The sequence below is a fragment of the Tepidimonas fonticaldi genome (assembly GCF_001675355.1).
Lineage (GTDB): Bacteria > Pseudomonadota > Gammaproteobacteria > Burkholderiales > Burkholderiaceae_C > Tepidimonas > Tepidimonas fonticaldi.
Genome location: NZ_LZDH01000012.1, coordinates 1 through 56,248, shown reverse-complemented (window position 1 = coordinate 56,248; position 56,248 = coordinate 1). Strand labels below are relative to the sequence as shown.

General features: G+C 71.2%; 51 protein-coding genes (1 of these 51 cut by a window edge). 30 read left to right on the top strand and 21 right to left on the bottom strand.

Annotated features, from left to right (window positions below):
- A protein-coding gene (locus tag A9O67_RS02235; protein ID WP_068606968.1) for a lysophospholipid acyltransferase family protein crosses the window boundary here: on the top strand, window positions 1-633 show its 3' portion. It extends 129 nt beyond the left edge of the window; the window shows 633 of its 762 coding nt (coding positions 130-762); the start codon falls outside the window, past its left edge; its stop codon occupies window positions 631-633.
- 10 nt (window positions 634-643) lie between these two features.
- Window positions 644-1,255, top strand: a complete 612-nt coding sequence (locus A9O67_RS02230) for a M48 family metallopeptidase (RefSeq protein ID WP_082955290.1) — start codon at window positions 644-646, stop codon at window positions 1,253-1,255.
- 63 nt (window positions 1,256-1,318) lie between these two features.
- On the opposite strand, the gene A9O67_RS02225 is transcribed toward A9O67_RS02230, so the two are convergent.
- Window positions 1,319-2,263, bottom strand: a complete 945-nt coding sequence (locus A9O67_RS02225; RefSeq protein WP_082955289.1) for a prenyltransferase — start codon at window positions 2,261-2,263, stop codon at window positions 1,319-1,321.
- Between the two features lie 182 nt (window positions 2,264-2,445).
- Here A9O67_RS02225 and A9O67_RS02220 point away from each other — a divergent pair, with 182 nt between their 5' ends.
- From A9O67_RS02220 to A9O67_RS02195, 6 genes are read left to right on the top strand one after another with little or no spacing between them, the layout of a single operon-like run.
- Window positions 2,446-2,868 carry a MerR family transcriptional regulator gene (locus A9O67_RS02220; protein ID WP_068606964.1) on the top strand — a complete coding sequence of 141 codons (423 nt, stop codon included), beginning with the start codon at window positions 2,446-2,448 and terminating at the stop codon, window positions 2,866-2,868.
- A gap of 56 nt (window positions 2,869-2,924) precedes the next feature.
- Window positions 2,925-3,374, top strand: a complete 450-nt coding sequence (locus A9O67_RS02215) for a PaaI family thioesterase (RefSeq protein ID WP_408033404.1) — start codon at window positions 2,925-2,927, stop codon at window positions 3,372-3,374.
- 39 nt (window positions 3,375-3,413) lie between these two features.
- The gene (locus A9O67_RS02210; RefSeq protein ID WP_068606960.1) at window positions 3,414-4,595 is read left to right on the top strand and encodes an isovaleryl-CoA dehydrogenase; all 1,182 of its coding nucleotides are present in this window, start codon (window positions 3,414-3,416) and stop codon (window positions 4,593-4,595) included.
- On the top strand, window positions 4,595-5,257 hold the full coding sequence (gene can, locus A9O67_RS02205; RefSeq protein ID WP_068606959.1) for a carbonate dehydratase: 663 nt from the start codon (window positions 4,595-4,597) through the stop codon (window positions 5,255-5,257). The genes A9O67_RS02210 and can overlap by 1 nt, the downstream gene beginning before the upstream one ends.
- Before the next feature lie 33 nt (window positions 5,258-5,290).
- The gene (gene aceK, locus A9O67_RS02200; RefSeq protein WP_082955288.1) at window positions 5,291-7,180 is read left to right on the top strand and encodes a bifunctional isocitrate dehydrogenase kinase/phosphatase; all 1,890 of its coding nucleotides are present in this window, start codon (window positions 5,291-5,293) and stop codon (window positions 7,178-7,180) included.
- On the top strand, window positions 7,177-8,364 hold the full coding sequence (locus A9O67_RS02195; protein ID WP_068606957.1) for an acetyl-CoA C-acyltransferase: 1,188 nt from the start codon (window positions 7,177-7,179) through the stop codon (window positions 8,362-8,364). The genes aceK and A9O67_RS02195 overlap by 4 nt, the downstream gene beginning before the upstream one ends.
- A 26-nt stretch (window positions 8,365-8,390) precedes the next feature.
- Here the strand turns inward: A9O67_RS02195 and A9O67_RS02190 are convergent, their stop codons facing one another.
- Window positions 8,391-8,948, bottom strand: a complete 558-nt coding sequence (locus A9O67_RS02190; protein ID WP_068606955.1) for a Uma2 family endonuclease — start codon at window positions 8,946-8,948, stop codon at window positions 8,391-8,393.
- A gap of 149 nt (window positions 8,949-9,097) precedes the next feature.
- Between A9O67_RS02190 and A9O67_RS02185 the strand changes: the two genes are divergently transcribed.
- The 3 genes from A9O67_RS02185 (at window position 9,098) to A9O67_RS02175 (ending at window position 13,187) form a co-directional block, all read left to right on the top strand.
- Window positions 9,098-10,225: an acyl-CoA dehydrogenase family protein gene (locus tag A9O67_RS02185; protein ID WP_068606953.1), complete on the top strand. Its 1,128-nt coding sequence runs from the start codon at window positions 9,098-9,100 to the stop codon at window positions 10,223-10,225.
- Window positions 10,226-10,303: 78 nt separating this feature from the next.
- Window positions 10,304-11,695, top strand: coding sequence for a Trk system potassium transporter TrkA (gene trkA, locus A9O67_RS02180; protein WP_068606951.1), 1,392 nt, complete (start codon window positions 10,304-10,306; stop codon window positions 11,693-11,695).
- Between the two features lie 31 nt (window positions 11,696-11,726).
- Window positions 11,727-13,187, top strand: coding sequence for a TrkH family potassium uptake protein (locus A9O67_RS02175; RefSeq protein ID WP_068606950.1), 1,461 nt, complete (start codon window positions 11,727-11,729; stop codon window positions 13,185-13,187).
- Window positions 13,188-13,192: 5 nt separating this feature from the next.
- Here the strand turns inward: A9O67_RS02175 and chrA are convergent, their stop codons facing one another.
- From chrA to A9O67_RS02120, 11 genes are all read right to left on the bottom strand, one after another.
- A complete protein-coding gene (chrA, locus tag A9O67_RS02170) occupies window positions 13,193-14,395 on the bottom strand; it encodes a chromate efflux transporter (RefSeq protein ID WP_068606948.1) in 1,203 nt (400 codons plus the stop codon).
- A gap of 30 nt (window positions 14,396-14,425) precedes the next feature.
- Window positions 14,426-14,869, bottom strand: coding sequence for a cyanase (cynS, locus tag A9O67_RS02165; protein ID WP_068606946.1), 444 nt, complete (start codon window positions 14,867-14,869; stop codon window positions 14,426-14,428).
- A 26-nt stretch (window positions 14,870-14,895) separates the two neighbouring features.
- On the bottom strand, window positions 14,896-15,690 hold the full coding sequence (locus A9O67_RS02160) for an ABC transporter ATP-binding protein (RefSeq protein ID WP_068606944.1): 795 nt from the start codon (window positions 15,688-15,690) through the stop codon (window positions 14,896-14,898).
- Between the two features lie 3 nt (window positions 15,691-15,693).
- A complete protein-coding gene (gene ntrB, locus A9O67_RS02155; protein WP_068606942.1) occupies window positions 15,694-16,569 on the bottom strand; it encodes a nitrate ABC transporter permease in 876 nt (291 codons plus the stop codon).
- 3 nt (window positions 16,570-16,572) lie between these two features.
- Window positions 16,573-17,979, bottom strand: a complete 1,407-nt coding sequence (locus tag A9O67_RS02150; protein ID WP_068606940.1) for a CmpA/NrtA family ABC transporter substrate-binding protein — start codon at window positions 17,977-17,979, stop codon at window positions 16,573-16,575.
- Between the two features lie 167 nt (window positions 17,980-18,146).
- Window positions 18,147-18,812, bottom strand: coding sequence for a response regulator (locus tag A9O67_RS02145; RefSeq protein WP_068606938.1), 666 nt, complete (start codon window positions 18,810-18,812; stop codon window positions 18,147-18,149).
- The gene (locus A9O67_RS02140) at window positions 18,809-20,041 is read right to left on the bottom strand and encodes a sensor histidine kinase (RefSeq protein WP_068606936.1); all 1,233 of its coding nucleotides are present in this window, start codon (window positions 20,039-20,041) and stop codon (window positions 18,809-18,811) included. Before A9O67_RS02140 ends, A9O67_RS02145 begins: the two co-directional genes overlap by 4 nt.
- A 35-nt stretch (window positions 20,042-20,076) precedes the next feature.
- Window positions 20,077-21,384 (bottom strand): c-type cytochrome, encoded by a 1,308-nt coding sequence (locus tag A9O67_RS02135; protein ID WP_068606934.1) that lies wholly within the window; start codon window positions 21,382-21,384, stop codon window positions 20,077-20,079.
- Entirely contained in the window at window positions 21,381-22,136 is a 756-nt protein-coding gene (locus A9O67_RS02130; RefSeq protein ID WP_068606932.1) for a c-type cytochrome, read from the bottom strand. Before A9O67_RS02130 ends, A9O67_RS02135 begins: the two co-directional genes overlap by 4 nt.
- Before the next feature lie 39 nt (window positions 22,137-22,175).
- Entirely contained in the window at window positions 22,176-23,495 is a 1,320-nt protein-coding gene (locus A9O67_RS02125; RefSeq protein WP_068606930.1) for an O-acetylhomoserine aminocarboxypropyltransferase/cysteine synthase family protein, read from the bottom strand.
- A 44-nt stretch (window positions 23,496-23,539) separates the two neighbouring features.
- Window positions 23,540-24,031 carry a CoA-binding protein gene (locus A9O67_RS02120; RefSeq protein ID WP_068606928.1) on the bottom strand — a complete coding sequence of 164 codons (492 nt, stop codon included), beginning with the start codon at window positions 24,029-24,031 and terminating at the stop codon, window positions 23,540-23,542.
- A 109-nt stretch (window positions 24,032-24,140) separates the two neighbouring features.
- Between A9O67_RS02120 and A9O67_RS02115 the strand changes: the two genes are divergently transcribed.
- Entirely contained in the window at window positions 24,141-24,680 is a 540-nt protein-coding gene (locus tag A9O67_RS02115) for a peptide deformylase (protein WP_068606927.1), read from the top strand.
- Window positions 24,681-24,707: 27 nt separating this feature from the next.
- Here the strand turns inward: A9O67_RS02115 and A9O67_RS02110 are convergent, their stop codons facing one another.
- From A9O67_RS02110 to A9O67_RS02095, 4 genes are read right to left on the bottom strand one after another with little or no spacing between them, the layout of a single operon-like run.
- Entirely contained in the window at window positions 24,708-25,505 is a 798-nt protein-coding gene (locus A9O67_RS02110; protein ID WP_068606925.1) for a MetQ/NlpA family ABC transporter substrate-binding protein, read from the bottom strand.
- A gap of 42 nt (window positions 25,506-25,547) precedes the next feature.
- The gene (locus tag A9O67_RS02105; protein WP_068606923.1) at window positions 25,548-26,225 is read right to left on the bottom strand and encodes a methionine ABC transporter permease; all 678 of its coding nucleotides are present in this window, start codon (window positions 26,223-26,225) and stop codon (window positions 25,548-25,550) included.
- Entirely contained in the window at window positions 26,218-27,255 is a 1,038-nt protein-coding gene (locus A9O67_RS02100; RefSeq protein ID WP_068606921.1) for a methionine ABC transporter ATP-binding protein, read from the bottom strand. Before A9O67_RS02100 ends, A9O67_RS02105 begins: the two co-directional genes overlap by 8 nt.
- A gap of 2 nt (window positions 27,256-27,257) precedes the next feature.
- On the bottom strand, window positions 27,258-28,268 hold the full coding sequence (locus A9O67_RS02095) for a sulfate ABC transporter substrate-binding protein (protein WP_068606919.1): 1,011 nt from the start codon (window positions 28,266-28,268) through the stop codon (window positions 27,258-27,260).
- Between the two features lie 133 nt (window positions 28,269-28,401).
- Between A9O67_RS02095 and A9O67_RS02090 the strand changes: the two genes are divergently transcribed.
- Complete coding sequence (locus A9O67_RS02090) at window positions 28,402-28,821, top strand: YchJ family protein (RefSeq protein WP_068607090.1); 420 nt, start codon at window positions 28,402-28,404, stop codon at window positions 28,819-28,821.
- On the opposite strand, the gene A9O67_RS02085 is transcribed toward A9O67_RS02090, so the two are convergent.
- A complete protein-coding gene (locus A9O67_RS02085; protein ID WP_068606917.1) occupies window positions 28,797-29,897 on the bottom strand; it encodes an AraC family transcriptional regulator in 1,101 nt (366 codons plus the stop codon). The genes A9O67_RS02090 and A9O67_RS02085 overlap by 25 nt on opposite strands.
- 75 nt (window positions 29,898-29,972) lie before the next feature.
- Between A9O67_RS02085 and A9O67_RS02080 the strand changes: the two genes are divergently transcribed.
- The 7 genes from A9O67_RS02080 to A9O67_RS02050 are packed head-to-tail and all read left to right on the top strand — an operon-like array spanning window position 29,973 to window position 37,123.
- Window positions 29,973-31,580 carry a carboxyl transferase domain-containing protein gene (locus A9O67_RS02080; RefSeq protein ID WP_068606915.1) on the top strand — a complete coding sequence of 536 codons (1,608 nt, stop codon included), beginning with the start codon at window positions 29,973-29,975 and terminating at the stop codon, window positions 31,578-31,580.
- Between the two features lie 14 nt (window positions 31,581-31,594).
- Window positions 31,595-32,374 (top strand): enoyl-CoA hydratase/isomerase family protein, encoded by a 780-nt coding sequence (locus A9O67_RS02075; protein WP_068607088.1) that lies wholly within the window; start codon window positions 31,595-31,597, stop codon window positions 32,372-32,374.
- A gap of 13 nt (window positions 32,375-32,387) precedes the next feature.
- Window positions 32,388-34,433 carry an acetyl-CoA carboxylase biotin carboxylase subunit gene (locus tag A9O67_RS02070; RefSeq protein WP_068606913.1) on the top strand — a complete coding sequence of 682 codons (2,046 nt, stop codon included), beginning with the start codon at window positions 32,388-32,390 and terminating at the stop codon, window positions 34,431-34,433.
- A 59-nt stretch (window positions 34,434-34,492) separates the two neighbouring features.
- Window positions 34,493-35,413: a 2-hydroxyacid dehydrogenase gene (locus A9O67_RS02065; RefSeq protein ID WP_068606911.1), complete on the top strand. Its 921-nt coding sequence runs from the start codon at window positions 34,493-34,495 to the stop codon at window positions 35,411-35,413.
- Window positions 35,414-35,431: 18 nt separating this feature from the next.
- Window positions 35,432-36,364: a hydroxymethylglutaryl-CoA lyase gene (locus A9O67_RS02060; RefSeq protein ID WP_068606909.1), complete on the top strand. Its 933-nt coding sequence runs from the start codon at window positions 35,432-35,434 to the stop codon at window positions 36,362-36,364.
- The gene (locus A9O67_RS02055; protein WP_068606907.1) at window positions 36,365-36,871 is read left to right on the top strand and encodes a YbaK/EbsC family protein; all 507 of its coding nucleotides are present in this window, start codon (window positions 36,365-36,367) and stop codon (window positions 36,869-36,871) included.
- 9 nt (window positions 36,872-36,880) lie between these two features.
- Window positions 36,881-37,123 (top strand): DUF1289 domain-containing protein, encoded by a 243-nt coding sequence (locus A9O67_RS02050; protein WP_068606905.1) that lies wholly within the window; start codon window positions 36,881-36,883, stop codon window positions 37,121-37,123.
- Window positions 37,124-37,129: 6 nt separating this feature from the next.
- Here the strand turns inward: A9O67_RS02050 and A9O67_RS02045 are convergent, their stop codons facing one another.
- Window positions 37,130-38,062 (bottom strand): GGDEF domain-containing protein, encoded by a 933-nt coding sequence (locus tag A9O67_RS02045; RefSeq protein WP_231960172.1) that lies wholly within the window; start codon window positions 38,060-38,062, stop codon window positions 37,130-37,132.
- Between the two features lie 268 nt (window positions 38,063-38,330).
- On the opposite strand from A9O67_RS02045, the gene A9O67_RS02040 reads away from it, so the two are divergent.
- From A9O67_RS02040 to A9O67_RS02015, 6 genes are all read left to right on the top strand, one after another.
- Entirely contained in the window at window positions 38,331-40,091 is a 1,761-nt protein-coding gene (locus A9O67_RS02040) for an NADH-ubiquinone oxidoreductase-F iron-sulfur binding region domain-containing protein (protein ID WP_231960171.1), read from the top strand.
- The gene (locus A9O67_RS02035) at window positions 40,088-42,949 is read left to right on the top strand and encodes a molybdopterin-dependent oxidoreductase (protein WP_068606901.1); all 2,862 of its coding nucleotides are present in this window, start codon (window positions 40,088-40,090) and stop codon (window positions 42,947-42,949) included. Before A9O67_RS02040 ends, A9O67_RS02035 begins: the two co-directional genes overlap by 4 nt.
- A gap of 106 nt (window positions 42,950-43,055) precedes the next feature.
- Entirely contained in the window at window positions 43,056-43,499 is a 444-nt protein-coding gene (locus tag A9O67_RS02030; RefSeq protein ID WP_068606899.1) for a universal stress protein, read from the top strand.
- Between the two features lie 89 nt (window positions 43,500-43,588).
- The gene (gene uvrA, locus A9O67_RS02025) at window positions 43,589-49,384 is read left to right on the top strand and encodes an excinuclease ABC subunit UvrA (protein WP_082955286.1); all 5,796 of its coding nucleotides are present in this window, start codon (window positions 43,589-43,591) and stop codon (window positions 49,382-49,384) included.
- Window positions 49,385-49,398: 14 nt separating this feature from the next.
- Window positions 49,399-49,746 carry a hypothetical protein gene (locus A9O67_RS02020; RefSeq protein ID WP_068606897.1) on the top strand — a complete coding sequence of 116 codons (348 nt, stop codon included), beginning with the start codon at window positions 49,399-49,401 and terminating at the stop codon, window positions 49,744-49,746.
- A 72-nt stretch (window positions 49,747-49,818) separates the two neighbouring features.
- On the top strand, window positions 49,819-50,925 hold the full coding sequence (locus A9O67_RS02015; RefSeq protein ID WP_068606895.1) for a YeeE/YedE family protein: 1,107 nt from the start codon (window positions 49,819-49,821) through the stop codon (window positions 50,923-50,925).
- 48 nt (window positions 50,926-50,973) lie between these two features.
- Here A9O67_RS02015 and A9O67_RS02010 read toward each other — a convergent pair whose 3' ends face one another.
- Window positions 50,974-52,188: an MFS transporter gene (locus tag A9O67_RS02010; RefSeq protein WP_068606892.1), complete on the bottom strand. Its 1,215-nt coding sequence runs from the start codon at window positions 52,186-52,188 to the stop codon at window positions 50,974-50,976.
- A 162-nt stretch (window positions 52,189-52,350) separates the two neighbouring features.
- Here A9O67_RS02010 and rplU point away from each other — a divergent pair, with 162 nt between their 5' ends.
- The 4 genes from rplU (at window position 52,351) to proB (ending at window position 55,393) form a co-directional block, all read left to right on the top strand.
- Window positions 52,351-52,662 carry a 50S ribosomal protein L21 gene (gene rplU, locus A9O67_RS02005; RefSeq protein WP_068606890.1) on the top strand — a complete coding sequence of 104 codons (312 nt, stop codon included), beginning with the start codon at window positions 52,351-52,353 and terminating at the stop codon, window positions 52,660-52,662.
- A gap of 14 nt (window positions 52,663-52,676) precedes the next feature.
- Window positions 52,677-52,934, top strand: coding sequence for a 50S ribosomal protein L27 (gene rpmA, locus A9O67_RS02000; protein WP_068606886.1), 258 nt, complete (start codon window positions 52,677-52,679; stop codon window positions 52,932-52,934).
- Between the two features lie 111 nt (window positions 52,935-53,045).
- Entirely contained in the window at window positions 53,046-54,155 is a 1,110-nt protein-coding gene (gene cgtA / locus A9O67_RS01995; RefSeq protein WP_068606884.1) for an Obg family GTPase CgtA, read from the top strand.
- A 29-nt stretch (window positions 54,156-54,184) separates the two neighbouring features.
- Window positions 54,185-55,393 (top strand): glutamate 5-kinase, encoded by a 1,209-nt coding sequence (gene proB, locus A9O67_RS01990; RefSeq protein ID WP_082955284.1) that lies wholly within the window; start codon window positions 54,185-54,187, stop codon window positions 55,391-55,393.
- Window positions 55,394-55,426: 33 nt separating this feature from the next.
- Here the strand turns inward: proB and A9O67_RS12870 are convergent, their stop codons facing one another.
- On the bottom strand, window positions 55,427-55,993 hold the full coding sequence (locus A9O67_RS12870) for a CNP1-like family protein (RefSeq protein WP_197484400.1): 567 nt from the start codon (window positions 55,991-55,993) through the stop codon (window positions 55,427-55,429).
- Between the last annotated feature and the right edge of the window lie 255 nt (window positions 55,994-56,248).

Sequence of the window (56,248 nt, the reverse complement as noted above, 5' to 3'; positions counted from 1 at the left end):
GTGCGGCTGCAGGTCTGGGCCGCGCGCTGGATGCTGGGCATCCGCAACGAGGTCATCGGCTGGGAGAACCTGCCCGTCGGCGAGACGGCCCCCGCCATCCTGCTGGCCAAGCACCAATCGACGTGGGAGACGTTTTGCCTGCCGGCGCTCATGCCCCATCCGCTGGCCTTCGTCTTCAAGCGCGAGCTGCTCTATGTGCCCTTCTTCGGCTGGGCGCTGGGCCGGCTGGACATGGTCCACATCGACCGCGCCAAACGGGCGCAGGCCTTCAACAAGGTCGTGGAGCAGGGGCGCCGGCTGCTGGCGCGCGGCACCTGGGTGATCATGTTCCCCGAGGGCACCCGCGTCGCCCGTGGCGCCCGGGGCCAATACAAGACCGGCGGCAGCCGCCTGGCGGTGCAGACCGGCGCGCCCGTGATTCCCATCGCCGTCACGTCGGGCCGCTGCTGGCCGCGCCGGGCCATCGTCAAGCGGCCGGGCACGGTGGTGTTTTCCATCGGCCGGCCCATCCCGAGCGAGGGCCGCGACCCCGAAGCGCTGATGCGCGAGGTCGAGGACTGGATCGAGTCCGAGATGCGCCGGCTCGACCCCGAGGCCTACCGCGACGAGCGCCAGGCGGCGCTGGCCGCCTAAGGGCTGTCGGGTGTCGCGGCTGCCCGCTGCCCCACCGCAACCGCCCGCGACGCCAACCGCGTGGGCGCATCCGCGCGCCAACCGCGAGGTCGAGCTGCACGGGGTGCGCATCGCGTACGAATTTCGGCGCAGCGCGCGGCGGACCATCGGTCTGTCGGTTGGCCCCCACGGCCTGAGCGTGCGCGCCCCGCGCTGGGCCACGTGGCCGGAGATCGAAGGTTTTCTGTGCCGCAAAGCGGCCTGGGTGCTGGCCCATCTGCACCGCCAAGCCACCCGGCCGCGCCCCGCCTGGCCCGAACCGACCCCCGCCCTGCGCGCGCAGGCGCGCGCGCTGTTTGCCGCGCGCGTGGCCCACTACGCCCCGCTGCTGGCCGTGCGTCCGGCGGCGCTGCGGGTGTCGTCGGCGCGCACGCGCTGGGGCAGTGCCAGCACGCGGGGCACGGTGTCGCTCAACTGGCGGCTCGTCTGCCTGCCGGCGGAGCTGCTGGATTACGTCGTGGTGCACGAGCTGGCGCACCTGCGCGAGATGCACCACGGCCCCGCCTTCTGGGCCCTGGTTGCTGCGGTGCTGCCGGACTACGCCGAGCGCCGCGCGGCCCTGCGGCGCTACGCTCTCGGCTGATCCCTCTCGACGGGGAGGCCTCGATCGGCCCCGGCCCGGTGTCAGACGGATCTGCGCGCGCCTTCAGAGCGACCGGGCGATGGCCGCAAAGGCGCTCGCCAGCGCCACCGCATGCACCAGCGCCGCGCCGATGGTCAGGCCAATCACCGGGCGCAGCGTGGCCACGGGCCGGCCCGTGGCCACATGCCGCCACAACAGGCTTGCCGCCGCCAGCGACAGCGGCAGCGAGGCCAGCCCCCACCACGCCGTCTCCGGCGCGATCACGCCCAGCACCGCGGCCGCCAAGGCCCCGTGGGCCAGCACCACCAGCGCCGTGTACAGGGCTGCCACGCCGATCGGGCCCAGGCGCACCGCGAGCGTGCGCTTGCCCACCTGGGCATCCCAGGGGGCGTCCGGCAGCCCGTTGACCAGCAAAATGGCCGCCACCAGCAGCGCAAAGGGGATGGCCGACACCATGGGCACGATCAGCCATTGTCCGCGCTGGGTGTAGTAAGCGCCCAGGACGACCAGCCACCACGCCAGCGCCACCGTCAGCTCGCCGGCGCCGCGCGCCATCAGCCGCAGCGGCGGTGCCGAATAGGCCCAGCCGAGCAGCAGGCCGCCCAGCCCGATGGCGATCAACCCGCCGCCTGCCGTCAGGGCCAGCCACAGCCCGCCCAGCACCACCAACCCCGTCAGCCCCAGGGCCAGGTGCCGCGCATGCGCGGGCGATGCGGCCCCATCGGGGATCACGCGCGAGCCCCCCGTGAACGGCGACAGCGGCGCCGGGTTGAGGGCATCCGCCCCGCTCAGCGCATCGTGGTAGTCGTTCCAGACATTGGCCGCCGCGTGGGCCATGGCGGCCAGCGCCAGCGTCACGCCCGCGCGCAGCGGGTCGAATCCGCAGCCACAGGCCGCCGCCATCGCCAGGCCCAGCGCCACGCCGGCCACGGTCACCCAAAGAAAACCCGGGCGACTCAGCCGCCACCCTGCGGACAGGCTCAAGGGGGTGTTGAGGGATACCGACATGGGTATCACTATAGCCAAGCCGCGGCGTGTTGCGACGTGCTCCGTCGCTTTCGGTGTGCCGCCGGCCCGCCCCCTGCCGCCCGGGCGCACTCTGCCGTAAGATCGGGCCTGCATTGACGTTTACGTCAACGTCAAATCTGGCGGTCCGCGCCTCGGCGCGCCGCCGTTCACCGTCACCCGCCATGGCGAGCAGCACCACCTACACCATCAGCGATCTGGCCCGCGAATTCGACCTGACCACGCGCGCCATCCGCTTCTACGAAGACATGGGGCTGCTCAGCCCGCGCCGGGAAGGCCCGGGCGGGCGCAGCCGGGTCTATTCCGCACGCGACCGCACGCGCCTGAAGCTGGTACTGCGCGCCAAGCGCCTGGGCCTGAGCCTGTCCGAGGCCAAAGACCTGATCGACATGTACGACAGCCCCCGCGACACGGGGCCGCAGTTGCGCAAGTTTTTGCAGGTGCTGGCCGCCCACCGGCGCCAGATCGAGGAGCAGATGGCCGACCTGCAGGCCACGCTGGACGAGATCAAGGTGCACGAGAAAGAAGCGCGCGCCTTGCTGGCCCGTCTGGGCGACGGATCGACCCCGCCCGAAAAAGCGGCATAATTGACGTTTACGTAAACGTCAATCAAGCGCCCGTCCATCCTGCGCTGGAGACCCCCATCGTGACCGCCGCCAACCCCGATCCGACCGCGCTGCGCGAGCGTGTTGCCGCGAGTCTCGCCCGTCAAGGCATGATGCGCCACCTGGGCGTGCGGCTGGTCGATGTGGCGCCGGGCACCGTGACGCTGGCGCTGCCGTACTCGGACAAGGTGACGCAGCAGCAGGACGGCTTCCACGGCGGCGCCATGGGGGCGCTGGCCGACATCGCGGGGGGCTACGCCGGCCTGACCGTGGCCCCGGACGGCATGGAAGTCACCACCGTCGAATACAAGATCAATTTCCTGGCCGCCTTTCAGGACGGCGAGTTGCTGGCCATCGGTCGCGTCGTGCGCGCCGGCCGGCGCATCATCGTCACCACGGCGGAGCTGGTGCATGTGGCCCCCGACGGCACGCGCAGCCCCTGCGCGGTCATGCAGCAGACGCTGGTGCCGGTGCCCAAGACCTATTGACCGCCATTCCACCCCGATTCCCACTTCAGGAGACGACCCATGACCCACTTGCCCGGCCTCGATTTCCAGCTTGGTGACGACATCGATGCCCTGCGCGACGCGGTGCGCGCCTTTGCCCAGGCCGAAATCGCCCCGCGGGCCGCGGAGATCGACCGCACCGACCAGTTCCCGATGGACCTGTGGCGCAAGATGGGCGAGCTGGGCGTGCTCGGCATCACCGTGGAGGAGGACTACGGCGGCGCGGCCATGGGCTATCTGGCGCACATGATCGCGATGGAGGAAATCAGCCGCGCCAGCGCCTCGGTGGGCCTGTCGTACGGCGCGCACTCCAACCTGTGCGTCAACCAGATCCGCCGCAACGGGACCGAGGCGCAAAAGCGCAAATACCTGCCCAAGCTGATCACCGGCGAGCACGTCGGCGCGCTGGCGATGAGCGAGCCCGGCGCCGGCTCCGACGTGGTGAGCATGAAGCTGCGCGCCGAGGACAAGGGCGGCTACTACTTGCTCAACGGCAGCAAGATGTGGATCACCAACGGACCGGACGCCGACACGCTGGTGGTCTATGCCAAGACCGAGCCCGAGCTGGGCGCGCGCGGCATCACCGCCTTCCTGATCGAAAAGGGCATGAAGGGCTTTTCCATCGCGCAAAAGCTGGACAAGCTGGGCATGCGCGGCAGCCACACCGGCGAGCTGGTGTTCCAGAACGTCGAGGTGCCGGCGGAGAACATCCTCGGCGGCCTCAACAACGGCGTCAAGGTGCTGATGAGCGGGCTGGACTACGAACGCGCGGTGCTCGCCGCAGGGCCCGTCGGCATCATGCAGGCGGTGATGGACAACGTCATCCCCTACATCCACGACCGCAAGCAGTTCGGCCAGAGCATCGGCGAGTTCCAGCTGATCCAGGGCAAGGTCGCCGACATGTACACCACGCTGCAGGCGGCGCGCTCGTTCCTGTACACCGTCGGCAAGAACCTGGACCGGCTGGGTGCCGCGCACGTGCGCCAGGTGCGCAAGGACTGCGCCAGCGTGATCCTCTGGTGTGCCGAGGCCGCCACCCGGATGGCCGGCGACGGCATCCAGATCTTCGGCGGCAACGGCTACATCAACGACTACCCGCTGGGCCGCCTGTGGCGCGACGCCAAGCTGTACGAGATCGGCGCCGGCACCAGCGAGATCCGCCGCATGCTGATCGGCCGCGAGCTGTTTGCGGAGACCCTGTAATGCCCCTGCGCCACCTGCTGGCCCACAACCGCGACTGGGCGTCGCGGATGGAGGCCGAGCGCCCGGGGTTCTTCTCGGGGCTGGCCGGTCAGCAGTCGCCACGCTACATGTGGATCGGCTGCTCCGACAGCCGGGTGCCGGCCAACCAGATCACCGGGTTGGAGCCGGGCGAGGTCTTCGTGCACCGCAACGTGGCCAACGTGGTGGTGCCCACCGACCTGAACTGCCTGACCACCATCCAGTACGCGGTGGACATGCTGCACGTGGAGCATGTGATGGTGGTCGGCCACTACGGTTGCGGCGGGGTGCATGCCGTGCTGGAGGGCATACGCGTCGGCTTGGCCGACAACTGGCTGCGCCATGTGCGCGACGTGGCGGACCGCCACCAGCGCCTGCTGCAGGTGGCGCCCGCCGAGCGCCGGCTGGACGTGCTGTGCGAGCTCAACGTCATCGAGCAGGTGCGGCACGTTGCGCAGTCCACGGTCATCCAGGACGCCTGGGCGCGCGGCCAGCCCGTCATGCTGCACGGCTGGGTGTACGGCCTCAAGGACGGCCTGCTGCAGGACCTGCGCGTGTCCATGCGCGGCGCCGACGAGGTGGAAGCCGCTCATCGCGCCGCCTGCGAGGGGGTCGCGCAACGCCACGGGCTCGTTCTGTCATGATGGCGCGGTGTCCACCGCCGTAGGAAAGACCGCATGCTGCCGCGCCGACTCGACTCCTCGCTCGCCTACGACATCGCCCGCGCGATGATCGATGGCTTCAACCGCCACTACCGGCTCTTTCGCACCGAGTCGGCCCGCGCCAAGCACCGCTTCGAGACCGCGGACTGGGTGGGCCAGCAGCGGGCGCAGCGCGAGCGCATCGAGTTCTACGACCTGCGCGTCAAGGAGTGCGTCACGCGCCTGGAGCGGGAGTTCCACGCCTCGCAGCAGCCGATGGAGGTGTGGCAGCAGGTCAAGCTGCTCTACATCGGCATGCTGGTGGATCACCGCCAGCCGGAGCTGGCCGAGACCTTCTTCAACTCGGTCACGACCAAGATCCTGCACCGCAGCTATTTCCAGAACGATTTCATCTTCGTGCGGCCGGCCATCAGCACCGAGTACATCGAGCCGGAAGACCCCAAATCGCACACCACCTACCGCTGCTACTACCCCAAGTCGGTCGATGAACTGCCCGCCACCCTGACCCGCCTGATCGAGGACTTTGGCCTGCGCGTCCCGTTCGAGGACCTGGCGCGCGACGTGGGCGACGTGCTGGCGGCGCTGCTGCCGCTGTTCGACCATGGCCGCCTGCGGGCCAACTTCCAGATTCAGGTGCTGGACAGCCTGTTCTACCGCAACAAAGGGGCGTACGCGGTGGGCAAGCTGATCAACGGCTTTCAGGAGGTGCCCTTTGCCCTGCCCATCCTGCACGGGGCGGCCGGTCGGCTCGTCATCGACGCGCTGCTGCACGGCGAGGACGACCTGCTGATGATCTTCAGCTTCGCGCGGGCCTACTTCATGGTGGACATGGAGGTGCCCAGCGCCTACGTGCAGTTCCTGCGCAGCATGATGCCGCGCAAACCCCGCGCGGAGTTCTACAACGCGCTGGGCCTGGCCAAGCAGGGCAAGACGCTTTTCTACCGCGACTTCCTCTACCACCTGCGGCACAGCACCGACCAGTTCCGCATCGCCCCCGGCATCAAGGGCATGGTCATGCTGGTGTTCGACCTGCCGAGCTTTCCGTTCGTGTTCAAGGTCATCAAGGACTACTTCCCGCCGCAAAAGGACACGACGCGCGAGCAGATCCGCGGCAAATACCAGCTCGTCAAACAGCACGACCGCGTCGGCCGCATGGCCGATACGCTGGAGTTCAGCGGCGTGGGCTTCCCCCGCGAGCGCTTCACCGACGAGCTGATCGAGGAAATCCAGAAGTTCGCGCCCAGCCAGATCGAGATCGGCGACCGCAACGGCGACGGCAATGTCGAGGTCCTCCTCAAGCACGTCTACATCGAGCGGCGCATGATCCCGCTCAACATCTATCTGCAGGAGTGCTTCGACACCCTGAGCAAGGACCCGGGCCATGCGACGGCCCGCCAGCAGCTCGAGCATGCCGTCATCGAGTACGGCAACGCGATCAAGGATCTGGTGGCGGCCAACATCTTCCCCGGCGACATGCTGTGGAAGAACTTTGGCATCACCCGCCACGGCAAGGTGGTGTTCTACGACTACGACGAGATCGAGTACATCACCGACTGCAACTTCCGCCGCGTGCCGCCGCCGCGCGACGAGGACGACGAAATGAGCGGCGAGGTCTGGTACTCGGTGGGGCCGCACGACGTTTTCCCCGAGACCTTTGCCCCCTTCCTGCTGGGCAACCCGATGGTGCGCGAAATCTTCATGCGCCACCATGGCGACCTGCTGGATGTGGCCTTCTGGCAGGGCCACAAGGAGCGCATCCTGGCCGGTCACGTCCACGACGTTTTCCCCTACGAGCGCGAGCGGCGTTTCTGCGCGCAGCGTGCCGTGCCCCTTTCCCCCACGGCCGAGACCGCGAATGCGCCGGCCGCCACCTCCACCCCCCATCCGACAGGAGTCACAGCATGAGCCAAGCCGATCCGATCGTCATCGTCGGTGCCGCGCGCACCCCCATGGGCAGCTTCCAGGGCGACTTTTCCGCGCTGGCCGCGCACGACCTGGGCGCCGCCGCCATCCGCGCCGCCGTGGAGCGCGCGGGCATCCAGCCCGATGCAGTGGACGAGGTGCTGATGGGCAACTGCCTGATGGCCGGCCAGGGCCAGGCCCCGGCGCGGCAGGCGGCGCTCAAGGCGGGCCTGCCCAAGAGCGCGGGCGCGGTGACGCTGTCCAAGATGTGCGGCTCGGGCATGCGCGCGGCGATGTTTGCCCACGACATGCTGGCGGCGGGCACGGCGGACGTCATGGTCGCCGGCGGCATGGAAAGCATGACCAACGCGCCGTACCTGCTGCTCAAGGGCCGCGGCGGCTACCGCATGGGGCACGACCGCGTCTTCGACCACATGATGCTCGACGGCCTGGAGGACGCCTACGAGCCCGGCCGCAGCATGGGCACCTTCGGCGAGGACTGCGCCGCCAAGTACCAGTTCACCCGCGAGCAGCAGGATGCGTTTGCCACCGCCTCGGTGACACGGGCCCAGAAAGCCGTGGCCGACGGCAGCTTCGCGGCCGAGATCACCCCCGTCACCGTCAAGGAGCGCGCCGGCGAGCGCGTCGTTGCCAGCGACGAGGGCCCGGGCAAGATCAAGCTCGACAAGATCCCGCAGCTCAAGCCCGCGTTCAAAAAGGACGGCACCATCACGGCCGCCTCCAGCTCGTCGATCAACGACGGTGCGGCGGCCCTGGTGCTGATGCGCGCCTCCACCGCCGAGCGGCTGGGCTGCACGCCGCTGGCGCGCATCGTCGGCCACGCCACCCATGCGCAGGAGCCCAACTGGTTCACCACCGCGCCGGTCGGCGCCACGCGCAAGCTGCTCGCCAAGACGGGCTGGCAAGTGTCCGACGTGCAGCTGTGGGAGGTCAACGAGGCCTTTGCCGTTGTGCCGATGGCGCTGATGGCGGAGCTGGGCGTCTCCCACGACATCGTCAACGTGCACGGCGGCGCCTGCGCACTGGGGCACCCGATCGGCGCCAGCGGCGCGCGCATCATGGTGACGCTGATGTACGCGCTCAAGGCGCGCGGCCTCAAGCGCGGCGTGGCCACGCTGTGCATCGGCGGCGGCGAGGGCACCGCCATCGCGCTGGAGATGCTCTGATGCGCGCGGCGGCGCGGCGCCGAGGCTCAGCCCAGCAGGGCCGACAGCGGACCGCGCCAGCCGATGCTGGTCAGTTCCGCTTCGGCCTGCACCCCCTCGACGACGTGGTGCTCGAAGCGCCCCTCGGCGTTGCGGCGGAACACCTCCAGCCGCAGGCGCGCGGGGTCGAGCAGCGCGTACTCGCGCACGCTGGGCAGTCGCTGCAGGCTGAGGAATTTTTCCCCGCGGTCGTACGCCGCCGTCGAAGGCGACAGCACCTCCAGCACCAGGACGGGTGCGCGCAACGCCGTGGCGTCCGGGTCGTCCAGGTCCTGCGGGTCGCAAGTGACGACCACATCGGGGTAGAACCAGTGCTGCGCCGCGTCCACCGCCACCCGCACGTCGCTGACGAACACCTGGCAAGGCGTATCCTGCAGATGCCGCTGCAGCGTCATCGCCGTGGCCAGCGTGGCGCGGTTGTGTCGCAGCGAGCCGCCCGTCATCGCATACACCTCGCCGCGCCAGAAGTCGTGACGCACCGTTTGCGTACTTTCCCAACGCAGGTATTCCTCGAGGCTCTGGCGGGCGGAGGCGGCTCGACCCATGGGGGCTCCTTCGGGCGGGGGACGGATAGGAAGCCTATCGTAGTGGATCGGCAAGGCGGGTGCCAGCCCACGGCACCGCAGCCGACGATGGCCCCCTTGCGCATCCGCCCGCAGGGATGGGCCTGTGATCGAGACGAGGACATCCAACGATGCTGTTGACCGACGACCAACACATGATTCGCGACGCGGTGCGCGCCTATGCCCGCGAGCAGCTTTGGCCCCATGCCGCGCGCTGGGATCTGGAGCACACCTTCCCGCGCGAGGCGCACCGCGGGCTGGCGGAGCTGGGCTGCTACGGCGTGTGCGTGCCGCCGGAGTACGGCGGCGCCGGGCTGGATTACCTGAGCCTGGCGCTGGTGCTGGAGGAAATCGCCGCCGGCGACGGCGGCACCAGCACCGCCATCAGCGTCAACAACTGCCCGGTGTGCGCGATCTTGCTGCGCTACGGCAGCGAGGCGCAGAAGCGCCAGTGGCTCACCCCGCTGGCGCGCGGCGAGATGCTGGGGGCGTTTTGCCTGACCGAGCCGCACGTGGGTTCGGACGCCGCCGCGCTGCGCACCACCGCCCGGCGCGACGGCGACGCCTACGTGCTCGACGGCGTCAAGCAGTTCATCACCAGCGGCAAAAACGGCCAGGTGGCCATCGTCATCGCCGTCACCGACAAGGCCGCCGGCAAGCGGGGCATGAGCGCCTTCCTCGTGCCCACCGACACGCCGGGCTACATCGTCGAGCGGCTGGAGGACAAGGTCGGCCAGCACTCCAGCGACACCGCGCAGATCCGCTTCGAGGGCTGCCGCATCCCGGCGGAAAACCGCATCGGCGAGGAGGGCGAGGGCTACCGGATCGCGCTGTCGGCGCTGGAGGGCGGGCGCATCGGCATCGCGGCGCAGAGCATCGGCATGGCGCGCAGCGCGCTGGAGGTCGCGATCGACTACGCCAAGCAGCGCGAAAGCTTCGGCAAGCCGATCTTCGAGCACCAGGCGGTGGGTTTTCGCCTGGCGGAGGCGGCGGCCAAGCTGGAGGCCGCACGCCAGCTCACCTGGCATGCCGCGGCGCTGCGCGACGCCGGCCAGCCCTGCCTGAAGGAGGCCGCGATGGCCAAGCTGATTGCCAGCGAAACGGCGGAGTGGGTCTGCTCGGTGGCGATCCAGACGCTGGGCGGCTACGGCTATGTGCGCGACTTTCCGGTCGAGCGCATCTGGCGCGACGTGCGCGTCTGCCAGATCTACGAGGGCACCAGCGACGTGCAGAAGATCCTGATCCAGCGCGCGCTGTAACGGGCGCCGGCGGCGCGCCGCCACCGGGTGCCCAGCCATTCGCGCCGCCCCTGGGGCGCGGCGTATGATAGGCGCGCCATGAACATCATCATCTTCGGCGCCGGGCGGGTGGGGGAGAGCGTGGCCGAGAGCCTGGTGTCCGAGCAAAACGACATCACGGTCATCGACCAGGACCCGGTGCGGGTGCGTGCGCTGGAGGAGCGGCTCGACCTGCGCGGCGTGGTCGGCAATGGCATCCAGCCCTCGGTGCTGGCCGAGGCGGGCGCCAAGGATGCGGACATGGTGATTGCCTGCGCGGCGCTGGACGAATCCAACCTGGTGGTGTGCAAGGTGGCGCACGACGTGTTCCAGGTGCCGACGACCATCGCCCGGCTGCGCTCGCCGGAGTTCGAGGAGGGCAGCCCGCTGCTGGACAAGGCCGGCTTTGCGGTGGACCATGTGATCTGCCCGGAAGAGTCGGTGATGCGCTATATCCACCAGCTCATCGACTACCCCGAGGCGCTGCAGGTGGTGGAGTTTGCCGAGGGCCGGGTGTGCCTGATCGTCGTGCGCGCGGCGGCCGGTGGGGCGTTGGTGGGCCACACGATCGGGGAGTTTCGCGACCGTTTTCCGCAGGCCGAGATGCGCGTGGTCGCCCTCTACCGGCTGGACGCCGAGGTGGAGGCGACCGCGCAGACCCGCATCCTGCCGGGGGACGAGGTGTTCGTGCTGGCCGCCAGCGACCGCATCCGCTGGGTGCTGGCGGCCATCCACAACATCGACCAGCCCGTGCAGCGGGTGATGATCGCCGGCGGGGGCAAGGTCGGGCTGCGGCTGGCCCGCTCCCTGGTCGGGCAGTGCCAGGTCAAGATCATCGAGAGCAACCCCCGGCGCTGCGAGTACCTGGCCAGCCAACTGCCGTCCAGCACGCTGGTGCTGCAGGGCGACAGCGTGGACGAAGCGCTGCTGGAAGAGGAAAACGTCGCCGACATGGACCTCTTCCTCGCGCTGACCAACGACGACGAGGACAACATCATGTCGGCCATGCTGGCCAAGCGGCTGGGCGCGCGCCGGGTGATGGCCCTGATCAACCGCCGCGCGTATGCCGAGATGATGCAGGGCAGCGCCATCGACATCGCGGTGTCGCCCGCGCAAACGGTGATCGGCGAGCTGCTGGCGCATGTGCGCCGCGGCGACGTGGTGGCGGTGCACAGCCTGCGCCGCGGCGCCGCCGAGGCGCTGGAGGGCGTGGCGCGCGGCGACGTCAAGACCTCGCGGCTGGTCGGTCGGCGGGTGGAGGAAATCCGCCTGCCCAAGGGCGCGCGCATCGGCGCCATCGTGCGCGGCGAGGGGAGCGACGCCGAGGTGCTGATGCCGCACCACGACACGCTGATCCAGGCCGACGACCACATCGTCATCTTCATCCCCCACAAGCGCCTGGTGCGCGAGGTGGAAAAGCTCTTCCAGGTCGGGGCGACCTTCTTCGGCTGACGCCCGCGGCCCGCACCGCTCATCCGCACGCATGCAATCCCTCGGCCCCGCGCTCTACGTCTTTTCGCACGTGCTGATGGCCTTTGCGCTGGCGTTTGCCGTGCCCATGGGCTGGGCCTGGTTTCATGACGACACGGCGCACGAGCTGCAATGGGCGCAGGCGGCTGGGCTGACGCTGCTCAGCGGCGCGCTGCTGTGGCTGGTCACGCGCCGGCAGCGGCGGGAGCTGGCCACGCGCGACGGCTTTTTGCTGGTCAACCTGGTGTGGCTGGTGCTGCCGGCCTACGCGGCCCTGCCGCTGAAGTGGATGGTGCCCGACATCACCTGGCACCACGCCTACTTCGAGGCGATGAGCGCGCTGACCGCCACCGGTGCCACGGCCCTGTCGGGGCTGGAGCGGCTGCCAGTGTCGGTCAATGTCTGGCGTTGTTTCCTGCAGTACGTCGGTGGGCTTGGGGTGATGCTGTTGGTGGTGGCGGTGCTGCCGATGCTGGGGCTGGGTGGCATGCAGCTCTACAAGGCCGAAACGCCCGGGCCGATGAAGGATCAGAAGCTCACCCCGCGCATCGCCGAAACCGCACGCGGGCTGTGGATGGTGTATTTTGCGTTTTCGGTGGCGTGCTTCCTGGCGTACCGCTGGGCTGGCATGAGCTGGGCCGACGCCTTCATGCACATGTGCTCGACCATGGGCTTGGCGGGGTTCTCGTCCTACGACGCCAGCATCGGCCACTTCCAGTCCGCTGCGGTGGAGTGGGTGGCCGTGGTGTTCATGGCGCTGGCGGGCATCAGCTTTCTGCGCTACTTCATGGTCCTGCGCGGGATGACGCTGCGCCCGCTGTGGAACGACCGCGAAATCCGCACCTACGCCATCGTGCTGGCGGCCTCCATTGCGCTGGTGACGCTGATGCTGCTGGCCGAAGGGGTGTATGCCGACGGGCCGACGGCCGTGCGGCAGGCGGCCTTCCATGTGCTGTCGCTGGCCACGACCACCGGCTACGCCACGACGGACTATATGCAGTGGCCGGTGTTCATCCCCGTGTTCCTGTTGTTTTTGGGGACCTTCGTGTCGTGCGCCGGGTCCACCGGCGGCGGGATCAAGATGGTGCGCATGGTGCTGCTGGTCAAGCAGGCGCGGCGCGAGCTGGTGCGCATCATCCACCCGCATGTGGTCAATCCGGTCACGCTGGGGGGGCAGGCCGTGCCGGCGCAGGTGATGGCGGCGGTGCTGGGCTTCATGCTCTTCTACGGTGCCGCAACCATGGGGCTGACGTTTTTGCTGCTGCTGTCGGGGCTGGATCTGGTGACGGCCTTCTCGGCCGTGGTGGCGACGGTCAACAACATCGGCCCCGGCCTGGGCGAGGTCGGCCCCGCCGGCAACTACGGCGGGTTGTCGCCGTTTCAGTTGTGGGTGCTGAGCTTTGCGATGCTGCTCGGGCGGCTGGAGCTGCTGAGCGTGCTGGTGCTGTTCACGCGGGCGTTTTGGCGGCGGTGAGGGGATCAGTGCCCGCCCAGCATCCAACCGCCCGCCGCGTACACCCCCACCAGCGCCCACACCGGCACCCGGCCGCTGCGCAGCAGCGCCAGGGCGGCGGCTGCGGCCACGGCCGTCGCGACCCCATGGATGGCGGCGTGGGCCGCGTGGGCGAGGGCGGCGGCCAGCAGCCCGGCCACGCCCGCGTGCACGCCCTCCAGCATGGGCCGCAGCCGCGGCGACTGGCACCAACGGGTCCAGCCGGGCAGGGTGCCAGCGAGCACCAGAAAAGCCGGGGCGTAGATGGCCAGCAGGGCCACGGTGGCGCCGGTCCAGCCGCCCAGGGGTGGCGTCAGGGCGGCGCCCACATAGCTGGCGATGGTCAGCATGGGTCCCGGCATGGCTTGTACCGCGCCATAGCCGGCCAGAAAGGTCTCTGCGCCGATCCAGCCAGGGCCCACCACTTCCGCCTGGATCAGCGGCAGCACCACATGACCCCCGCCGAAGATGAGCGCCCCGATGCGGTAGAACGCATCAGCCACGGGCCACCACCCGCCAGGGGCCCAAGCCGCCAGCATGGGCAGAACGGCCAGGCCCGCGCCGAACAGGCCCAGCCAGACGGCGCCCGCCCGGCGCCCGATGCCCACGGCCAAGGGGCTGGCAGGGGGTGCCCATCCCTGGCGGAAGGCCCACGCGCCAAAGCCGGCGCTGAGGGCGATCAGCACCGGCTGGGCCCAGGCGCTGGGCCACACCCAGGCGGCAACGCCCACGGTCGCGGCCCAGGCCAACCGCCGGCCGCCGGGGGCGTAGCTGCGTGCCATGCCCCAAACGGCGTGGGCCACCACGGCGACGGCGGCCAGCATCAGGCCCTGCAGCAGGCCCGGGGGCACGCGCGCGCCGGGGGCTGGGCCCGCCAGCCACAGGGCCAGCGCCGCCATCGCGACGGCCGAGGGCAGCGTGAAGCCGATCCACGCCGCCAGCGCCCCGGCGTAGCCCTGCCGCAGCAGCCCCAGCGCCATGCCCACCTGGCTGCTGGCGGGCCCGGGCAGCACCTGACACAGCGCGACCAGATCACCGTAGGCGTGTGCATCCAGCCAGGCGCGGCGCTGCACGAATTCGCGCCGGAAGACCTCCAGGTGCGCCACCGGACCGCCAAAGCTGGTCAGGCCCAGGCGCAGGAACAGCAGGGCGATGGCAAGGCACTCGCGGGCACGGTCGCGCGGGGACATACCGCGATCATGCCCGATCGCCGGCGGCGGTCAGTACTGCTTGTAGGGCAGGAACTTGCCCGACAGCACGACGTGCACGCGGTCGCCCTTGGGATCGGGCTCGCGCGTGATGTCCATGCTGAAGTCGATCGCGCTCATGATGCCGTCGCCGAATTCCTCGTGGATCAGCTCCTTGATCGTCGTGCCGTACACGCTCACGATCTCGTACCAGCGGTAGATCAGCGGGTCGGTCGGCACCTGGGTCGGCAGCGAGCCCTTGTAGGGCACGACCTGCAGCCACTTCTGCTCCTCGGCGGTCAGGCCGAAGATCTTGCCCAGGGCCTTGGCCTGCTCGGGCGTGGCGGTCATCTGGCCCAGGCACAGCGCCGTGGTCCATTCCTTGGACTGGCCAACCTTCTTGGCCACGTCCTCCCACTTCAGGCCCTTGGCGACCTTGGTGGAGATGATCTTTTCGGTGACGTCATTGCGGTTCATGGAAGCTCCTTGCAGGGTGGGTGGGGTCAGTGCGCCTTGGCGCGCGAGACGAGGAAATCGACGATGTGGTTGCGCAGCTCGTAGTAGCCGGGCAGGTGGTGCAGCCCGGCGCGGGTCCGATCGCGCGGCAGCGGGTTGGCCACCACCTCGGTGATGCCGCCGGGCCGGTAGCCCGCGGGCGTGTCGGCGCCGTTGCTCATGAGCAGGATGCGGTCGGCCAGCAGGATGGCCTCGTCCACGTCGTGGGTGATCATGAACACCGTCTGCTGCGTCTGGCGCACGATGGCCATCAGCTCGTCCTGGATCGTGCCGCGCGTCAGCGCATCGAGCGCGCCGAAGGGCTCATCCAGCAGCAGCATCTTGGGCTGGATGGCAAAGGCCCGGGCGATGCCGACGCGCTGCTTCATGCCGCCCGAGAGCTGGCTGGGCTTCTTGTCGATCGCGTGGCTCAGGCCCACCAGGGCCACGTACTTTTCGACGTGTTCGTTGACCTGAGCGGCTTTCCAGTCTGGCCAGCGCGACTCGACGGCGAAGGCGATGTTCTTGCGCACCGTGAGCCAGGGCATCAGCGCGTGGCCCTGGAACACCACGCCACGCTCCAGGCTGGGGCCGAGCACCTCGCGCCCGTCCATGAAGACGTGGCCCGCGGTGGCGGTGTCCAGCCCTGCCAGCACGTTGAGGATGGTCGTCTTGCCGCAGCCGGAGTGGCCGATGATGCAGACGAACTCGCCCCGCTCCAGGCCGAACGACACGTTCGCGAACACCGGCCGGGCCGGGTGGTAGGCCTTGCTCAGGCCCTCGATCTTCAGGAAAGGGGTCATGACTCACTCCACATAGGTCACCGCCTTCTGCAGCAGGCCGAACATCTGGTCGAGCAGCATGCCGACCACGCCGATGGTCAGGATGGCGAAGATCACGTTCGGCAGGCTGAGGTTGTTCCACTCGTTCCAGACGAAGTAACCGATGCCCGTGCCGCCGACCAGCATCTCGGCCGCGACAATCACCAGCCAGGCGATGCCCATGCTGATGCGCATGCCGGTCAGGATGGTGGGGGCCGCTGCCGGCAGGATCACGCGGAAGGCCTTGCGCAGCGGCGACACCTCCAGCGTGGCCGCCACGTTGAGCCAGTCGCGCTTGACCGAGGCGACGCCGAAGGCGGTGTTGATCAGCATCGGCCAGACCGAGCAGATGAAGATCACGAACACGCCACTGACGTTGGAATCCTTGAGCGTGTAGAGCGCCAGCGGCATCCACGCCAACGGGCTGATGGGCTTGAGCACCTGGATGAAGGGGTCGAGTGCCTTGCGCATCAGCGGCGACATGCCGATGACGAAGCCCAGCGGCAGCGCCACCAGCACCGCCAGCCCGAAGCCCATGGCCACGCGCCCCAGCGAGTGCAGCAGCTGCAGGCCGATGCCCTTGTTGTTGGGCCCACGGTCGAAGAACGGGTCGGACAGGTGCCGCCACGAGGCTTCGGCCACCGCCATCGGACTCGGGAAGCCGCCGCTCTTCTGCGCCTGTGTCTCCGGGTCCTTGCCCATCATGCGCAGGTACTCCAGCTCCTCCGCCGACAGGTTGGCGGTGGCGGCGGCCGGGGTGCCGGCACCGCCCCCCGTGGCCAGCTGCCACATGCCCAGCACAGCGACGAGCAGCAGCAGCGACACCAGCGCCGCGCGCAGGTTCGGGTAGGTCGACCGCATGGCTCAGGTCCTCCGGATCGCGAAGCCGCGCAGGTACTCGTCCGGCTTGGCGGGGTCGAACTCCTTGCCCATGATGGTGTGCTTGCGGTAGCCGGGTCCCTCGGTGACGGGCTGGCGCAGGTCCTTCATGTGCTTGCGCGCGTCGGTCAGCAGGAAGACGCGCTCGGCGATCTGGCGGTAGTTCACGTCGCCCTTGATGTAGCCCCAGCGCTTCATCTGGGTCAGCATCCACACCGCCATGCTCTGCCACGGCATGGGGTCGAAGTCGATGCGGTCGGGCACCGTCTTGATGCCGCCCAGGCCATCGGCAAAGCGCCCGGTCAGCACTTGCTGAAGCACGATCTCGGGCTGGTTCAGGTACTGGGTGGGCGCGATCACCTTGGCGATGAGTTCGCGGTTCTTGGCCTCGCGCGCCATCGCGGCGGCCGTCAGCACCGCGCGGAACAGCGCCGCGAAGGTGTTCGGGTTCTGCTGGATGAATTCCGTGCTGGTGCCGAAGGCGCAGCAGGGGTGGCCGTTCCAGAGGTCCTTGGTGAGCAGGTGGATGAAGCCCACCTCCTCGAACACGGCACGCTGGTTGAACGGATCGGGCCCAAGGAAGCCGTCGATGTTGCCGGCGCGCAGGTTGGCCACCATCTCGGGCGGCGGCACCACGCGGATCTGGATGTCCTTGTCAGGGTCCAGCCCAGCCTCCGCCACGTAGTAGCGCAGCAGGAAGTTGTGCATCGAGTACTCGAAGGGCACGGCGAACTTGAACCCCTTCCAGTCCTTCGGGTCGCGCTTGTCCTTGTGCTTGAGCGCCAGGGTGATGGCCTGGCCGTTGGTGTTCTGGATGGTGGCCACGTTCATGGGCGTGGCGTTGGAGCCCAGGCCCAGGCTGATGGCCAGCGGCATCGGCGACAGGAAGTGCGTCGCGTCGTACTCCTTGTTGAGCATCTTGTCGCGAATCAGCGCCCAGCCGGCGGTCTTGACCACCTCGACGTTCAGGCCCTGGCGCTGGTAGAAGCCCAGCGGGTGCGCCATGATCAGCGGCGTGGCGCAGGTGATGGGGATGAAGCCGATCTTCAGGTCCTTCTTCTCCAGCGCGGCCTTCTCCTGCGCCATGGCCTGCAGGCTGGCCAGCGGCACGACGCTGGAGATGGCCGCCATCGCCGTGCCCTTGCCCACCGCGCGCAGGAAGCGCCGGCGCATCGCGTCCTGCGGGAACAGCGCCTTGACCAGCGTGGCCTCGATGAACTGGTTGGCGTATTCGGCGAAATCGGTCGACTCGCTGCGCTGGCGCAGGGTGGCCGCGGCGTCGGCGCGCGCGGCTTCCTCCTGCTGGTGTTCGGCGACCGTGTGATCCCGGCCGCAACGGCACTTCAGCATCAGCGGGCGGTCGGCGTCGTAGGGATCGAAGTACTGGGTCATGGCACACCTCCGTGGTTGGGGATGCGCCATTCCATGCAAGCGGCGGGCCGGGGCGTGCCCGTCTGGCAGCTTGTGCTGCAAATCGCCGACGGTTCTTCGATTTCGTGTAGGGCTGGCCCTACATCGCCGGGCGAGGTGGGGTCGGTGGGGGGGGCTGCGGCGGTGCTTCAGGGGCGGGCCGCGCCGCGGGCGAGCCGCTCGGCCAGCAGCGCGAGCTCGACGTCGTTGCGCGCGCCGGTCTTTTCCAGCACGCGGGCCCGGTAGGTGCTCACGGTGTTGGCGGCCAGGCCCAGACGCGCACCAATCTCGCTCACGCTCAGCCCTTGCGAGAGCAGGCGGAACACCTGGTGCTCGCGGTGCGAGAGCGCCTCGGTGCCCTGACGCGGTGCGTGGCCCCCCACCGAGGCGGCCAGCGCCTCGGCCGTCGCAGACGTGACGTAGAGGCCGCCGCCGGCGACTTTGCGCACGGCCGCCACCATGTCGTCGGGGTCGGCGCTCTTGTTCAGGTAGCCGGCGGCCCCGAGCCGGATGCAGCGCACCGCGTACTGCCGCTCCGGGTAGGTGCTGAGCATCAGCACGGGCAGGTCAGGCTGCTCCCGCTTCAGGCTCTGCAGCACATCCAGCCCGTCGCGGCCCGGCAGGGCGATGTCCAGCAGCACGGCGTCCAGGGCCCCGGACCCGGCGGCCCGCACCTGCGCCAGCACCTCGTCGCCGGTGGTGGCTTCGGCCACCACGGCGATGTCTTCGGCCTCGGCCAGCACCTGCTTCAGGCCCTCGCGCACGATGCGGTGGTCGTCGCCGATCAGCACGCGCAGCGTCCTCGGGTGGTTCATGCGTCTGCCTCCGTGGACGCCGAGGGGCGCAGCGCCGCCGCGGGTACCTCCAGGGTCAGCGTGCAGCCCTGCCCGGGTGCGCTGTGCAGGAACAGTCGGCCGCCCAGGTGCCGGGCGCGCTCGCGCATGCCCAGGATGCCGTAGGCCTGCGGCGACTCGAACACGCGCGGATCGGCCCCGCGGCCGTCGTCGCGGACCTGCAGGTGCAGGCCGGCGTCGCCGAAGCCGATGCGCACCTGCAGGGTGCGCGCCTGGGCATGGCGCCCCACGTTGCTCAGCATCTCCTGAAAGATGCGGAACACCGCCATCGCCGCCGCCTCGGGCGGATCGGCCTCCGTTGCCACGTCCATGCTCCAGTCCAGGGCCAGCTCCGCCGTGGCGGCAAATTCCTGCGCCTGCCACTCCAGCGCGGCCCACAGGCCCTGGTGGTCCAGGATGCTGGGCCGCAGGTCGTTGATCAGCCGCCCCACGTTGTCCACGGCGGACTCGATCAGCCGGCTCATGTTCTGGCACTTGCAGCGCAGCCGCTCGCGCATGCGCTCGGCCTCGTCGGGCTGGCGCGCTCCCTGTTCCGACAGGCGCTTGTCCATCCAGTTGACGTCCATCTTCAGCGCCACCAGCAGGCTGCCCAGTTCGTCGTGGATCTCGCGCGCGATGCGGGTGCGCTCCTCCTCCCGCACGCGTTCGGAGTGGATGGCCAGCTCCCGCAACTGCTGCAGGGCGGTCTGCAACTCGGCGGTGCGTTCGCGCACGCGCGCCTCCAACTGCGCCTTGGCGTCATGCAGCGCAGCCTCGGCCTGCTTGCGCGCCGTGATGTCGACAAAGGTGATGACGGCCCCCCGGATCAGCGTGCCGTCCTGGATCGGGTAGCTGGTGTATTCCACCGGGAAGGCGCTGCCGTCGCGGCGCCAGAACACCTCGGTGTCGATGCGGCAGGGCAGCCCCTGCCGGAATGCGTTGAAGATGGGACAGCGATCGACCGGGTAGGGGTGTCCCGACGCATCGGAATGGTGCGTCAGGTCGTGCATGTTCAGGCCCAGCACCTGCTGCGGCGTGTCAAAACCGAGCAGGCGGGTGCCGGCCTGGTTGATGAAGACGCAGGCGCCGTCCAGATCGATGCCGAAGATGCCCTCGCCGGTCGACTCGAGCAGCAGGCCCAGGCGCTCGTACCACGCGTCCGGCGCAGGCGCGGCAGCGGGCGGCGGCGGGAGGGAGGCGGCAACGGCCATGCCTGCCGGCATGCAAGGGCCGTGCCACCGGCCCGTCAACGCAGCGACGAACCGCGCAACTCGCGCACGTCGAGCTCGCTCACGGGCGGCGCCTGGTTGCCCCAGCGCGCGCGGATATGGGTGATCACAGCAGCCATCTGGGCGTCGTTCAGTTCCAGCACGTAGGGTGGCATGCCGAAGGGCTGCGGGTGGCCCCGCGTGGCGACGCCGAAGCCGCCGTTGAGCACCATCTGCACCAGGTTGGCCGGGTTGCCCAGGGTGACGGCGCGGTTGCCGGCCAGGGGGGGGTAGGCCCAGCCGCCGTTCGCGCCGCGCATGCCTTCGCCCTGTTCGCCGTGGCACTGGGCGCAGTACTGTCGGTACACGGCAGCGCCGTCGGCGCGCAGCAGGGTGGGCTCCGCGCTCGCCGCCGGGGCCGGCTGGCGCGGCAGCGCTTGCAGATGAAGCGCCATGGCGCGCAGGTCCTCGTCGCGCCAGTGCTGGGTGCTGTGCAGCACCACCTCGGCCATGGGGCCATGCACCGCGGCGTCGCGCGCGCGGCCGTCGCGGAACAGGCGCACCACCTCGTCCACCGTCCAGTCCTGCACGCCCGCCTCGGCCGGGTCGTTGAGCGAGGGGGCGTACCAGTTCTGCACCGGGATCAGGCCGCCCGCCAGGCCCAGCATGTCGTTGCTGCCGCCCAGGGTGCCGCGCGTGGCGTGGCAGGCGCTGCAGTGGCCCAGGCCGCGCACCAGGTAGGCGCCGCGCTCGGCGGTGACGCCCACCGGCGCGGTGGCGGTGGAGGCCGCCTCGGCGGGGCGGAAGTAGAGCGCCCGCCACACCTTCAGCGCCGCCTGCGTGCCGTAGGGCCAGCGCAGCGCATGGTCGGGTGGCGCCCCGTCGACAGGCGGCAGGCTCATCAGGTAGGCGAATAGGGCGTCGCTGTCAGCCCGGGTGATGTGAGTGGTGTTGTTGTACGGAAAGGCCGGCGTGAGCCAGCGCCCGTCGCGTGATTGCCCGTGGTGCAGCGCGCGCCAGAAGTCGGCGGCGGTCCAGCCCTGCAGGCCGCCCGCGCCCGGCGTCAGGTTGCTGCTGTAGACCAGACCGAACGGCGTGGGAATGGCGCGGCCCCCGGCGTAGGGCGTACCGCCCCGGGCGGTGTGACAGGTCTGGCAGTTGCCCAGGGTGGCCAGGTAGCGCCCGCGTTCCACCGTCGCGGCATCGGTGGCGGGCGGGTCGGGGCGCGCCACCTCGACCGGGCGGGCGGGCCACAGCAGCCAGGCCGCCGCCAGCGCCAGCAGGCTGGCCAAAGCGGCCAGCGCGGCCCTGGCCCGGGTGTTCCAGCGGTGCAGGGATCGGCTCATCGCCCCCCTCCTGCCGCCGCGGTGGCCGGCGTGCGCAGCGGGCCGCAGGCCATGGGCAGTGGGCCGCCCGGGGTGTCGGGCCGGGTGTCGGCGGGCAGCGGCTGGCTGGCCAGCCAGCCCGCCACGGCGGCCACGTCCTCCGGGCCCAGCCGCTCGGCGATGGTGTGCATGCAGTCCGGTGCGTGGGCCCGGCGCAGGCCAGTGCGCCAGGCGCCCACTTGCGCCGTCAGATAGTCGCGTGGCAGGCCGAGCAGGCCGGGCACGTGGGGCTGCCGCCCGGTCAGGCGGGCGCCGTGGCACTGGATGCAGGCCGGCACGCCCAGCGCCGCATCGCCCTGGCGGGCCAGCCGTTCGCCGCGGGCGCGCTCCGCCGGCGTCTGGCGCACGGCCGTCGGCGGCGGGTAGGGCAGGTTCAGCCCGGCAAAGTGCTCGGCGATGGTCCAGAGGTAGGCGTCATCGAGCGGATCCACCATCTGCACCATGAGCCGGTAGTGCCGGCGCCCTTCGCGGAAGTTGAGCAACTGGTGGTAGAGGTAGCCGGCCGGCTTGCCGGCGATGCGGGGGTAGTAGCCGTCGGGGGCGGCACGGCCCTCGGCGCCGTGGCAGACCGTGCAGGCCTGAAGGCGCTGCGCCAGCGTGTCCTCGAAGGGGCGGGCGGGAGGCGGAGCGGCGTGGGCGGTGGTCAGGAGGCACAGGCCGGCGGCGGCCAGGCCGCGTCGCCATGCCCGTGCCCAGGCGGTCAGGGTTCCCATGCCCCAATTGTCGCCGCGGCCGGGCGACTTCGCCGCGGCTCAGCCCACCGCCTGGTCCAGCGCCTGGTCGATGTCCCAGAGGATGTCCTCGACGTCCTCGATGCCCACCGACAGCCGGATCATGTCCGGGCCGACGCCGGCCGCGGCCAGTTCGGCGGCGCTGAGCTGGCGGTGCGTGGTCGACGCCGGGTGGATGACCAGGGTCTTGGCGTCGCCGATGTTGGCCAGGTGGCTCAGGAACTCGCAGGCGTCGATGAAGTGCTCGCCCGCACGGGCCGGGTCGTCGGCGCGGATGCCGAAGCTGAGGATGCCCGAGCAGCCGGGCGCGCCGTCGATGGCGCGGAACTGCTGGCGGGCCAGCGCGTGGTCGGGCGAGTCGGGCAGGCCGGGGTAGTTGACCCAGGCCACGCGCGGGTGCTCGGCCAGGTGCTGCGCCACCCGCAGCGCATTGCGGCAGTGGGCCTGCATGCGCAGGTGCAGGGTCTCGATGCCCTGCAGCAGCAGCCACGCGTTCAGTGGCGACAGGCAGCCGCCGAAGGTGCGGTTGACTTCCATGCGCGCCTTCATGGTGTAGCCGAAGTCGCCGAAGGTCTCGTAGAACTTCACGCCGTGGTAGGCGGCGCTGGGCTCCAGCATCTCGGGGAACTTCTCGCGCGTGCCGGGCGCCCCCCAGTCGAAGCGGCCCGACTCCACCACGAGCCCGCCCATGGTGGTGCCGTGCCCGCCGAGGTACTTGGTGGCGCTGTGCACCACGATGTCCGCCCCGAACTGGAACGGGTTGCACAGGTAGGGGCTGGCCACGGTGTTGTCGATCACCAGCGGCAGGCCGTGCTCGTGCGCCACGCGGGCTACCGCGGCGATGTCGAGCACGTTCAGGCGTGGGTTGCCGATCGTCTCGCCATAGAGGGCGCGAGTCTGGGGCCGGATCGCGCGGCGGAAGTTCTCCGGGTCAGACGGGTCGACGAAGGTGGTCTCGATACCCAGCCGCCGGAAGCCCACGCCCAACTGGCCCACGGTGCCACCGTACAGCGTGGAGGCGGCGACGATGTGGTCCCCGGCCTTGAGAATGGCCAGCAGCGCCGTCATCTGCGCGGCCATGCCGCTGGCGCAGGCCAGCGCCGCCCGACCGCCTTCCAGCGCGGCGACGCGCTCCTCCAGCACCGCCACGGTGGGGTTGGAGATGCGGCTGTAGACGTTGCCGAAGGTCTGCAGGTTGAACAGGCTGGCGGCGTGCTCCGCGCTGTCGAACACGAAGCTCGTCGTCTGGTGGATGGGGGTGGCGCGCGCGCCGGTCACCGGGTCGGGGATGGCGCCGGCGTGGATGGCGCGGGTGCCGAAGCCGAAGTCGTGGTCTGCCATGGGGTCGTCTCGTCGCGTGCGCCGGGTCGGCGCGTCAGGGGGCCTCAGTAGGGCAGCTGGTGGGGCCGCTTGGCCGAGATCACGCGGGTGTTCACCCCCGCCCAGTTGAGTCCGCCGAACAGGCGGGCGTGCTCGATCTTGACGCAGCGGTCCATCACCACGTCCAGCCCGGCGGCGCGGGCCCGGGCGGCGGCGGCCTCGTTCACCACGCCGAGCTGCAGCCACAGGCAGCGTGCGCCAATGGCGATGGCCTCCTCGGCAATCGGCGGGATGTCGTCGCTGCGGCGGAAGCAGTCCACCATGTCGATGCGCTCGCCGCGCTCGGCCAGGGCCTGTGCAGCGGCCGTCACGCTGGGGTAGCAGCGTTCGCCCAGGATTTCGGTCGCTCCGGGGTTGACAGGCACGATGCGATAGCCGTGCGCCTGCATGTACTTGGCGGCGAAGAAGCTCGGCCGGTGCCACTGCGGCGACAGGCCGACCACGGCCAGGGTGCGGCAGCTCGCAAGGATGCGGCGCAGATCGGCGATGGTGCTCATGGCGCCAGTGTAGGGCAGCGCGGGGCCTTGTGGATGTGCCGGGCGCACGTCCGGGTGTGCAGGAAAACCGCCACAATCATCCACCATCCGCCCACGTGCATCCGTTCCCATGAGCGTCCGTCCCATCCTCAAGATGGGTGACCCGCGCCTGCTGCGTGTCGCCCGGCCCGTCACCGACTTTGGCGCCCCCTTCCTGCCGGCGCTGCTGCAGGATCTGCGCGACACCATGGCCGCCGCCAACGGCGCCGGTCTGGCGGCCCCGCAGATCGGGGAGGACTGGCAGGTGGTGATCTTTGGCACGGGCCGGCCCAACCCGCGCTACCCCGAAGCCCCGCCCGTGCCGCCCACCGTGCTCATCAATCCGGTGATCGGGCCGCTGGGCGATGAACAGGAGACGGACTGGGAGGGCTGCCTCTCGGTGCCGGGCCTGCGCGGCCGGGTGCCGCGGTTCCGGCGCATCCGCTACCGCGGCTTTGACGCACACGGCCGCCCGCTCGAACGCGAGGTCGAGGGCTTCCACGCCCGGGTGGTGCAGCACGAATGCGACCACCTGATCGGGCGGCTGTACCCGACGCGCATGACGGACCTCACGCAACTGGGCTATGTGGAGGTGCTGTTTCCGGGGCTGCCCGATACGCCGGATGATTGACCGGATCGGCTGGCGCTGCGGCCGGTGTCAGAACCCAGGCAACACGGCGCCCTTGAACTCGGTGAGGATGAACTGCCGCACCGGCTCCGACTGATAGGCCTTGACGAGCTTGGACACCCACGGCTTGTCCTTGTCCTGCTCGCGCACGGCGATCAGGTTCACGTAGGGGCTCTTGGCGCTCTCCTGGGCGATGGCATCGCGCCCCGGGTGCAGGCCGGCGGGCAGGGCGTAGTTGGTGTTGACCGCAGAGGCGTCCAGATCGTCCAGCGAGCGCGCCAGTTGGGCGGCATCCAGTTCGACAAAGCGCAGCTTCTTGGGATTGCTCACCACATCCAGTGGGGTGGCTTTCAGACCCGCCTCCGGCCGCAGCTTGATCAACCCCTTGTCCTGCAGCACCAGCAGCACCCGCCCGCCGTTGGTCGGGTCGTTCGGGATGCCGAAGCGCGCGCCCTCCTTTAGATCCTCCAGTCGCTTGACCTTCTTGGAGTAAATGCCTATCGGGAAGTTGACCGTGTAGCCCACCGGGACAAACTTGTAGCCGCGGTCCTGGATCTGCTGGTCCAAGTAGGGCTTGTGCTGATAGCTGTTGGCGTCCAGGTCGCCCGCCGCCAGCGCGGCATTGGGCTGCACGTAGTCGCTGAACTCGATGATCTGGATCTTCAGGCCGTCTTTCTCGGCGACCTTCTTGACCTGCTCGAAGATCTGCGCGTGCGGCCCGGCCGTCACGCCGATCTTGAGGGGCTTGTCCTGCGCCAGCGCGGGGCCGCCCACGGACCATGCCACGGCCAGGGCGACGGCGGATTGAAGCAAGTGACGTTTTTGCATGAATGACCTCTTGTCGGAAAAAAGAAGGGTGAAAAATCCAGCTCAGCGGTGGCTCAGGCGCCGCACCAGCCAGTCGCCTGCGCTCTGAACCGCCTGCACGAACACGATCAGCACCAGCACCACGGCAGCCATCACCTCGGGCATGAAGCGCTGGTAGCCGTAGCGGATGCCCAGGTCACCCAGGCCGCCACCGCCGATGGCGCCGGCCATTGCGGAATAGCCCGTCAGGCTCACCAGCGTGATCGTCAGGCCGGCCACAATGCCGGGCACGGCCTCGGGCAGCAGCACCTTGAAGACGATCTGCGTATGGGTGGCCCCCATCGCCTGCGCCGCCTCGATCAGGCCGGCGTCCACCTCGCGCAGCGAGGCCTCCACCAGCCGCGCGATGAAGGGGGCCGCCGCCACGGTCAGGGGCACGACAGCCGCGGCCGTGCCGATCGAGGAACCCGTCAGCAGCCGCGTCAGCGGGATGATCGCCACCAGCAGGATGATGAACGGCGTGGAGCGCACGGCATTGACCAGTGCGCCGACGGTGCGGTTGAAGGCCGCGTTTTCCATCACGCCGCCCCGATCCGTCAGGCGCAGCAGCACGCCCAGCGGAATGCCGAGCACGGCACCGGCCAGGCCCGACAGGCCGACCATCACCAGCGTCTCGCCCAGCGAATCGACAAACAGCTCGATCAGCGCAGGGGGAAAGTGGGTCGAGAGCCACTCAGCCATGGGCCACCTCCTGCACGCGCAGGCCGGCACCCTGCAGGTGGCGCACCGCAGCCTGCAGCGATTCCTGCGCGCCGCGGGCCAGCACCGCCAGGTTGCCGAAGGGCCGCCCCTGCACCTCGTCGATCTGCCCGTGCACGATGTGGAGGTCCAGGCCGAAGCGCCGCACCAGGTCTGCGATCAGGGGCCGGTCTGACGATTCGCCGGCAAAGCTCACGCGCCACAGCCGGGTTCCGGCCCCGTCCGCCCGGATCAGTGCGCGCACGCGCGCCAGCACCGCCGGCGGCAGCTCGCTGGGCATCACCTCGTCCAGCAGGCGCCGTGTCACGTCATGCCCCGGCTGGCTGAACACCGCCAGCGTGTCGCCCTGCTCCACGATCTCGCCTGCTTCCATCACCGCCAGCCGGTGCGCAACCTGTTTGATCACCTGCATCTGGTGTGTGATCAGCACGATGGTCAGGCCCAGCTCGCGGTTGATCTCGCGCAGCAGGCCCAGGATGGCGCGCGTGGTCTCGGGATCCAGCGCCGAGGTGGCCTCGTCCGACAGCAGCACCTTGGGCTGATTGGCGAGCGCCCGGGCGATGCCCACGCGCTGCTTCTGTCCGCCACTGATCTGCGCCGGGTACCGCTGGGCCAACCCTGCCAGTCCGACGAGCTCCAGCAGCGGCATGACGCGGGCGCGGATCGCCTCGCGCGACAGCCCGGCCAGCTCCAGCGGCAGGGCGACGTTGTCGTACACCGTGCGCGACGACAGCAGGTTGAAGTGCTGGAAGATCATGCCGATCTCCCGCCGGGCGGCGCGCAGCGCCGCCGCGTCCAGTTGCGTCAACGCCTGGCCGGCCACGGTGACCGTGCCTTCGGTGGGGCGGTTGAGCAGGTTGATTGTGCGCACCAGCGAGCTCTTGCCCGCGCCGCTGCGGCCGATGATGCCGAACACCTCGCCCGGCTGCACCGTCAGGTTCACGCCGCGCAGGGCATGGACGCGTCCGCCGGCGCTGTCGTACCAATGGTGGATACCCCGCAGTTCGATCATGGTCAGCGCTTCGTGTAGATCTGATCGAACGAGGCGCCGTCGGCGAAGTGCGTGCGCGTGGCGTGGGCCCAGCCGCCAACCTCGTCGATGGTGAACAGCGGCAGACGCGGGAACTGCTGGGCGTGTTTGGCCAGCGCCTGCTGCGAGCGCGGTCGGTAGAAGTGGCGGCCGATGATGTCCTGGGCTTCGTCGGTGTACAGGAAGCGCAGGTAGGCCTCGGCAACCTTGCGCGTGCCTTTGCGGTCCACGGTCTTGTCCACGACCGTGACAGGTGGCTCGGCCAGGATGCTCAGCGACGGAACGACAATGTCGAAGCGGGTGCCGAATTCCTTTTCCAGCAGGTAGGCTTCGTTCTCCCAGGCGATCAGCACATCGCCCTGCTGGCGTTGCGCGAAGGTGATGGTCGAGCCCCGTGCGCCGGTGTCCAGCACCGGGACGTTGCCATACAGTTTGGCAACGAATTCGCGGGCCTTGGCGTCACTGCCGTACTTGCGCTTGGCGTACTCCCAGGCGGCCAGGTAGTTCCAGCGCGCGCCCCCCGATGTCTTGGGGTTGGGCGTGATCACCTTCACGTCGGGCCGGATCAGGTCATCCCAGTCCTTGATGCCCTTGGGGTTGCCCTGGCGCACCACCAGCACGATGGTCGATGTGTACGGCGCTGAGTTGTGCGGCAGGCGCTTTTGCCAGTCCTTGGGGATGAGCTGCCCGTGCTCGTTCAGCGCGTCGATGTCGCCGGCCAGCGCCAGGGTGGCCACGTCTGCCTCCAGGCCGTCGATGATGGATCGCGCCTGCTTGCCCGAGCCGCCGTGCGACTGCTTGATGGTGACATCCTGGCCGGTCTGCGCCTTCCAGGCGCGGGCAAAGGCGGCGTTGAGTTCGACGTAGAGTTCGCGCGTGGGGTCGTACGAGACATTGAGCAGGGTGACCGGGGCGGGGGCCTGGGCCAGCGCGGGCAGCGCTGTGCCGATCCCCGTCAGCAGGGCGAGGGTCGAGAGCAGTTGGCGACGGTGCATGGGGCAACTCCTTGAAATGTCGTTGCTCGGTATGTTGTTGGCCTTTTTAAATAATTGGAACCAATACTTTTCTATTTATAAATAACCAAATGATCTATTTTGTTGGCCGATGCTCGGACACAATCCCGGCGCCATGGCCGTTTCGCTGTTTCAGTCCGATGACCCCTGCCCCTGTGGACGTCAGGACACCCGCGGCCGCGCCCGGCCGTACGCCGCGTGCTGCGGCCCGCACCGCGAGCCCGGTGCCGCGGTGCCGGCGCCGGACGCCGAGGCCTTGATGCGCTCGCGCTACACCGCCTTCGCGCGCGGCGATGTGGCGCACCTGCTGGCCACCTGGCACGCCAGCACACGGCCGGCGGAGCTGGCGCTGGAGCCTGGGGTGACCTGGCTGGGGCTTGATGTGAAGCGTCACCGCGCCCTCGACGCCGACCACGCCGAGGTGGAATTCGTGGCCCGCTCGCGCATCGCGGGCCGAGGCCAGCGCCTGCACGAGGTCAGCCGCTTCGTGCGTGAGGGTGGGCGCTGGTTCTACGTGGACGGCGAGGTGCGCTGAGCGCCCGCCCCGCGCCGGAACGCGGCCGGCGTCTGCCCGATCCAGGCCTTGAAGGCGCGGATGAAGCTTTTTTCGTTGTCGAAGCCCACGTGGGCAGCGATGCGCTTGACGGGCCAGCGCGTGCGCAGGAGGTGCTCGGTGGCCAGGTCGCGCCGCACCTGATCCTTCAGGTCCTGCACGCTCGTGCCGGCCTCGTGCAACTGCCGCTGCAGCGTGCGCACCGAGACGTGCAGCGCATCGGCCAGCCGCTTAGCGCTGGCGCCGTCCGGGTGGCTGCGCAGCCAGGTGCGCGCGCGTTCGACCAGCAGGCGGTCGCGGCGGTCCGGGTGCACCATCAGCGCCACAGCCCGCTGCAGCATCGCGCGCAGGGCGGCCTCGTCGCGCCGCAGCGGCTGGTCCAGGTAGGCCGCGTCAAAGGTGACGACCGTCTGCGTGGCGTCAAAGCCCACGTGCGCGCCGGGGAACAGCACCGCGTAGGCGTCGGCATGCCGCGGTGCGGGGTAGGCGAAGGCCGCCTCGCGCAACCCGATGCGTGAGTCGATGAACCAGGCCGCCAGGCCGAGCGCGTTGCGCAGCAGCGAGACGTGGGCGAACTCGCGGGTGGTGGCGCGTTCCGTGGCATCGGCGATGTCCGCGCCCGGCGCGCGCTGTTCGGTCAGACGCAGCGTGGCGGTGTCGCCGGTGCGCTCCAGCGTCAGCGTCACGTCATCGGTCAGCAGGCGGTGGTGGCGGCACCAGCGCGCCAGCGCCAGTCCCAGATCGGGTGCGGTCAGCGAGGCCCGCGCCAGCATGCCGTAGCTGCCCCAGGGCAGCCGGCGCGAGAACCAGCCCAGCGCCTCGTCGTCCAGTTCGCGCATGGCGTGGGCGCTCAGGCGCTCGAAGGGCAGGCTGGTGAGGCGGGCGTCCGGGGCCGCCAGCGCGGCCTCGTCCAGCCCCGCCGCTGCCAGCGCCGCCGCGGCCGACTGTCCGCGGCGGCCATACGCAGCCACGATGGCCTGCGCGAAAGCAGCCGGCGTAGCGGCCACCGGCGCCGGCCGGGATGGTGCGGGGGAAGGGGAGCGAAATCGCGACGCCATTGGCGCATTCTGCAACCATTCGGGCGGGTTTGCCCGCTGGCCGGCGCGCCCGTGCGGCGGGACAATCGCGCCACCATGAGCGCCATTGCCACCCAACTCAACCCCCGTTCGGCCGATTTCCAGGCCAATGCCGCCGCCATGCGCGCGCTGGTCGATGACCTGCACGCCCGCATCGCCCAGGTGGCGCAGGGCGGCGGCGAGGCCGCCCGCGCCAAGCACACCGCGCGCGGCAAGCTGCTGCCGCGCGAGCGGGTCGAAATGCTGCTCGACCTCGGCACGCCGTTTCTGGAAATCGCCCCGCTGGCGGCGCTGGACATGTACCAGAACGACGCCCCGGCAGCCGGGCTGATCGCGGGCATCGGCCGCGTGTCGGGCGTGGAGTGCGTCATCGTCTGCAACGACGCCACCGTCAAGGGCGGCACCTATTACCCGATGACGGTGAAGAAACACCTGCGCGCGCAGGAGATCGCGCAGCAGAACCGGCTGCCGTGCATCTACCTGGTGGACTCGGGCGGCGCCAACCTGCCCAACCAGGACGAGGTGTTCCCGGACCGCGACCACTTCGGGCGCATCTTCTACAACCAGGCCAACATGAGCGCGCAGGGCATCGCGCAGATCGCGGTGGTGATGGGCTCGTGCACGGCGGGCGGGGCCTACGTGCCGGCGATGAGCGACGAGACGATCATCGTCAAGAACCAGGGCACGATCTTCCTGGGCGGCCCGCCGCTGGTGAAGGCCGCCACCGGCGAGGTCGTCAGCGCCGAGGATCTGGGCGGCGGCGACGTGCACACGCGCCTGTCGGGCGTGGCCGACCACCTGGCCGAGAACGACCTGCACGCGCTGGCGCTGGCGCGCGAGGCGGTGGCGCGGCTGAACCGCCGCAAGGACTGGCCGGTGGCGCGCCGCGAGCCGCGCGCGCCGCTGTACCCGGCCGAGGAGCTCTACGGCGTCATCCCGACCGATGCGCGCAAGCCGTTCGACGTGCGCGAGATCATCGCGCGCCTCGTGGACGGCTCGGAGTTCCACGAGTTCAAGGCGCGCTACGGCACGACGCTGGTGTGCGGCTTTGCGCACCTCGAAGGCATGCCGGTGGGCATCGTCGCCAACAACGGCATCCTGTTTGCCGAAAGCGCCGACAAGGGCGCGCACTTCATCGAACTGTGCTGCCAGCGCAAGGTGCCGCTGGTGTTCCTGCAGAACATCACCGGCTTCATGGTCGGCCGCAAGTACGAGAACGCCGGCATCGCGCGTGCGGGCGCCAAGATGGTGACGGCGGTGGCGTGCGCGCAGGTGCCCAAGTTCACCGTCATCATCGGCGGCAGCTTCGGCGCTGGCAACTACGGCATGTGCGGGCGCGCGTACTCGCCGCGCTTCCTCTGGATGTGGCCCAACGCCCGCATCAGCGTGATGGGCGGCGAGCAGGCGGCCTCGGTGCTGGCCACCGTCAAGCGCGACGGCATCGAAGCCAAGGGCGGCACCTGGAGCGCCGAGGAGGAGGAGGCGTTCAAGGCCCCGATCCGCGCGCAGTACGAGCGCCAGGGGCACCCCTACTACGCCACGGCGCGGCTGTGGGACGACGGCGTCATCGACCCGGCGGACACGCGCCGCGTGCTGGCGCTGGGGCTGTCGGCGGCACTCAATGCGCCGATTCCGGACACCCGCTTCGGCGTCTTCCGCATGTGAGCAAGGGGGCGACCATGGGGAACCTGACCGTTGCCGTGACTGGCCACCGTGCCACCGTCACCCTCACGCGCGCCGAGCTGCGCAATGCCTTCAACGACGAGGTGATCGCCGAGCTGACCGCGGCATTTGCCGAACTGGGCGCGCGCGACGATGTGCGCGCCATCGTGCTGGCCGCCGAGGGGCCGGCGTTTTGCGCCGGGGCGGACCTGAACTGGATGCGCCGCATGGCCGACTACAGCCGCGACGAAAACCTGGCCGATGCCGGCCGGCTGGCGGCGATGCTGCGCACGATCCACGAATGTCCCAAGCCCACGGTAGCCCGGGTGCAGGGCGATGTGTACGCCGGCGGCATGGGGCTGGTGGCGGCGTGCGACGTGGCGGTCGCGGTGGAGAGCGCGGGCTTTTGCCTCAGCGAGGTCAAGCTCGGGTTGATTCCCGCCACCATCGGGCCGTATGTGGTGCGCGCCATGGGCGCGCGCGCGGCGCACCGGTATTTTCTGACGGCTGAGCGCTTCGACGCGGCCGAGGCGCTGCGCATCGGCTTCGTGCACGAGGTGGTGCCGGCCGACGCGCTGGACGCCCGGGTGGACGCCATCGTGCAGGCCCTGTGCAGCGCCGGCCCGGCGGCCGTGGCTGCCGCCAAGCGCTTGGTGCGCGACGTCGCCGGGGCCCTGCTGGACGATGCCCTGGTGGCCCGCACCGTCGAAGCCATTGCCGACATCCGCGCCAGCGCCGAAGGGCGCGAGGGTGTCCAGTCCTTCCTGCACAAGCGCAAGCCCCAGTGGCTGGCGTGACGGAGTCGACCCCATGTTCCACAAAATTCTGATCGCCAACCGCGGAGAGATCGCCTGCCGCGTGGCCGCCACGGCGCGCCGGCTCGGCATCCGCACCGTCGCCGTGTACTCCGAGGCCGATGCGCAGGCGCGTCACGTCGCCGCCTGCGACGAGGCGGTGTGCGTCGGCGGCGCCGCGCCCAAGGACAGCTATCTGCGCTGGGAGCGCATCATCGAGGCCGCGCGGGCCACCGGCGCCCAGGCCATCCACCCGGGCTACGGCTTCCTGAGCGAAAACGAGGGCTTTGCGCAAGCCTGCGCGGACGCGGGGCTGGTGTTCATCGGCCCGCCGCCGTCGGCCATCGCCGCCATGGGTCTAAAGGCGGAGTCCAAGCGCCTGATGGAAACCGCCGGCGTGCCGCTGGTACCCGGCTACCACGGCGCCGATCAGGATCCGCGCCTGCTCAAGGCCGAGGCCGACCGCATCGGCTACCCGGTGTTGATCAAGGCCAGCGCGGGCGGCGGCGGCAAGGGCATGCGGCTGGTGGAGGCGCCCGAGGCCTTCGACGACGCCCTGGCCTCGTGCCAGCGCGAGGCGCTCAACAGCTTTGGCGACGCGGCGGTGCTCATCGAAAAATATGTGCAGCGCCCGCGCCACATCGAGATCCAGGTGTTTGCCGATGCGCACGGCAACGCGGTCTACCTGTTCGAGCGCGATTGCTCGGTGCAGCGCCGCCACCAGAAGGTGCTGGAGGAGGCCCCCGCCCCCGGCATGCCGCCGGAGCTGCGCGAGCGCATGGGGCTGGCCGCCGTGGCGGCCGCGCGCGCGGTCGGCTATGTGGGCGCGGGGACGGTGGAGTTCATCGTCGAGCAGCCACAGGGGTACGACCACCCCGAGGCGATGCGCTTTTACTTCATGGAGATGAACACCCGGCTGCAGGTCGAGCATCCGGTGACCGAAGCCATCACCGGGCTGGATCTGGTCGAGTGGCAGTTGCGCGTGGCGGCGGGCGAGCCGCTGCCCCTGGCCCAGCGCGACCTGCGCCTGCAGGGCCACGCGATCGAGGCGCGCATCTGCGCCGAGAACCCGGACAACCAGTTTCTGCCTGCCACGGGCCGACTGAGCGTGTACCGCAAGCCGACGTGCAGCGCCTTTGCCGTGTCGGATGTGCGCATCGACGACGGCGTGGGCGAGGGCGACACCATCAGCCCGCACTACGACTCCATGATCGCCAAGCTGATCGTGCGCGGCGACACGCGCGAGCAGGCGCTGGCGCGGCTGGACCAGGCGCTGGCGCAGTTGCACATCGTCGGCGTGGCCAACAATGTGGCGTTTTTGCGCCATGTGGTGCGCAGCCCATCGTTCGCGCAGGCGCGGCTGGACACGGCGCTCATCGCGCGCGAGTCCGCCGTCCTCTTTGGCCAGCAGCCGGTTTCGTTGACGGCGGCGGTGGCGATCGCGGTCGCCCACACCCTGACCACCGAGGCGCAGGCCGCCCAGGAGGCGAGTGCCGAGGGGCACGACCCCTGGCGCGCGCGCGACGGCTTTGCCAGCCATGGCGAGCGCAGCCGGCGCTTCGCCTTCCAGTGGGGCGAGGACACCGTGCCGGCCCGCCTGACCTGGCGCCGCGACGGCTCCCGCTGGCTGGTGGTGGGCGAGGGCGAAGCCGCCACCGCCGGCGCGCTGGCGTGGCGCGACGCGCCCGGGGGCGGCTGGGCGCTGGGGGTATCGTTTGCCGGCGAGGACTGGCGCGCCACCGTCTACGCCCAGGGGGAACGGCTGCATCTGTTCACCCCGCAGGGGTCGGCCGCCATCGTCGAGGTGGACCTGCTGGCCCACGCCGGTGACGCGGCGGCCGAGGGCGGGCGGCTCACCGCGCCCATGCCGGGCAAGGTCGTCGCCTTCCTGGTGCAGGCTGGCGATGCGGTCAAGAAGGGGCAGCCGCTGGCCGTGCTGGAAGCGATGAAGATGGAGCACACCATCGCCGCCCCGGCCGACGGCACCGTCGCCGAGCTGCTGTATGCGCCCGGCGATCAGGTGGCCGACGGGGCCGAGCTGCTGCGTCTGGGCGGCGCCTGACCCGGCGCTTGACCCAGTGCGACAGCGCGCCCCTGCCGAGTGCGCTAGGCTTGCGGGCCATGCACCTGACGTTTTGCTGCACCGATACCAAGGCCGAGCCCTGGCTGGCCGGCCTGCGCGCCGCGCTGCCCGGCGCCGCCGTCAGCGAGTGGACGCCGGGGGCGCCCCCGGCGGACTATGCGGTCGTCTGGGCGCCGCCGCAGCGCTTCATCGACGAGCAGCCGCGCCTGCGCGCCCTGTTCAACATCGGCGCCGGAGTCGATGCCTTGCTGCGCCTGCGCTTGCCCCCGGGGCTGCGCGTGGTGCGGCTGGACGACGCCGGCATGGCGGTGCAAATGGCCGAATACGTCTGCCACGCGGTGATTCGCCAGTTCCGGGAGTTCGACGCCTACGAAGCGGCCCAGCGCGAGGAGCGGTGGGCCTTTCGCAAACCGCAGCGGCGCGCCGACTGGACCGTCGGTTTGCTGGGCCTGGGCGTGCTGGGCACGCGCGTCGCGCAGGCGCTGCAGGGGTTCGAGTTTCCCGTCATCGGCTACAGCCGCAGCCCCAAGGCGCTGCCAGGGGTGATCAGCTTTCATGGCGCGGACGGGCTGGCCCCGTTTCTGGCGCGCAGCCGTGTGCTGGTCAATCTGCTGCCGCTGACGCCCGAGACGCGCGGGCTGCTCAACCGCCAGACGCTGGCCCAACTGCCGCGCGGGGCGTACCTGATCAACGTCGCGCGCGGGGCCCATGTGGTGGCAGACGACCTCCTCGCGCTGCTGGACAGCGGCCACCTCAGCGGTGCCGCACTGGACGTGTTTGCGACCGAGCCGCTGCCCGCCGGGCACCCGTTTTGGCGGCATCCGCGCATCACCGTCACCCCCCACACGGCCGCGCGCACCCTGCGCGATGAGAGCATCGCCCAGATTGCCGGCAAGATCCTCGCGCTGGAGCGCGGCGAGCCGATCCGCGGCGTCGTCGATCCGGCGCGCGGCTATTGAACGACCCAGAACCCTGCCATGAGTACCGCGAACTACCCCGCCCGTGTCCGCCTGATCGACGTCGGCCCGCGCGACGGCCTGCAAAACGAAAAGCAGCCCGTGCCCGCGGCGGTCAAAATCGAACTCGTGCACCGCCTGCAGGCCGCGGGCCTGTGGGAGATCGAAGTCACCAGTTACGTCAGCCCCAAATGGGTGCCGCAGATGGCCGACAACCACGCCGTCATGGCCGGTATCACCCGCCAGCCGGGCGTGCGCTACTCCGTGCTCACGCCCAACCTCAAGGGCTTCGAGGCGGCGCTGGCCGACCGGCCGGACGAGATCGTGGTGTTCGGTGCGGCCAGCGAGGCGTTCAGCCAGAAGAACATCAACTGCAGCATTGCCGAGAGCATCGAGCGCTTTGCGCCGGTGGTGGAAGCGGCGCGCAAGGCCGGTATTGCCGTGCGCGGCGCCATGAGTTGCACCGTGGGCTGCCCGTACGAGGGCGACATCGCGCCCGAGCGCGTGGGCATGCTGGCCCGGTTGATGAAGGGTATCGGGGTGCAGCGCGTGGACGTGGCCGACACCATCGGCGTGGGCACGCCGCTGAAGGTGCAGCGCGCCATCGAGGCGACGCTGGCCCACTACGACATCGACCACATCAGCGGCCATTTCCACGACACCTATGGCCAGGCGCTGGCCAACACGCTGGCGGCGCTGCAGATGGGGGTGTGGAACTTTCAATCCTCGGTCGCGGGGCTGGGCGGCTGCCCCTACGCCAAAGGCGCGACCGGCAATGTCGCCACCGAGGACGTGGTCTATCTGCTGCACGGCCTGGGCATCGACACGGGCATCGATCTGGAGGCGCTGGCCGACACCGGCGCCTGGATCAGCGAACGGTTGGGGCGTCCGACGGGGTCGCGCGTCGGGCGTGCCCTGCTGGCCAAGCGCGCGTCCGCAGCAGAGAGGTGCTGAGTGTGTGGCGCGCAGGTCAAACCGCTGCCCGAGGGGGTGCGCCGCGTCGCGGCCGCCTTGCAGGGCCATGGTGCCGGGCACGAGCCGGTGATGCTGGACGACGCCGCGCGCACGGCGCAACAGGCGGCCGATGCGCTGGGCGTGGCGTTGGGTCAGATCGCCAAGAGCATCATCTTCCGCCGGCTGCCGGACGATGCGGCGGTGCTGGTCATCACCAGCGGCGACCGCCGCGTGGACGAGGCCAAGGTGGCCCCGCTGGTGTGTGCGCCGGGCCAATCGCTGGGGCGGGCGGATGCGGCGTTCGTCAAGGCGGCGACGGGGTTTTCGATCGGCGGGGTGGCGCCGCTGGCGCACGCCCACCCCCCGGTGACGCTGATCGATGCCGAGCTGTTTCGCTTCGACGTGATCTGGGCCGCGGCGGGGCATCCGCATGCGGTGTTTCGGCTGACCCCGGCGGAGCTGCGGGCATGGACCGGGGCCCCGGTGGCCGATGTCACCGCCCGCTAACATCCGCCCATGACGACGAATCCCCCCGCTCGCCGCCGCCTGTCGCTGGCCGATGCGCTGCGCCGCAGCCCGGCCGGGGCGCCCGTGCCGTCGCCCTGCATCGGCGTCTGCCGCATGGACGAAGCCCGCGGCCTGTGCGCCGGTTGCTGGCGCACGCTAGACGAGATCGCCGCCTGGGGCGGCAGCGACGATGCCACCCGGCGCCGTATTTGGCAGGCGGTGGAGGCGCGGCAGGCGGCCGCGCTCGGCTGAGCGGCGTCAGGCCGCGGCGGCCGGTGCGGGCGACGCGCCATCGGCGGGTTCGGCCAGCGCGGCCCGCCGGTCGCTGCGCTTGGCGCGGTACATGGCGCGGTACATGGCGCGGTCGGCGCTGCGCAGCAGGTCCGCCAGTTGCCGCCCGTCGCGGGGGTAGCGCGCGATGCCGATGCTGCCGCCCACCGCCACCTCCACCCCCTGGTTGCGGATGGGCTCGGCCACGGCGAGGGCGAGCCGCTCCCCCAGCGACAGCAGCAGTTGGGCGTCGCGCTGGTCGCGCAGCAGGATCACGAATTCGTCCCCACCCAGGCGGGCGACGGTATCCGTCTCGCGCACCTGCTGCTGCAGCCGCCGCGCGACGGTTTGCAGCACCCGGTCGCCCCATTCGTGCCCGTGGCGGTCGTTGACCGGCTTGAAGCGATCCAGATCGAGCAGCATGAGCGCGTGCTCGCCGTCCCCGCCGAGCAGCGGCTGGGCGGCGCGTGCCAGGCCCGACCGGTTGGCCAGGCCCGTCAGGGGGTCGGTGGCTGCGGCCTCGGCCAGGTCGGCGGCGCGCCGTCCCAGCACGGCCTGCTCCTCCTGCAGGGCTCGAATGCGGCGGCTCAGGGCGATGGCAAAGACGACCAGCTCGGCCACGATGCCGATCTGCAGGCCGTTGGCGAGCACGAACGGCGCGTGGAGCACGCCCTGGTTGACCAGCACCAGCGCGATCACCATGACGAACAGCGCGCCCTGGCCCGCCAGGTACCAGCGCGCCGGCCCCGCGGCCCGCACGGCGTCCAGGGTCAACGTGCCTTCCGGGTCCGCCAATACTTCCACCTGACCCGTCAGCGGCAGCCCGGACGGCAGCCGCTGCACCAGGACGCCGTCGCCCGCCCAGACCGACAGGGCAAGCATCCACCCCAGGAGCAGCGTCCCTAACCGCCGCCATGCCATGGCCCACCCCGTCGCCAGGAACGGCGACCGGCGGGGGCATGGGTGCGCAAGCAAGCCGGTGGGCATGGGGACATTGGCCGACCGGGAGGCCGCCAGGGAGGGAAATTGCGCGATCATGCTCGCAGAGACGGGCGCCGCCGCCGTGTCGTTCCCGTCTTGGCCGGTGCCGCGTCGCCTATCGGGGCTGTCCGAGGGTTTGCGGCATGTAGTAAAGTGCATCAGGCAGACCAAAATTCGGCCGAACCAGCGGCGATTTCAGGAGCAAGAGGTGAATTCAACTGCATTGGCGCAGCGGCCGTCCGACCGGCTGGGCCGTCCGGTCCCCAAGGGCCGCACCCCCACGCCGCAGGCCCGCGCCACGGTGGCCCGGCTGTGCGACGGGCTGGAGCCGCGGCGCGACCTGCTGATCGAGCACCTGCACCGGCTGCAGGACGCCTTGGGCGGCCTGTCGCGCGACGCTCTGGCCGCGCTGGCCGAGCGGCTGCGCCTGAGCCAGGCCGAGGTCTACGAGGTCGCGACGTTCTACCACCACTTCCGCGTTCTGGACGACGGCGCGGTGCCGCCGCGCGTGACGGTGCGCGTCTGCACCAGCCTGCCGTGCGCGCAGGCCGGCGGCGAGGGGCTGCTGGCGCGTGTGCGCGCTGCGCTGGCCGGCGACCCGGGCGTGGCGGTGGAGGCGGTGCCGTGCATTGGGCAGTGCCACGCGGCGCCGGCCGCCTGCGTCGGGCAGCGGCAGGTGGCCCCGGCGCCGGCCGAGGCGGTGATCGAGCTGGCGCGCGCTGGCGAGACCGCGCCGCGCCGCGCCCCGGCGCACGGCGCACCGCCGCAGCCGCACGACTACGCGCAGCTGGAGCGGCTGCTCCGCGGCGAGCTGCGCCCGATCGACGTGCTGCGGGAGCTGGAGGCCAGCGGCCTGCGCGGCCTGGGCGGCGCGGGCTTTCCGGCCTGGCGCAAGTGGGTCACGGTGGCCGGCCAGCCGGGGCCGCGCCACGGCGTCGTCAACGTGGACGAGGGCGAGGTCGGCACCTTCAAGGACTGGCACCTGCTGGCGCACGACCCGCGCCCGGCGCTGGAGGGTCTGCTGATCGCCGCCGCCGTGGTGGGCCTGCGCCACCTGTGGATCTATGTGCGTGACGAATACCCCGACGTGCGCGCCCTGCTGGCGCAGGAGCTGCGGGCCCTGCGCGAGCGGCTGGCCGTCTGGCAGCAGCGCCACCCGCACGCCTTCGGCGACCCGGACGCGCCCCGGGCGGACGGCACGCGCGCGCTGCTGCCGGCGGGCGGGCCGGCGATCGAGCTGCGCCGCGGCGCCGGCGCCTACGTCTGCGGCGAGGAGTCGGCGCTGATCGAGTCGATCGAGGGCAAGCGCGGCCTGCCGCGCCTGCGCCCGCCGATCGTCGCGCAGCGGGGCGTGTTCGGCCGCCCGACGCTGGCGCACAACGTCGAGACGCTGTGGTGGCTGCCGACGCTGCTGCGCGACGGCGGGGCGGCCTGGGCCGCCGGCGGCGTGCGCGGCCGGGTCGGCTGGCGGCGCTACAGCGTCAGCGGCCGCGTGCGCCGGCCCGGCTGCTACCTGCGCCCGGCCGGCACCACGCTGCGCGAGCTGATCGAGGCCGCCGGCGGCATGGCCGACGGCCACGAGCTGTACGCCTTCCTGCCGGGCGGCGCCTCCGGCGGCATCCTGCCGGCGGCGCTGGCCGACGAGCCGCTGGACTTCGACACGCTGGCCGCGCACGGCGCCTTCGTCGGCTCGATGGCGGTGGTGGTGCTGTCGCAGGCCGACCGCGCACGCGACGCCGCGGCGTCGCTGCTGCGCTTCTTCGCGCACGAATCCTGCGGCCAGTGCACGCCGTGCCGCGCCGGCACGGCGCAGGCGGTGGCGCTGCTGCAGGACGAGGTCTGGGACCGCGAGCGCCTGGCGGACCTGTCGCAGGCGATGCGCGAGGCCTCCATCTGCGGGTTGGGGCAGGCCGCGCCCAACCCGTTCGACAGCGTGTTGCGCTACTTTCCGCATGAGGTGACGCGATGAACACCCCCGCCGAGGCCGCCGCGATCGAGTTCACGCTGGACGGCCGCGCCGTGACCGCCCGGGCGAGCGAGACGCTGTGGGAGGTGGCGCGCCGCGTCGGCGTCGAGCTGCCGCACCTGTGCCACCGCCCCGGCCTGCCGCCGGCCGGCAACTGCCGCGCCTGCGTCGTCGAGGTGGCGGGCGAGCGCACGCTCGCCGCCTCGTGCTGCCGCGCGCCGCAGCCCGGCATGCAGGTGCGCACCGACAGCGAGCGCGCCGTGCGCGCCCGCCGCACGGTGCTGGAGCTGCTGCTGGCCGATGCGCCGGCCAGCGCCGGGCTCAAGCTGGACAGCGAGCTGGAGCACTGGGCGCGGCGCACCGGCGCGGCCGCCGGCCGCTGGCCGGCGCGCGGGGCGGCGCAGGCGCACGCCGCGCCCGACGCCACCCACCCGGCGTTCACGGTGCGGCTGGACGCCTGCATCCAGTGCACGCGCTGCGTGCGCGCCTGCCGCGACGTGCAGGGCAACGACGTGCTGGGCCTGGCCGGCCGCGGCGGGCAGGCGCGCATCGTCTTCGACCAGGGTGACCGCGTGGCCGACAGCACCTGCGTGGCCTGCGGCGAGTGCGTGCAGGCCTGCCCGACCGGTGCGCTGGCGCCGGCCAACGGCGCCTACGCGCGGCGTGCCGAGCGCGTGGTGCGCTCGGTGTGCCCGTTCTGCGGCGTCGGCTGCGCGGTGGACCTGCACGTGCGCGGCGGCCGCCTGGAGCGCGTCGACGGCGCGCCGGGGCCGGCCAACGATGGCCGGCTGTGCGTCAAGGGCCGCTTCGGCATGGACTACGTGCACCACCCGCAGCGCCTGACCACGCCGCTGATCCGCCGCCCCGACGCGCCGAAGGATCCATCCCTGCTGGCGCCGGGGCCGGACGGCCGCCCCGACCCCGCGGCGCTGTGGGCGCAGTTCCGCCCCGCGACGTGGGAGGAGGCGCTGGACGCCGCCGCCGCCGGGCTGGCGCGCGTGCGCGATGCGGCGCGCGCCCAGGGCCTGCGCGGCCGCGCGGTGCCGGTGGCGGGCTTCGGCTCGGCCAAGGGCAGCAACGAGGAAGCCTACCTGTTCCAGAAGCTGCTGCGCAGCGCGTTCGGCACCCACAACGTCGACCACTGCACGCGGCTGTGCCACGCCTCCAGCGTCGCCGCGCTGATGGAGGGCATCGGCAGCGGCGCGGTCAGCAACCCGGTGCGCGACTGCGCGCACGCCGACCTGATTGTCCTGATCGGCGCCAACCCGGCGCAGAACCACCCGGTGGCGGCGAGCTGGATCAAGAACGCGGTGCGCCGCGGCGCGCGGCTGGTGCTGGCCGACCCGCGCCGCACCGAGCTGGCGCGCCACGCCTGGCGCACGCTCGCCTTCAAGCCCGGCACGGACGTGGCGCTGCTCAACGCGCTGCTGCACGTCATCGTCACCGAGGGGCTGGTCGACGAGGCCTTCGTCGCGCAGCGCGTGCACCCGGGCGACCTCGAGGCGCTGCGCGCGCACCTGCAGGCCTTCAGCCCGGAGGCGATGGCGCCGGTGTGCGGCATCGACGCCGCCACGCTGCGCGAGGTGGCGCGCGCCTACGCCACGGCGCCGGCGGCGATGATCTTCTGGGGCATGGGGGTGTCGCAGCACGCCCACGGCACCGACAACGCGCGCGCGCTCATCGCGCTGGCGCTGCTGACCGGCCAGATCGGCCGCCCCGGCACCGGGCTGCACCCGCTGCGCGGCCAGAACAACGTGCAGGGCGCCAGCGACGCCGGGTTGATTCCGATGGTGCTGCCGGACTACCGGCGCGTGGCCGATCCGCTGGCCCGCGCCGCCGCCGAGGCCGCCTGGGGCCTGCCGCCCGGCGCGCTGCCGGACGAACCGGGCCTGACGGTGGTGGAGATCCTCGACGCCGCGCACGAGGGCCGCATCCACGCGATGCTGATCCAGGGCGAAAACCCGGCGATGAGCGACCCGGACGTGGCGCACGCGCGCGCCGCGCTGGCGCGCCTCGAGCATCTGGTGGTGATCGACATCTTCCTGACCGAGACCGCGGCGCTGGCCGACGTGGTGCTGCCCGCCACCGCCTGGCCGGAGAAGACCGGCAGCGTCACCAACACCGACCGGCTGGTGCAGCTGGGCCGCCCGGCGCTGGCGCCGCCCGGGCAGGCGCGCGCCGACGCCTGGATCCTGGAGCAGCTGGCGCGCCGGCTGGGGCTGGACTGGCACTACGGCATCGACCCGCTGGGCGGCGCGCCCGAGCCGGGCAGCGGCATCGGCCGCGTGTTCGACGAGATGGCCGGCCTGATGCCGGCGCTGGCCGGGCTGACGTGGGCGCGGCTGCTGCGCGTCGGCGCCATCACGCACCCGGTGGCCGGCCCGGATGACCCCGGCCGGCCGATCGTCTTCACCGAGGGCTTCCCGACCGCGGACGGGCGCGCGCGGCTGGTGCCGGCGCGGCTGACAGCACCCGCGGAGCCGCCCGACGCCGACTACCCCTACGTGCTGATCACCGGCCGCCAGCTCGAGCACTGGCACACCGGCGCGATGACGCGGCGCAGCGCCGTGCTGGACGCGCTGGAGCCGGCGCCGCACGTCAGCCTGCATCCCGCGCTGCTGGCGCGGCTGGGCCTGCGCGCCGGCCAGCCGGTGCGCCTGCGCACGCGGCGCGGCAGCGTCACGGTGGCCACGCGCGCCGACGAGGCGGTGCCGGACGGCGCGGCCTTTCTGCCGTTTGCCTACGCCGAGGCGGCGGCCAACCTGCTGACGATCGCGGCGCTGGACCCGGTGGCCAAGATCGCCGAGGTCAAGCACTGCGCGGTGGCGATCGAGCCGGTGGCGGCGGCCGCGACCGTTTGACCCACCGCAAGGAACCGGCGCGCCACCCGCGCCGACCCCAGTCATCCGGTTGCCGTGGCGCCGGGCTGGGCTAAGATGCCGTCACCCTATTGCAGGAGACCGACCGATGTTCAAGAAGATCCTCGTTCCCGTCGATGGCTCGGCGCTGGCGCACGCCGCCGGCGAACTGGCGGCCGATCTCGCCCGCCAGCACGGCGCCCAAGTGGTGGGCGTCTATGTGATCGACCCGTTCCCGTATATCGGCATTGGCGACGCGTCGGCCGTGGGGCTGCAGGCCTATCTGGCCGAGGCGCAGGCCGCGGCGGGCAAGGCGCTGGACGATCTGCGGCAGGTCTGTGCCGCGCGCGGCGTGCCGTTCTCCGGCGACACCATCGAGCGCAACGTCACCTACGAAGGCATTCTGGAGACCGCCGAGGCCGAGGCCTGCGACCTGATCGTCATGGGCTCGCACGGCCGCAAGGGCGTGCAGGCGCTCATCCTGGGCAGCGTCGCGCAGAAGGTGCTCACCCACGCCAAGGTGCCGGTGCTGATCGTCAAGCCCCAGGCCTGATGCCGCCGCCCCGCGCGGTGGGGTGCCGCGTGGGGTTACGGCGGGGTGCCTAGAATGATCGGCTCCCATTGCCTGCCCCGCACCCCGCCATGTCCGCCCGCCTGCCCGAGACCAGCGATCCGACCCGCGACGACGAGGAGGGCGCGCCCCTGCAGGGCGTCATCCGCATCCGCGGCGCGCGCCAGCACAACCTCAAGCAGATCGATCTGGACATCCGCACGGGCGAGCTGACCGTCGTCACCGGCCCGAGCGGATCGGGCAAGTCCAGCCTGGTCTTCGACACCCTGTTCGCCGAGGGCCAGCGCCGCTACGTCGAAACCTTCTCGGCCTATGCGCGGCAGTTTCTGGACCGCATGGACAAGCCGGCGGTGGACCGCATCGACGGCGTGCCGCCCGCCATCGCCATCGACCAGACCAACCCGGTGCGCTCGTCGCGCTCCACGGTCGGGACGATGACCGAGCTCAACGACCACCTGAAGCTGCTGTTCGCCCGCGCCGGCCAGTTGTTCGACCGCGACACCGCCCTGCCGGTGCGCCACGACACGGTGGAGACCATCGTGGCCGATCTGCACGCGCGGGCCGCCGCCGCCGGCGATCCGCGCCTGGTCGTGACCTTCGCCGTCGAACTGCCCGCCAGCACCCGCGACGAGGAGGTGCAGCAGTGGCTTTCCGCCAGCGGCTACACCCGCGTCCAGGCCGAGCAGACCGTGGGCGAGCGCCGCCGGCTCGACGTGGTGGCGGACCGCTTTCGCATCGGCAGCGCCGATCCGGCGCGCGTCGCCGAGGCGGTGGAGACCGCGCTCAAGCGCGGCGGCGGGCGCCTGACGGTGTATGCGCTGGCGGACGGGGCCGAGCCGGTCCAGTGGCGCTATTCCACCGGGCTGCACTGCCCGGAGAGCGACATCCGCTACGCCGACCCGCGGCCGTCGCTGTTCTCGTTCAACTCGCCCGCCGGCGCGTGCGAGACCTGCCGCGGCTTCGGACGTGTCATCGGGGTGGACTGGGGCCTGGTCATCCCGAACGACAAACTCACCCTGCGCGCAGGCGCCATCAAGCCCATCCAGACCCCGGCCTATCAGGAGTGCCAGGACGACCTGATGCGCCACGCCGAGGCCGCGGGCATTCCGCGCGATACGCCGTGGTACCAGCTCGCCCCGGAGCAGCAGCGCTGGGTGCTGGAGGGGTCGCCGCACTGGACCGGGGACTGGAAGCGCCAGTGGTACGGCATCCGCCGCTTCTTCGACTACCTGGAGAGCAAGGCCTACAAGATGCACATCCGGGTGCTGCTGTCCAAATACCGCAGCTACACCGAGTGCCCGGCGTGCGGCGGCGCGCGCCTCAAGACCGAGAGCCTGCTCTGGCGCATCGGGTCGCGCGCCGATGCGGACGCCGTGCTGCCGCCCGAGCGGCGCTTTCGCCCGCGCGGCGTGGCCTGGAGCGACGCGCAACTGCAGGCGCTGCCCGGGCTGTGCCTGCATGACCTGATGGGGCTGCCGATCGAGCGCCTGCGCCGCTTCTTTCAGGGCCTGCAGGCCCGGCTGGACGAGCTGCCGGCGGGCGAGCGCCAGGCCCAGGCGCTGTTGTACGACGAGATCACCGCCCGGCTGCGCTACCTGTGCGATGTGGGGCTGGGCTATCTGACGCTGGACCGCCAGAGCCGCACCCTCTCCGGCGGCGAGGTGCAGCGCATCAACCTGACCACGGCGCTGGGCACCTCGCTGGTCAACACCCTGTTCGTGCTGGACGAGCCCTCCATCGGCCTGCATCCGCGCGACATGGCCCGCATCAACCAGGCCATGGCCCGCTTGCGCGACGCCGGCAACACCCTGGTCGTGGTGGAGCACGACCCGGCCGTGATGCTGGCCGCCGACCGCATCCTCGACATGGGCCCCGGCCCCGGCGAGCGCGGCGGCCGCATCGTGTTCGACGGCACGCCAGCGCAACTGCGCGGCGCCGACACGCTCACCGGCCAGTACCTGTCGGGGCGGCGGCAAATCGGCTTTGGCGTCAAGCGCCGGGTCACCGAGTCCACCCCCCGCCTGATCCTGGAGGGCGCGCGCGAGCACAACCTGCGCGCGCTGGACGTCGCCTTTCCGCTGCAGCGGCTGGTGGTGGTGACCGGGGTCAGCGGCTCGGGCAAATCCACCCTGGTGCAGGACATTCTGGCGCCTGCGCTGCTGCGCCACTTCGGCCAGGCCACCGAATCCCCCGGGGCGCACGACCGGCTGCTCGGCGCCGATCACCTGGAGGGTGTGGTCTTCGTGGACCAGTCGCCCATCGGCAAGACGGCGCGCTCCAACCCGGTCAGCTACGTCGGCGCCTGGGACGCCATCCGCACCCTGTTCGCGCAGTCGCCGCTGGCGCAGCAGCGCGGCTACACGGCGGCCAAGTTCAGCTTCAACAGCGGGGACGGGCGCTGCCCCACCTGCGGGGGCTCGGGCTTCGAGCATGTGGAGATGCAATTCCTCTCCGACGTGTATCTGCGCTGCCCGGACTGCCAGGGGCGGCGCTACCGCCCCGAGGTGCTGGAGGTGACCATCGAGCGCGCGGGCCGTTGGCTGAGCGTGGCGGATGTGCTGGAGCTGACCGTCACCGAGGCCGCACACTGCTTTGCCAGCGACCGCGACGTGATGCGCGCGCTGCAGCCGCTGCTGGACGTGGGGCTGGAATACCTGCGGCTGGGCCAGCCCGTGCCCACGCTGTCCGGGGGCGAGGCGCAGCGCCTCAAGCTGGCCGGCCATCTGGCCGCCGCCGCGGCCGCCGAGCCTCGCCCGCGACGTGCCCGCACGACGGCCGCCGCGCCCGCGCCGTCGCCCTGGGCGGGCAAGGCGCCGGCGCGGGCGCGCGGGACGCTGTTTTTGTTCGACGAACCCACCACGGGGCTGCACTTCGACGACATCGCCAAGCTGATGCGCGCGCTGCGCAAGCTGCTGGAGGCGGGCCATTCGCTGGTCGTGATCGAGCACAACCTGGACGTCATCCGCGCCGCCGACTGGGTGCTGGATCTGGGGCCGGAGGGCGGCGACGGCGGGGGCACGCTGGTGTTCGCCGGCCCGCCCGAGGAGCTGCGTCACCACCCCACCAGCCACACCGCCCAGGCGCTGCGCGAGTACGCCGAGGCCTTGGGCGAAGCGACCGCCGCCCGCGAGCCGCGCCCGGCACTGCCCGCGCCCGTGTCGCGGCCCGCGTCCGCGCCGCCGGCCATCCGCATCGTGCACGCGCGCGAGCACAACCTGCGCGATCTGTCGGTGGACATCCCGCGCGGGCGCTTCACTGTCATCACCGGCGTCAGCGGGTCGGGCAAGTCCACCCTGGCGTTCGACATTCTGTTCAACGAGGGGCAGCGCCGGTACCTGGAAAGCCTCAACGCCTACGCGCGCAGCATCGTGCAGCCGGCCGGCCGGCCCGAGGTGGATGCCGTCTGGGGCATCCCCCCGACGGTGGCGATCGAGCAGCGCCTCTCGCGCGGCGGGCGCAAGTCCACCGTCGGCACGGTGACCGAGGTCTGGCACTACCTGCGCCTGCTCTACGTCAAGCTGGGGGTGCAGCACTGCGTGCACGACGGCGCTCCCGTCCAGCCGCAGACGCCGGACAGCATCCTGGCGCAGCTCATGCAGCGCCACCGGGGGCAGACGCTGGGCATCCTGGCGCCGCTGGTCATCCACCGCAAAGGGGTCTATACGGAGTGGGCCGAATGGGCCGCCCAGCGCGGCCACACCCACCTGCGGGTGGATGGCGAGTTTCTGCCCACGCAAGGGTTTCCGCGCCTGGACCGTTTCAAGGAGCACACGCTGGAGCTGCCCGTGGCCACCGTCCACGTCACGCCCGCGGCCGAGGGCGAGCTGCGCGCAGCGCTGGCGCAGGCCCTGCAGCATGGCAAGGGCGTGGTCCATGTGCTGGCGGGCATCGAGGGTTTGGCCGCGGCGCTGGAGGCCGGCGGCACCGGCCGCGGCCTGGGCACGGTGGCGGTGTATTCCACCCTGCGCGCCTGCCCGGTGTGCGCCACCAGCTATGCGGAGCTGGACCCGCGCCTGTTCTCGTACAACAGCAAGCACGGCTGGTGCCCCGACTGCGTGGGCACGGGCGTGCAGCTCACGCGCGAGCAGCGCCGGGCACTGGACGACAGCCAGCGCGACGACGACCGCCGCGGGCGCGAGCAGACCTTTGCCGAGCCCGATCTGGAAGACCTCGGCGACCAGCCCTGTGCGACTTGCGGCGGCACGCGGCTCCATCCGGTGGCGCGCGCCGTGCGCTTCCACGGCCGGCCCATCACCGACATCGCGCGTCTGAGCGTGGGCGAGGTGCTGGACTGGGTGCGCGCCCTGCAGCAGCCCGGCGCGCTGACCGCGCGCGAGGCCGACATCGCCCGCGATCTGCTGCCCGAAATCGAGAGCCGCCTGCGTTTTCTGCTGCAGGTGGGGCTGGGCTATCTGACGCTGGACCGCGGCGCGCCCACCCTCTCGGGGGGCGAGGCGCAGCGCATCCGCCTGGCCGCGCAGCTGGGCTCCAACCTGCAGGGGGTGTGCTATGTGCTCGACGAGCCGACCATCGGCCTGCATCCGCGCGACAACCGCATCCTGCTCGACGCACTGCATGCGCTGCGGCGGCACGGCAACACCCTGGTGGTCGTGGAGCACGACGAGGACACCATCCGCCGCGCCGATCACCTGATCGACATTGGCCCCGGTGCGGGGCGGCTGGGCGGGCGGGTGGTGGCCCAGGGGCGCATCGAGGATGTGATGGCGGCCGCCGACTCCCAGACCGGGCGCTACTTGGCGCAGGCCATCCGCCACCCGCTGCAGGCGCGCCGCCCCGTGAGCGCGGACGCGCCCGCCCTGGTGGTGCGTGGCGCACGCCGGCACAACCTGCAGGGCATGGATGTCACCGTCCCGCTGCACCGGCTGGTCGCCGTCACCGGCGTCAGCGGCTCGGGCAAATCCACGCTGGCCCGCGACGTGCTGCTGACCAATCTGGCCGCCGCGCTGGCCCAATCCCGGTCACGTGGTGCGTCCAGCCCCGCGCGCGCCATCGTTTGGACCGGCTGCAGCGGTCTGGAAGGGGCCGAGGCCGTGGACCGCGTGCTGGAGGTGGACCAGACCCCCATCGGCAAGACCCCGCGCTCCTGCCCGGCCACCTACATCGGCTTCTGGGACACCATCCGCAAGCTCTATGCCGAGACGCTGGAGGCGAAAGCGCGCGGCTACGGGCCGGGGCGTTTCTCGTTCAACACCGGCGAGGGGCGCTGTCCGGTCTGCGAAGGGCAGGGCCTGCGCACCATCGAGATGAGCTTCCTGCCCGACGTCAAGGTGCCGTGCGAGGCCTGCCACGGGGCGCGCTTCAACCCCGAGACGCTGGCCGTCACCTGGCGCGGCAAGTCCATCGGCGACGTGCTGGCCCTGTCGGTGGACGAGGCGGTGGACTTCTTCGCTTCGATGCCGTCGATCGCCCACCCGCTGCAGCTGCTGCGCGACGTCGGCCTGGGCTACCTGACGCTGGGCCAGCCCAGCCCCACGCTGTCGGGCGGCGAGGCCCAGCGCATCAAACTGGTGACCGAGCTGACCAAGGTGCGCGACGACGTCGGCCGCCGCGGCCAGAAGGCGCCGCACACCCTGTACGTGCTGGACGAGCCCACCGTGGGCCTGCACATGGCGGATGTGGACAAGCTCATCCGCGTGCTGCACCGGCTGGTCGATGCGGGGCACAGCGTGGTCGTCATCGAGCACGACCTGGACCTGATCGCCGAGGCCGACTGGGTCTTGGATCTGGGGCCCGAGGGCGGCGCGGGCGGCGGTCGCCTGGTCGGCGCCGGCACCCCCGAGGATCTGGTGCGCCTGGGCACCCACACCGGTCAGGCCCTGGCCGCGGTGCTGTCGCGCGGTGCCTGAGCGCGCATCGCCCCATGAACGGCCCCGGGCGTGTGGTGTGGATCGAGCCGGACGCCCCGGCCAAGCCGGCCTGGGGGGCGCCGTGCAACGGTTGCGGCGTGTGCTGCCTGATCGAGCCGTGCCCGATCGGCCTACTGCTCAGCCGCCGCCGACGCGGCCCTTGTGTGGCCTTGCGCTGGGTGGGGGCCGAGCGCCGCTACCGCTGCGGGGCGGTCGCTGCGCCGGGGGAGGTGCTGGGCTGGGGGCAGGGGCCGTGGGGGCGTGGGCTGTCGGCCCTGGCGCGGCCGGTGTTGGCGCGCTGGATCGCCGCGGGCCGCGGGTGCGATTGCGACGCCCAAGTCGATCCCGGCCCCGGATCTTGACGCGCGTCAACTCCGGCGCGTGCCCGTTCTTGCATCATCCGCATATTTGAATGGACCGATGAAAGGACAGCCATGGACATGGCGGCGTGGATCGAGCGCTGGGGCGAGCCCGCCGTGCTGGCCATGGGCGGGTTGGTGCTGGGCTTGGGGTTTGGCTTCTTCGGCCAGCGCTCCAGGTTCTGCCTGCGCGCGGCGGTGATCGAGTTCTGGCACCGCCGCTTCGGCGACAAGCTGGCGGTGTGGCTGCTGGCGTTTGCCACTGCGGTGGTGGCGGTGCAGGGCATGATCCTGCTGGGCTGGCTGGACGTCTCCAGCGCACGCCAGCTGGCTGCGCGCGGCAGCCTGTCGGGCGCGCTGGTCGGCGGGCTGCTGTTCGGCCTGGGCATGGTGATGACGCGCGGCTGCGCCAGCCGGCTGCTGGTGCTGTCGGCCAACGGCAACCTGCGCGCGCTGCTGTCGGGGCTGATCTTCGCGGTGACGGCACAGGCCTCGCTGTCCGGGGCGCTGGCGCCGTGGCGCGAGGCGGTCAGCGGCTGGTGGGTGGTGGAGGGCGGCCCGTCGCGCGACCTGCTGGCGCTGGTGGGCGGCGGCCCCAAGGTCGGCCTGCTGTTCGGGCTGGTGTGGATGGCTGCGGCGCTGTGGTTCGCGGTGCGCAGTGGCTGGAGCTTCTGGAAGTGGGTCGGCGGCGCCGCCACCGGGCTGATGGTGGCACTGGCCTGGTGGTTCAGCTACCAGGTGATGGCGCACTCGTTCGAGCCGGTCCAGATCCAGGGCATGACCTTCAGCGGCCCGTCGGCCGAGTGGCTGATGCGCGTGCTGGCCGAGTCGGACAAGCCGTGGACCTTCGGCCTGGGGCTGATGCCGGGGGTGTTCCTCGGTTCGCTGGCCGGCGCGCTGGTCGGGCGCGAGTGGAAGCTGGAGGGCTTCGGCGGCGCCTACACCATGCCGCGCTACATCGTCGGCGCGGTGCTGATGGGCTTTGGCTCGATGCTGGCCGGTGGCTGTGCGGTCGGCGCCGGCATGACCGGGGGGGCCATCTTCGCGCTGACGGCGTGGCTGACGCTGGTCGGCATGTGGATCGGCGGCGGCATCGCCGACCGGCTGATCGACCGGCCGCACCCCCGGGCCGAGCCGGTGCCGTTGGCTGGCGCGGTCGCCGACATGGCCCGGGCGCCCTGAGATGCCCCGCTGCGCCCTGAGTCGTCCGCCAAGCCGCGGCAACGGGCTTCACAGCCGGTGGCCGGCCCGCGCCCGTGCCAGCAGCACCAGACACGCCACGGCCACCGCCAGCAGGAGCGCCGGAAAGCCCACGCGCGGGGCCCACTGCAGGGCGGCACCGGCCAGCGACGGGGCCAGCACCCCGCCCAAGGTATAGGCCATCACCAGCACGGCCGTGCTGTTGACCAACGTGACCCCCCGCTCGCGCGCCCCGATGTCGATCATGGCCAAGGTATAGAGACACCCCCCGGCCCCGCCCCACAAAAAGGCCACCGGCCACGCCAGCCATGGCGTGCCAGCTACCCACGGGATGACCAGCGTGGCCAGCAGGGTGATCGCCGCGCATCCCCGCATCAGCTGCAGACGGGCCCCACCCGCACCGCCCCGGCGGCCACCCTGGCGGCCCAGCCGGTCGGCCAGTGCCCCGGCCGGCAGCATCAACACCGAACTGCCCAGCCCGCTGGCCGACACCAGCAGGGCAGCCGCAGCGGCGCCCAAACCCAGCGCCAACCCGTACAGCGGCAGGATGGCGGTCAGGCCGCTTTCGAAAAAGCCGCCGCAAAAGCCCGCCGCCATGATGACGGGGTGGGCGCGCAGCGCCGTCCAGACGCCGCGCCAGCCGACGTGGGCCTCGTGCGCATCCGCCTCCGGCGGCAGCGGGGGTACGAAGAACGCCCACACCAACCCCGCCGCCAGCAGCGCCACCGACAGCCACAGGGCGGCCGCGCTGGACGGCCCGACGGCGGCCAGCAGCATCGGCCCGATCACGAAGGTGGCGCCCACCATTGTTTCGAACAGCCCGACGGCGCGTCCCCGCAGATGGGCCGGGGCGAATTCGGCGACCAGCGCCTCGGCGAGTACCCAGCGCAGGCCCGAGGCCATGCCCGCCAGCACCTTCAGGCCAAACCACAGCGCCAGCGCCGCCGAGCCCTCCAGCGGCAGGCCATAGCCGATGCCCGCGAGCACCGGCACGGCCCCCGACAGCCACAGCGCCGGGCGCCGCCCCAAGGCGCGCGTCAGCGCCGAGGCAAACGGCGTGACCAGCAGAATGCCCACCCAGGCGCTGGCGGCGAACACCCCGATCAGCGCCGTCGGGGCCCCCTGCTCGGTCAGGCGTAGGATCAGCCAGGGCGTGAGCATGAAGTAGCCCGCCAGCTCAAAGAAGGTCGAGCCAAAAATCACGAACAGCCCCCGACGGGAGGGGGCGGCAGCGGCAAGGGTCATGGTGAGCGATGACGGCCGGAAGGCCAGGGTTAGGGCAGGGCGCGGGCGCCGTGGGCTTGGCACACGGCCGCGCTTGTCTGTACAATTATGGGTTCGGCGGAACCACGCTGCCGAGTGTTTTGCCGGCCGCAAAAGCCGGTACATCCAGCAAAGAGGACTCCTATGTACGCGGTCATAAAAACCGGTGGCAAGCAGTATCGCGTCGCTGCCGGCGAAAAAATCAAAGTAGAACAGATCGCTGCGGACGTAGGCCAAGAGATCGTGATCGACCAGGTGTTGGCCGTCGGCAACGGCGCGGACATCCGGGTGGGCACCCCCTTGGTCAGCGGCGCAACGGTCACGGCCACGGTCGTGTCGCATGGTCGGGGTGAGAAGGTGCGCATCTTCAAGCTGCGCCGCCGCAAGCACTACCAAAAGCGCCAGGGCCATCGCCAAAACTTCACCGAGCTGCAGATCGGCTCGATCAACGTCTGACGAGGTGACACACCATGGCACAGAAAAAAGGCGGCGGCTCCACGCGTAACGGCCGCGACTCCAAGCCCAAGATGCTGGGTGTGAAGGTGTTCGGCGGCCAGGACGTCAGCGCCGGCGCGATCATCGTGCGTCAGCGCGGCACCCAGTTCCACCCCGGCATCGGCACCGGTATCGGCAAGGACCACACCATCTACGCCACCGTGGCGGGCAAGGTCGAGTTCGCCGTCAAGGGCGCGCTCAACCGCAAGGTGATCAACGTCATCCCGGCCTGACGCAGGCGTGGCGGGGGCATCGTCCCCCGGGGCCACGGCCGGCTGCAGGCCATCCCGGCACGGGCCCGCGCTGCGGGCCCTTGTCGTTTTGCGATCGGCGCAGGAGCCGTCATGAAGTTCGTCGATGAAGCCTATGTCGACGTCGCCGCAGGCGACGGGGGCAACGGCTGCGCCTCGTTCCGGCACGAGAAGTTCAAGGAATTCGGCGGGCCCGACGGCGGCGACGGCGGCCGCGGCGGCCACGTCTGGGCCTTGGCCGACGAGAACCTCAACACCCTGGTCGATTACCGCTACACGCGCCGCTTCGAAGCGCAGCGCGGCGAGCACGGCAAGGGCTCCGACATGTTCGGCGCCAAGGGCGAGGACATCGTGTTGCGCATGCCGGTTGGCACGGTCATCAGCGATGCCGAGACCGGCCAGGTGCTGTTCGAGCTGCTGCAGCCCGGACAAAAGGAACTGATCGCCAAGGGCGGCGACGGCGGTTTTGGCAACCTGCACTTCAAAAGCTCCACCAACCGCGCGCCGCGCCAAAAGACGCTCGGGCGCCCGGGCGAGCGCCGCAGCCTCAAGCTCGAACTCAAGGTGTTGGCCGACGTGGGGCTGCTCGGCATGCCCAACGCCGGCAAGTCCACGCTGATCGCGGCCGTCTCCAACGCGCGGCCCAAGATTGCCGACTATCCCTTCACCACGCTGCACCCCAACCTGGGCGTGGTGCGTGTCGGGCCGGAAAAGAGCTTCGTCATCGCCGATGTGCCGGGCCTGATCGAGGGCGCGGCCGAGGGGGCCGGTCTGGGCCACCAGTTCCTGCGCCACCTGCAGCGCACGCGGCTGCTGCTGCACATCGTGGACATGGCGCCCTTCGACGAGTCGGTCGATCCGGTCGCCCAGGCGCGCGCCATCGTCGCGGAGCTGAAAAAGTACGATCCCCAACTGGCGGCCAAGCCGCGCTGGCTGGTGCTCAACAAGCTGGACATGGTGCCGGCCGAGGAGCGCGAGCAGCGCGTGCGGGACTTCGTGCGCCGCCTGCGCTTCAAGGGCCCGGTGTTCGAGATCTCGGCCCTGACGCGCGCAGGCTGCGAGCGGCTGATGCAAAAGGTCTATGAGCATCTGGTGGCGCAGCGCGAGGCCGAGGCGCCCCCGGTGGAGGTGGACCCGCGCTTCGACGCGGCGCGGCAGGATGCCGACACCCCCGCCGCCGACGATCCGCGTTTTCGCGCCTGACCCCTTTCTTTCCCCCTTGCCCGACGACGATGACGACCGACCTGACCAGCGCCGATGTCCGCCCCGTGGACGGGGCCGCCCCCGCCAGCGCACTGGCCACCCCGAGCCGTGCGCCGGCCGAGGTGCTGCGCGGCGCGCGGCGCATCGTGGTCAAGGTCGGCTCCAGCCTCGTCACCAACGAAGGGCGGGGCCTGGACGAAGGCGCCATCGGCCAGTGGAGCCGTCAGCTCGCCGCCCTGGTGCGCGACGGCCGCGAGGTCATCATGGTCAGCAGCGGCGCCATCGCCGAGGGCATGAAGCGCCTGGGTTGGACCACCCGCCCCAAAGAGGTGCATGAGCTGCAGGCCGCCGCTGCCGTCGGTCAGATGGGCCTGGCCCAGATGTACGAGACCAAGCTGCGCGAGCAGGGCGTGGGCAGCGCCCAGGTGCTGCTCACGCACGCCGACCTGGCCGACCGCGAGCGCTACCTGAACGCCCGCTCGACCCTGTTGACGCTGCTGGCGCTGGGCGTCGTGCCCGTCATCAACGAAAACGACACCGTCGTCAACGACGAAATCAAGTTCGGCGACAACGACACCCTGGGCGCGCTGGTGGCCAATCTGGTCGAGGCGGATCTGCTGGTCATCCTGACCGACCAGCGCGGCCTGTACACGGCCGATCCGCGCAAGGACCCGGCGGCGGCATTCGTGCACGTCGCCCGCGCCGGTGATCCGCTGCTCGAAGCCATGGCTGGCGGCGCGGGCAGCCGCGTGGGCACCGGCGGCATGATCACCAAGATCCTGGCGGCCAAGCGCGCGGCCGGCTCCGGCGCATCCACCGTGATTGCGTGGGGACGCGAGCCGGACGTGCTGCTGCGCCTGATCGGCGGCGAGCCGATCGGCACCTGTCTGGTGGCCGATGCCCCCAAGCAGCAGGCCCGCAAGCGCTGGATGACCAGCCATTTGCAGTTGCGCGGCTCGGTCACGGTGGACGCTGGCGCCGTGGACAAGCTGGTCAAAGAGGGCAAGAGCCTGTTGCCCATCGGCATGACCGCGGTGGAAGGCGACTTTCACCGCGGCGATGTGATCGCGGTGCGTGCGCCCGACGGGCGCGAGATCGCCCGCGGGCTGGCCAACTACGCCGCGGCCGAGGCGCGGCTGATCTGCCGCCGCTCCTCCGCCGAATTCGACAAGCTGCTCGGCTATGCGGCCGAGCCCGAGATGATCCACCGCGACAACCTGGTGGTCACCCTGCGCTGATCCGGCGCCGGCGGTCGCCCCACGGGCGTGCCGTCAGCGCTCGGGCTTGCCGACGCGCAGGGCGCGCAGCATGTCGGCCGGCCGCCCGTTGGGGGTGGGGCCGTCGCAAAAGCCGTTGCGCGCCAGCGCCACCGCCGGGCGGGAGGCAAACTCCCCGCCCAGGTTGCGCCACTCGGCGCCGGGGTTGGGGCGCCATTCCCCGGGCGGGCCGGGGTTCCAGTGGGCGTAGGTCTTGACCTGGGCGGTGGTGCAGCGCAGCCCCTCGTACCAGGCGTTGAGCGCACCGCTGGCGCTTTGCGCCACGATCACATACCGGATCACCCCATCCGGGCCCAGCGTCACCGAGGCCGGGTCCACGCCAAAGCGCAACTGGCTGTTGACCGACACCACGAACGGCACCAAGCCGTCCTGCCGCAGCGGCGGGGGCGGCGGCGCATCGGCCTCTCGCCACTCGCGGTTGGGGTCGGTCAGCAGTTGTGCCTGGGCCCCGGCGGCCGCAACCCCTAGCAGCAGCGCAGCCAGCAGTAGCCGGCCGGCCGGGCGCGCCCGGTATCCGGTGGGGGCGAGGGCGGAGGAGGGGGGTGGGGCGGGGCGGGACACGCGCGCAGGGCTCCGGGTCAGGGGGATGGGGGACGGAGCGGCATGGCCCCTTCGGCCAGCGGGCCCGCATCGGGCGGGGCCGGCTGGGGGTCGAAGCTGCCCCCCGGGCGCAGCTCCAGGTGGGCGGGCATGGCCAGGTGCGCCGGCCGCGCTCGGGGGCGCCGGCCCGCTGCGGGCTCTGTCGGTGGGGCGGGCCAGCGGCCCCGGCCGTTGCCGCGCTGTTAGCGGTCGCGGCTGTCTCTGTCGCGTCCTGCC

Coding starts and splice junctions, on each gene's coding strand:
- A9O67_RS02225 (WP_082955289.1), bottom strand. CDS start 2,263: ATGTCGGTATCCCTCAACACCCCCTTGAGCCTGTCCGCAGGGTGGCGG.
- A9O67_RS02220 (WP_068606964.1), top strand. CDS start 2,446: ATGGCGAGCAGCACCACCTACACCATCAGCGATCTGGCCCGCGAATTC.
- A9O67_RS02210 (WP_068606960.1), top strand. CDS start 3,414: ATGACCCACTTGCCCGGCCTCGATTTCCAGCTTGGTGACGACATCGAT.
- can (WP_068606959.1), top strand. CDS start 4,595: ATGCCCCTGCGCCACCTGCTGGCCCACAACCGCGACTGGGCGTCGCGG.
- aceK (WP_082955288.1), top strand. CDS start 5,291: ATGCTGCCGCGCCGACTCGACTCCTCGCTCGCCTACGACATCGCCCGC.
- A9O67_RS02195 (WP_068606957.1), top strand. CDS start 7,177: ATGAGCCAAGCCGATCCGATCGTCATCGTCGGTGCCGCGCGCACCCCC.
- A9O67_RS02190 (WP_068606955.1), bottom strand. CDS start 8,948: ATGGGTCGAGCCGCCTCCGCCCGCCAGAGCCTCGAGGAATACCTGCGT.
- A9O67_RS02185 (WP_068606953.1), top strand. CDS start 9,098: ATGCTGTTGACCGACGACCAACACATGATTCGCGACGCGGTGCGCGCC.
- trkA (WP_068606951.1), top strand. CDS start 10,304: ATGAACATCATCATCTTCGGCGCCGGGCGGGTGGGGGAGAGCGTGGCC.
- A9O67_RS02175 (WP_068606950.1), top strand. CDS start 11,727: ATGCAATCCCTCGGCCCCGCGCTCTACGTCTTTTCGCACGTGCTGATG.
- chrA (WP_068606948.1), bottom strand. CDS start 14,395: ATGTCCCCGCGCGACCGTGCCCGCGAGTGCCTTGCCATCGCCCTGCTG.
- cynS (WP_068606946.1), bottom strand. CDS start 14,869: ATGAACCGCAATGACGTCACCGAAAAGATCATCTCCACCAAGGTCGCC.
- A9O67_RS02160 (WP_068606944.1), bottom strand. CDS start 15,690: ATGACCCCTTTCCTGAAGATCGAGGGCCTGAGCAAGGCCTACCACCCG.
- ntrB (WP_068606942.1), bottom strand. CDS start 16,569: ATGCGGTCGACCTACCCGAACCTGCGCGCGGCGCTGGTGTCGCTGCTG.
- A9O67_RS02150 (WP_068606940.1), bottom strand. CDS start 17,979: ATGACCCAGTACTTCGATCCCTACGACGCCGACCGCCCGCTGATGCTG.
- A9O67_RS02145 (WP_068606938.1), bottom strand. CDS start 18,812: ATGAACCACCCGAGGACGCTGCGCGTGCTGATCGGCGACGACCACCGC.
- A9O67_RS02140 (WP_068606936.1), bottom strand. CDS start 20,041: ATGGCCGTTGCCGCCTCCCTCCCGCCGCCGCCCGCTGCCGCGCCTGCG.
- A9O67_RS02135 (WP_068606934.1), bottom strand. CDS start 21,384: ATGAGCCGATCCCTGCACCGCTGGAACACCCGGGCCAGGGCCGCGCTG.
- A9O67_RS02130 (WP_068606932.1), bottom strand. CDS start 22,136: ATGGGAACCCTGACCGCCTGGGCACGGGCATGGCGACGCGGCCTGGCC.
- A9O67_RS02125 (WP_068606930.1), bottom strand. CDS start 23,495: ATGGCAGACCACGACTTCGGCTTCGGCACCCGCGCCATCCACGCCGGC.
- A9O67_RS02120 (WP_068606928.1), bottom strand. CDS start 24,031: ATGAGCACCATCGCCGATCTGCGCCGCATCCTTGCGAGCTGCCGCACC.
- A9O67_RS02115 (WP_068606927.1), top strand. CDS start 24,141: ATGAGCGTCCGTCCCATCCTCAAGATGGGTGACCCGCGCCTGCTGCGT.
- A9O67_RS02110 (WP_068606925.1), bottom strand. CDS start 25,505: ATGCAAAAACGTCACTTGCTTCAATCCGCCGTCGCCCTGGCCGTGGCA.
- A9O67_RS02105 (WP_068606923.1), bottom strand. CDS start 26,225: ATGGCTGAGTGGCTCTCGACCCACTTTCCCCCTGCGCTGATCGAGCTG.
- A9O67_RS02100 (WP_068606921.1), bottom strand. CDS start 27,255: ATGATCGAACTGCGGGGTATCCACCATTGGTACGACAGCGCCGGCGGA.
- A9O67_RS02095 (WP_068606919.1), bottom strand. CDS start 28,268: ATGCACCGTCGCCAACTGCTCTCGACCCTCGCCCTGCTGACGGGGATC.
- A9O67_RS02090 (WP_068607090.1), top strand. CDS start 28,402: ATGGCCGTTTCGCTGTTTCAGTCCGATGACCCCTGCCCCTGTGGACGT.
- A9O67_RS02085 (WP_068606917.1), bottom strand. CDS start 29,897: ATGGCGTCGCGATTTCGCTCCCCTTCCCCCGCACCATCCCGGCCGGCG.
- A9O67_RS02080 (WP_068606915.1), top strand. CDS start 29,973: ATGAGCGCCATTGCCACCCAACTCAACCCCCGTTCGGCCGATTTCCAG.
- A9O67_RS02075 (WP_068607088.1), top strand. CDS start 31,595: ATGGGGAACCTGACCGTTGCCGTGACTGGCCACCGTGCCACCGTCACC.
- A9O67_RS02070 (WP_068606913.1), top strand. CDS start 32,388: ATGTTCCACAAAATTCTGATCGCCAACCGCGGAGAGATCGCCTGCCGC.
- A9O67_RS02065 (WP_068606911.1), top strand. CDS start 34,493: ATGCACCTGACGTTTTGCTGCACCGATACCAAGGCCGAGCCCTGGCTG.
- A9O67_RS02060 (WP_068606909.1), top strand. CDS start 35,432: ATGAGTACCGCGAACTACCCCGCCCGTGTCCGCCTGATCGACGTCGGC.
- A9O67_RS02050 (WP_068606905.1), top strand. CDS start 36,881: ATGACGACGAATCCCCCCGCTCGCCGCCGCCTGTCGCTGGCCGATGCG.
- A9O67_RS02045 (WP_231960172.1), bottom strand. CDS start 38,062: ATGGCATGGCGGCGGTTAGGGACGCTGCTCCTGGGGTGGATGCTTGCC.
- A9O67_RS02035 (WP_068606901.1), top strand. CDS start 40,088: ATGAACACCCCCGCCGAGGCCGCCGCGATCGAGTTCACGCTGGACGGC.
- A9O67_RS02030 (WP_068606899.1), top strand. CDS start 43,056: ATGTTCAAGAAGATCCTCGTTCCCGTCGATGGCTCGGCGCTGGCGCAC.
- uvrA (WP_082955286.1), top strand. CDS start 43,589: ATGTCCGCCCGCCTGCCCGAGACCAGCGATCCGACCCGCGACGACGAG.
- A9O67_RS02020 (WP_068606897.1), top strand. CDS start 49,399: ATGAACGGCCCCGGGCGTGTGGTGTGGATCGAGCCGGACGCCCCGGCC.
- A9O67_RS02015 (WP_068606895.1), top strand. CDS start 49,819: ATGGACATGGCGGCGTGGATCGAGCGCTGGGGCGAGCCCGCCGTGCTG.
- A9O67_RS02010 (WP_068606892.1), bottom strand. CDS start 52,188: ATGACCCTTGCCGCTGCCGCCCCCTCCCGTCGGGGGCTGTTCGTGATT.
- rplU (WP_068606890.1), top strand. CDS start 52,351: ATGTACGCGGTCATAAAAACCGGTGGCAAGCAGTATCGCGTCGCTGCC.
- rpmA (WP_068606886.1), top strand. CDS start 52,677: ATGGCACAGAAAAAAGGCGGCGGCTCCACGCGTAACGGCCGCGACTCC.
- cgtA (WP_068606884.1), top strand. CDS start 53,046: ATGAAGTTCGTCGATGAAGCCTATGTCGACGTCGCCGCAGGCGACGGG.
- proB (WP_082955284.1), top strand. CDS start 54,185: ATGACGACCGACCTGACCAGCGCCGATGTCCGCCCCGTGGACGGGGCC.